The sequence below is a fragment of the Rubripirellula lacrimiformis genome (genome assembly GCF_007741535.1).
In the GTDB taxonomy this organism is placed as follows: domain Bacteria; phylum Planctomycetota; class Planctomycetia; order Pirellulales; family Pirellulaceae; genus Rubripirellula; species Rubripirellula lacrimiformis.
In genome coordinates, this window is sequence record NZ_CP036525.1 from 5,132,753 (window position 1) to 5,190,423 (window position 57,671).

Genomic DNA, 57,671 nt, shown 5'->3' on the forward strand with positions numbered 1-57,671 from the left:
AGGACATTCAGCAGAGCGGATTGTGCAGACTCGTCGCCAACCAAGCTGATCGCCTCTAGCCCGGCCAATGCGATCTGGCCACCGCTCGAACTCCCCTTGGAACTACCGACCAACTCGGCAGCCAACTCAGCAACAGGCTTGTGCGTCATTTTCCCAAGTGACGTCAATGCTGCAACACGGACGATCGCCTGCTGGGAATCGTCGGCGGCAATGTCCATCAGTGGTTCTGCAAATCCCTTCATTTTCGCGCGTGCCAACGACTCGATCGCGGGAACCTGCAACACGGGTGATTTCAATGCAACCATGAATACCTTCCGCAACGATTCATCGTCGACAAGCTGGTTCCAGTCGCCGGAAAGACCGCGACCAAGTTGCCGGACGATGTCGAGCTTGCCGTCGTCTGCGACTCCAGCGGCGAAAAATCGTTTGATCAGCAAGCGACCAGCTGCCGGGTCTGAAATCCCAACCAAAGCGAGCGAGGCAGCTTGTTCGACCGACGGTGAATGGTTGTGCGATAGCAGACGCTCGATCGCCGGCAACGTTTCACTCCGCTGAAGCACCCACGCTAAGCCAAGCACGCGTGACGCCGCATTCGAGGGCGGCAGTTCATCCTGAGGCCGAAGGAACGCATCATTGGTACCGACGGGGTAAAACGGAGGCACTGCGATCGGTTGCTCGTCCCACCCATCTTCAATCGCGGTGTTCACCAAGCGGTTGAAGAGATCTTGTAGGAAATCAGGTTCGCGAACAATCAACGCCCCCCGGAGTGCTTCCAGATAAAGCCGGTCACGCCCGTCCCATGCAGCGGCTAGCTCTTGCAACGCGACGTTGATCCCTTCGGTGGGCTGATTCGAAATCGCCAGCAATAATGCTCGCCGCACGCCGGCATCCGTGTCGTCGACGAGGGCCATGATTTTGTCGAGGTCCTGATCCGACGGATTGTGTTGGTCCGATAAACTGAGCAAGCCGACTGCCATTTCGCGAATTCGCGGGTTCGGATCCAGCAGAGCTTCTGCCACATCCGCATCGCCGGTGGTCGGGAGTGCATGCAGGACGTGAAGAGCTCGCGCACGGACAACGGGGTTTGCGTCCTGAAACAACCACAGCAATTCGCTCCGAGAATCCGCACCTTGTCGCAGGAGTTGGTCACGTGCGGCCAGTCGTGCCACTGGGTTGGGTGACTGCAGGGCTTCGATCGCATTGTTCCCGTCGAATGTCAACGCGTTCTGCTCTGCGGTCACCGCGCCGACACGATAAATACGCCCGGTCGTTTGATCCGAAAACCGGTTACCACCGACCCCGGCATCGTACCAATCACACACGAACAGCGATCCATCTGCGGCAACGGAGACGTCGACGGGGCGGAACCAGTCGTCATCACCTTTTAGCAGCACGCCATAGTCCGATCGGAAACCGGCTCCGAAGCGTACGATCCGGTGCAAATTGACTTGATGGGTCCCCGAGTCAACTTGCAACACCGCACCGTAGTACTGTTCCGGCAAAAGGTTTCCTTCGTAAACGATCAGCCCGCTGGGAGCACCGTTTCCAGTGCCGACCAACTTGGGAATGATCCCAGGCAATTCTTCGGCCCAGTGTCGCGACGAATCGGGATGCTGATATCCATACTCGCCACCGGCCATCACCCAGTACATCCGGCAACCACGATTGCCGTCATCGTCATTGTCGCTGCCAAACACGTTTCCGAATGAATCAACCGCAGCTTCGTAGTTGTTGCGATGCCCCGACGACAGGATCTGCAATTCGGTTCCGTCGCGGTTGACTCGTAGCGTCGCGCCAACGTTCGTCGACGTCACACGTCGGCCGGATTGATCGAGCACATCCAACGTGGGGTCACCTGATTTCCGCTTATCCGCTCCATAACGGGCATCGCCTACGGTAAAGTAAAGTTTGCCGTCGGGGCCAAACGTCATCCCATGCAATCCGTGGTCGCTGTCGACGCCGCGAAAACCCGTCAGCAGAGCGTATCGGTGATCCGCTTTGTCGTCCCCATCGGTATCTTCCAAAACCAGAAAGTCCGGTGAATTGCCCGTGTAAACCCGGGTTCCCGTTTGAACGCCATCCTTCCAGATCTCCTCCACGGCCAGACCCAACGGAACCGGAAAGATGTTGTCAGCGAACACGGTCACCTTGTCGGCTTTCCCGTCTCCATCGGTGTCGCTAAGGATCTTGATTTGATCCGCACCCTCGACTCGGCCCATCGAATCAAACTGTCTCTGTTTCATGCGGTAGTTCAGGCCTTCAGCAATCCAAACGCGACCGCGCGAATCGATTTCCATGGCCGTTGGGTTCCTGACCATCGGCTCGCTGGCCCACAGAGAAACGTCCAATCCTTCGGCAGGATGCAACGATTTGAGTGAATCGTCCGGTGAGATTTGAGCAGACGCACTGACGCAATTGACGACGACACAAAGCAGACAGGCAAGCAGCCGAGGGGATCGCAACATGAACAACGTCCGTACAAAACGCGAGGGATGGAGCAGAGTCAATATAGACGAACCGAAGACTTAAGCACCGACACTTAGGCACCGACGTTGATCCGCCGCAGCAGGTTCAGAATTTTTTGATTCAACGGTGTCAAACGCGTACGACCGTATTGATCCCCAAGTTTGCGGATCGCTTCGGCCTGGGTGGGGTACGGATGAATGGCGCCTGCGATCTTCCCCAGCCCGATCTCGTTGACCATGGCCAGGGTAAGTTCCGAAATCATATCGCCGGCATTCTTGGCGACGATCGTTGCCCCCAGGATCTGGCCGGATCCTTTCTTGGTGTGAACTTTGACGAAACCATCGTCATCGCCTTCTAGAATCGCGCGATCAACGTCACTGAAATGCTGGACGTAGGTATCGATCGCAATCCCCGATTTCTCGGCATCGTGCTCGTATAGGCCGACATGAGCGATTTCGGGAGACGTGTAGGTTGCCCAAGGGATGACCAGGTCGCTGACCTTTTTCTTCCCCAGCGGTCCCACGGCAAACAGCGTGTTTTGGATCACGATTCGGGCCATGAAGTCAGCCGCGTGCGTGAACTGATACTTGGAACACACATCACCCGCGGCATAGATCCGCGAGTTCGTGGTCTGCAGGTTGTCATTCACAACGACACCCTTGCGATCAAAGTCGACACCAACGCCTTCCAAATTCATGTTGTCGACGTTCGGTGCACGCCCGACCGCGACCAACAACTGATCGACCGGTTCGTCGTAACTTTTGCCGTGCGAATCCACCGTCAACCGAATCCCGCCGTCCTGTTTGATTTCCAAATTCTGACCGCAACACAACAAGTGGACTCCGTCCTTGACGATCTGCTGATGAACGACTTCGGCCGCGTCACGGTCTTCTTTCGACAAAATTCCATGCTCGGATTCAACCAGGAACACCTCGCTGCCAAGTTGAGCAAACGACTGCGCCATTTCACAACCGATCGGGCCGGCCCCGATGATGCCGATTCGTTTGGGGAGTTCGGTTAATGAGAAAACAGATTCGTTGGTTAGGTAGTTGACCTCGGATAGCCCCGGGATCGGAGGCGCGGCGGCGCGCGCGCCGGTTGCAATCACGGCCCGTTTGAACTTCAGCGATGTACCAGCAACGTCGACGGTTTCCGAATCAACAAACTGTGCCTGGCCAAAGTAGACGTCGATTCCGAGATCACGAAAACGGCTAGCGGCATCGTTGCGGCTGATCTTGGCACGCAGCTTGCGCATCCGCTGCATCACGCCGCCGAAATCGACCGAGACGCCTTCGGGAACATCGACGGAGAAGTCGCCTGCGCTCTTTACCGCCGCTGCCGCCCTGGCTGCACTGATCACTCCTTTGGACGGTACGCAGCCCACGTTCAGGCAGTCGCCCCCCATCAAGTCACGTTCGATGATCGCAACACGCGCTCCCAATCCCGCAGCCCCAGCGGCGGTGACGAGCCCCGCGGTCCCAGCGCCAATGACCACCAAGTGATAGGGCCGACTGGGTTTCGGATTCGTCCAATCCCGAGGGTGAACGTTCGATTCGAGTTCCTGGTTGTGTTCGTCAAGCGGTAGCAGCGCATTCATATCAGTTCGTTTCCTTGGGATCGCCGCATCAACGGCCGCAGGTGAAAAGGGGATACTGTTCTGGACTCCTGCCCAGCATCGCTGGACCAAGGTGACTGCCACCAAGCTTCCAGCGCCGATCGGATCGTCTGCCAGTCGCTATCGTGGCTGTTGGTTGCCGACGCTATTGAGCCGCCAATCGTAGGTCAGCCAGGACGGCTGCGGCGTGGCACCGTCATCGATGGTCGCCGCCAAATCGGGGGAATAGCGGGCGGCAAACTGGACGACACTGCCGGCAGCCTGTTCGAAGTCGTTGCCGTACCAGTTGTACAAATTCGTAAGCTGAAGCTCTGCCGATTCAGGGTCAAACACAAACCATGTCCGATGGCCATGCACATACAGGGTTTGTTCCCGAAGCTGTTCGTCGATACGATCCGCCAAATAGGCTTCATTGCGTAGCGGCGGGCACCCGACTGCGGCACAGACCAGTGCAAAGTGGATGCGGGGCTCGGCAAAATGGGGACGGATCTGTTCGTGTTCGATCTGATTCAGACTCAGTTCCATCCCGCCAACGTTCCAGCGAACAGCATCCCAGCGATCTGCGTCGGGGATGTCCATGATCGAATCAATGGGCTGATGATCTAAGATCAACTTCAATGTCGCGGCATTGTAGGCGTTGATCAGAAACGCCAATTTCTCGTTTCGTCCCAGATCGCCGAAAGGTGCCTCAGCGATCGACAATAGATACGCATCCAGATCAGCTTCGTCGGAGCTCAGCGCACCGTAGTTCACCCATCCGTTTTCGTCGACGTGATTCTTTAGCAACCTGTCCAAGATCGAGTGATCGATCGTCGGACCGTCCGGATGGGCTGCATAGGATTCTTGAACCACAACCTGGGGTGGCCCGAACAGACCAACCAGTGACCTTTCGATCTGGCCGGCGTTGAAAAACACATACACCGCAGCGGCAACCGACACGACCGCGACGGCCATCACCATCATCACGCTGCGAACACTCGGCCCGGTCGCCGTACCATCTTGGTTGTCGCTGCTGCCAACCGAATCGGCGCCTTCACTATCGACGTCGGCGGTCTCGCTGACTTGTTCTTGCAACTTGCGGCGGGCCAACCGAGTCACGTAAACCGTCACCACAACCGTGGCCAACAAGCCAACCACCAGCATTGCCCATTCGGCTGTGCTCCGTTGCCGATCGGCACCGACGGCTGCGCCGGTGGCGTGGCCGATGTAGACGAACAAAAACGTGCCCGGCAACATCGCAATCCAACTGGTCACCACATAGGGCCAAAAGCGAACGGCGGTCAGTCCATACAGGTAGTTCTGAAGATTGAAGGGAATCGCAGGGGAAAGCCGCAGCAGGCCGACGATCTTCCAGCCACCTTCGGCGATCGCGCGATCGATCGCACCGAAGTGACGGTTTCCCTTGGCGAGGCGGGCAACCTTCTCTCGAGCTCCATAGCGAGCGATCAGAAAGGCTAGCGAGGCCCCAATCGTCGAACCGATCGAAACGGCAACCATCCCAACCCCAAGCCCAAACAGCGCCCCAGCAGCAAGCGTCAGGATCGTCCCCGGCACAAACAGCACAGTCGCCACGATATACATCAACACCAACACCACCGGGCCCCAAAATCCGAGGCTCGCAATCCAAACCTTCCCGGCTGACATTGCTTGGTCAAACGGCAGCGATCGAAAAATGACCAGAACGGACACAACGATCAACAGCATCGCAGCCCAGCGCAGGACCAACAGCATCCGTTTGTTCGCGTCCGTCGAATCGGAGGCGGCGGACGACGTTTTGCCTCCCGCACCGTTGTCGGCAATCAAGTTAGACGTCGTATTCATGAGGGCGGCCTGTTCGTGCAAATGAAGTGTTGGGCTCCGGATATCAAATAGACGCGGCAGTCACGAATTCCTTACAGAACTTCGAATCGCACCGACACTCGACAGCGTCGACACAACATAGGGAACCAAATAGGTCAGCCCGATTTTGGCAAAATGCGTCGGCTGGCATTGACCGGCCATGATGATATCGCCCTGATTGATCGCCGTAAGCACGGTGCCGACGACAACACTGTAGGCCAGACCGCGGCTGACAATCGATTGCCGAGTCGCCAAACGAAACCATTCGCGCATGATGAAAAGCGAACCTACAGAGAGAAGCATTCAGAAAAGCCAGGTGCAACGGCTTGCCGCGTTGGATCCTGTGGCATGCAGTTCACACCGAACTGCGAATTCAGTGCGTCTGTCAGAAACTGCACAGAACTGCCATCCACATCCTACGATCGATCGGCACCCCGTCGACACCGATCGTGGCAAAGACTGTCCACGATCCTATTGGACTAGTGCTTCGATGGTGGAATCACCCGCTGACCCGCCAAAAAAACAGCACGGGGCAAGTCGATCGAACTCGTCATGCTTGATACGGGGACCGAGGAGACGCAGCCGCCGGCTGCGGCGGTTTGATTGCGTGATGGACGGCGGGGGGCGAGGAGAAGGGTGGGCGATTGCGGGTAGGAGCAGGAGTTCGAGTTTAAGTTCGAATCTAAGTTTTGTTGTTGGGTTTCCCGGTGTTGGGGGCGGTTTGGATCACTCGGCGATCGCCGAGTGGGCGATCGACAGTTGGCTTTCGATTTGGTCAATGTGTGGTTCGAAGGAGGCCAGGATACGCAGTTTTTCAGCCACTGCTTCCGATTCCACGACTCCACGCAGTACCGTCCGACCGCCCTGCTGGGATACCTCGATGGGTGTGCCGGCAGCCAATTGCAATCTTGCTTCTAACTTTTGCTGGCGTTTGCTCGTGACGGCTGAAACGAATTCCGGGTCCGCCAACTCGGAAACCGAGATCGATAGACGCGGGTGGTACATCGCTCCGGCGGCCAGCCGCGGAAAAGGCCGATTGATCTGGGCCGAGCGATCTAGCGGCTCGCGAAGCGATTCAACCGATGTCCGTACGCGTCCGACGCCGACGGCTTGTTCACTGCCAACAAATCCTTGCTGTCCACCACGGTTGGGGCCGACAAATTCGTTCCTGGAACGATTGCCTCGCAAAAACCGCTCGTTGCCCTGGACGACCCCCGCGGCTTCCATCGTGGGCGGCGCACCGCCACCAGGCGTGGCGCGTTTGGTTAGCGGTTGGCCGAGAGTTCTAGCACCGAACAATTGTGCGTCGGCCGATGTCGTCACAGACAGGCTTGTCAGCAATGCGATCGCGATCAAAGCGACCGCGCGTGGTTTCGATGAATGGGTGGCGGTCATGATTCTTCCACTTCTTGGATAGTTTCAGAGGGTGCGGATGTCGGATGCCCTAGCACGTCACCGAGCGATTGCCCCAGCGATAGCCAGCAATCAAATTCATTGACCATCAACTCCACGCGGCTTTCGTCAAACGATTTGACTTGAACACTATGCAGCGGCAGGTCCAGCGTTCCATCCATCCCGACAATCTGGACTCGCGAAGGCGAACCCACGGCAAACCAGCCTTCCGGTTGGCCTGCACGGTTTTGCGTGATGGCGGTCAATCGAACTTGCCCAAGTGATTTTGAAAAACCCTTGGCGAACAGATTGCGGCTGACAAATTCTTTGTAGTGCTCACGGGGCGGATACGCTTGCTCGTCACGAACCAACATCGACAAATCACCTTCACGTTCGGTCGACTCCAACGACAACGTCTCGATCGCGAGATTCAGTTCAAGTTGGTTGCCGTTGACCAGTGGGGTCACCGAGAAGCTGCGGATTTTGTGAAGTTGCCCAGACCGGTGAAAGCCGTGCAGAAAATCGGTCAGATGATCGAGTGTCGTCCGCGCCCGCAGCGTGAACCCGATCCGATGACCAATCAGGTTGGACTTTCGCTTCTTTGCCCGTGAACGAACTTCGATTGGTCGTGGCGTATCGGCATCCACCGAGGCGGATTCCATCTTGTGCTGTTCGACGAGTTGCAACAGCCAATCTTGATAACTGGACCGAGCCAGCGCTGGATCAAACGGCAACGCTCGCGCCGCGAAATCGTCCAACTGGTTCGCCAATCGCCGACCCGTGATCTGGGATGTGTTGGCGTCTTGCAACTTCGATTCGACGGATTTCAATTCGCCTTCGTAGCGTTGGCTTGGCTGCTCGATCAACGACCGGTAACCGGTGTCGACCGCGTACATCAAAACAACGGCGAGCGCTCCGGCGCCTAGCAAGATCGTTCGGCGGTCCGCATTCATAGGGATACCCCCGACAAGGTGAGTTTGGAATCGTCAGCAGGATCGGACTGCGCGGATGTCGCGGTCGGTTCTGCCATCGTCGCTGGTTCTGGCGGATCAGAACTATCGGGCGGATCGGTGTTGTCCGGCGTAGCCAGCACAGCTGACTGGACAAAGACCTCTTCATCACGTTCGTCGATAGGGGCGATCGGAAAAGCGATCCGAGCTTCGAACTGCCACGGATACTCTTCGTTATTGGTCTGCTCGCTGACCCTTTTGCTGGTGATCGAAAATTTTGCTTCGCGAAGTGCGTTTTCCAATTCCGCAACCTGACTGGGATCGTTCACTTGAACAGACAGATCGATCACGCCGGTGCTTCCGTCGGCCGCTGCGGACAATCGTCGGACATTGGCGAGCTGTCCTTCGGGGAACCGACTGGACAGTCGCTGCAACTCTCTGAGCCAATCCACTTGATCGCCAAGCCATTGCTGGACCATCCGAGTCTCGTCAGCCTTTTCCTGCAGTTTTGCGGCAACGCGTTCCGCTTCCTCCAACTCTTGCCTCTTTTCACTCACCTGCGTTTTCAGCGAATCGACGTCGCTTAGCAACAGATACGACCCGATGGCCAGGCAACCGAGTGCCAGGGCCGCGATCGCTGCCCATCGTCGCAGCGGATTGGGCGGTACCGGCGGAACTTTGGGGTGGACCAGGTCGACAGCCAAATGGTGCTCTTGAAACACCGTCGCCGCGGCAGTCAACACAGGATCGGGTGACGCAACGTTGGCCAGCCCGCTGCCAAGATCGCTACCAGCGTCGACGGGCATCGTCAGGATGACGGGCCGTGCGTTCAGCGATTCGCAAAGCGTTAGTGAATGATCCGCAAAATTTTCTTGCACGGCATCGTTGCCGACGGATTCGGTGGTCCCGTCGGACGCTGAATCTCGCGGCCGGCGAACCAACACCAACATTTCTGGCATTTCGCCGGGCGACACAAAGTCCATCAGCGAAACGCTGCGTTGCACTTCCACCTGGATCTGATCGGTCAGCGCGGCAACTTCGTGGCTTCCGGCGCGGAACGTTCGCAGCGAAGCCAAACGGCTGCCTCGAAAGAACGACAGTTCGACTTCGCCTTCGTACACCACGATCAACACGGACAACGACGAACGGAAGACTCGTTGTTGCCGAAGTTGATACAGGGGTGCCGTTTGGCGGGATGTGAATGCGGTCAGTTGCAGCCCCGTTTGGCTGACCGAATCGGTCCAAGCGGTGAATTCACTCTGTTCTAGAGAGAACGCCGCTGCGGTCTGCGATCGCTTGGCTTCGCCTTCGGGCGTCGGGTCCGCCTCGCTGTCCTGGCCCGTGTCGCCTGATGATGCTGCTGCGTTGGTGACGATCGGGGGCGTTGCCCCGTCAAGCAACCGGTAGTCAACGACCAGTTCGTGGTCACCGTCGCCAATCAACTGTTCCACTTCCGCACGTATCAGCGCTGCGACTTCGGACGCATCGGCCGGCGGAATCTCAACCGTCGTCATCTCCAAATCAGTTCGCGGCAACAGCAGGATCAATCGCGATGCTGCGATCTTTTCCGCTGTCAGATGTTGATGCAGCACAGAGAGGGCTGGCCGTTCGGCTTCGCGGTCCAGCGTCCCCCAGGCAACAGCCACCAATCCCTCTTTGCGTTCCTTCACCACCAGGAAGTACACGTTCACCTGGTCCCAAGACGCGACCACGATCGGGCCACGTTTGGATGGTGCGTTCAACGAGTGAAGGAAGGGCAGGCGATTAAGGAAGGTGGGAACCGGCATGATCCAATGGCTGGCTCGGCGAAGCCTCACCACGCAATTCGTCGATCGCGAACCCCTTTCCCCAAGCATCCCACTGGCGAAAATTTCGCACAGTCGCCTGGGGGGCTGATCCGTCTAGCGTCGCGGTGCACCGGAACGTAGGCGTGAAAGGGTCTCGAAACGCAACGATTTGAGCGTGGTAGCAATCGCCTCCAACGGTGATCCAGGGTTGCAGTTTGATAAAGGTGGGTAAATCGACGACGTTTTCAACCAGTAACCAAGCGATCGTGTTCCGCGATGCGTTGGTACCGGTCGTCGAGATCGATCCGATCTGCGTTGATCGTCGCTCGATAATTTGATCGACGATCTCTGCGGTCATCGTCGGAATGCCTAGCAGGACGGGGCGGGGAGCCTCCATCACGTCGACTTGGCCAACGATCACGCCACTGGGGTGGACCGTCACATCGTCGACCAAACCTCTAATATAATTACTGGGGTCGCCAAAGTCAGCCGAGAATGGGCTGCGGACCGAGAATGGTTCCTCGTTTGCCGTCGAGATCGCGACGGTGGCGTTGACCAGTTCCAGAGGACTTTCAATTCGCGTGGACGCGGGGATCGAAAAATCCGGTGTCCACTCGGCGGCGGAAACCTGTCGACTTCCACCGCGGGAGGATCGCTGAGCGGGAATCCCGAACTGCCGCACTGCGATCACAAAATTGGCCCAATCCGCTGGCCAAATTGCCAGCAGGTCTTGATGCAGTCTTTGCAAGTCCGTGGCATTCAAGAAAACTCGCGGGCGACCGGCCAGACTCTCGTTCTTTTGACCACTGTCGAACGTCAGATAATCACGCCAAGCGAGCGGAGCCGAGTCGGTCAACGCATCGATAGCGATACCGTCCTGCAGCGAACTTTGCTCGCCCATCAAACCCTGTTCAAGCGAATCCAGTCGGTAGTTGTGATCCCAGTCGCCGCCCGTCCAACCCATCGCCCACTTGCGTGTCCAGCCAGCTGCGTCGCTGGCACCACCTGGTGCAGCAACATCGCTGGCGGCACCGCTGTCGCTGGCGAACGATCCCAGACGATCACTCAGGCTGACCGCGCCGGCGGTCTGTGTCTCGGTGATGCCATAGGCCTTCATCAATGCCTGCGCCATCGCCAGATCCATTGCTGGCAAATTCATCAATGCTTTGCGGGCCTGGCCGGGGAAAGCCAGTTCCCACTGATCGAGCACCATCAGGTTGATCTTGGCAGATTCGTTGGTCAATCCAAAACGCCAATTTTGGGCAGCTTCGGTTTGCATGTCTGCGACCGAAGCGTCCGAGGGGGACAGCACCGAAAACATCCACTGCGGCTCGGAATCTTCCGTGGTGCCGGCATCCTGTTGCAGCGGGACCGCCACGAACGACTGCGGTTGATCCCGATGCCAATTCAAACGAGTGCCGCGCGGCTGTTCCAAGGACACCTGCAATGCTTCGATCGCGCTCATCACCGTCAAACGGGCCTGTGCCCGTTCCATCTGCAGCCGACTTGTTCGGTAGGAGTCCGTCATCTGCTGGTTGAAACCGTAGGCCGCCAATGCCACCAACGTCACGATCACCATCACGACCAACAGCGCCATCCCTTTTCGGGGCTTATTCATGCTGGTCTCCCTGCACGCTGCTTCCATGGACCAACACGACGATTCGAACGTCGCGGATCAGTGGGGTATCGTCGCTGCCTGCATCCGCACTCGCGTCGGCCGCCATCGCCGGCTGGATCGACTCAGCCATATCGTCGAAGTCTCCGGCGATGAACTGTTCCGCATCGCCATCCTCCGGATCGATCGTTTCGTAACTGGTCGATGCCGATGGCAAATCAAAGCTCAGTTCAATCGCTCGCGGCAATCCGCCTTTTAGCTGGCTGTCCCATTGGCCCAGCCATTGCTTGCCGTCGCTGTAACGAAAACGCGGTGCAATCAAATTGCGAATGCTGGTCGACGGCGCCTTGGACTCGTCACCGGAATCGACCGGCAGTTCTTCATCGCTGATGCGGTACAGATCTTCCGTCGTCAAAAGCTCTTCCGACGGGGACGACGAATCGGCTTGGGACCAGCGATCGATTGGCACCAGTTGTCGTTGCAAATCGAACAGATCATCGACCGAATCGGTGGTCGCTGTATTCACAGCGCTGGGTGCGGAAGTCCCAGTGACGATCTGATAACGCAAGTGATGGATAGCGATCGGATCCAGCGCGATCGCCGTGTTTTGATTGGCCGCAGTGTATGATTGCGTCGTGGTTGAAAGGGGTTCGTTTGCGTTGGTGACCGCTTCCAACCACGCCAACGGGTCGAGCGATGGAACCACATCGACTTCGAAGCCTAGTTCGTCACCTCGGAACGGACGCAGATCGTTGGGCGACGATTGAAAGGACTGTGATTGGATTGCCGACGGAGTCATGGCGACCCTCGGCTCCATCAAACACGCCGCATCCGATTCGAGCCAATCCCGGGCGATTCGAATCACCTGCATTTGATATGCCTGATTCCAACCGCGCTGCTCGGCGTCTTGATACGACCCCAAGATTGACCATGCGACCATCATCAGTGCCGCCAACAAGACCAGCGACAGCATCAGTTCCAGGATTGTGTAACCACGTCGACAACCGGCATGCATTTTCATGGCAAGTCCAACGCATCCGAGGATACCGTCGACATCGGTTTGGCCGCGCCGATCCAACGCACCAAACTGACAACGGCCGAATCAGTGTTGTCTGCCGACGGGGTTCCCGATTCGGTCGAACGATAGATGGAAACGACGATTCGTTTCAATTTCGATTCACCATCCCCGTTTGCTTCGACGTCCGATAGTTCGATCTTGTAGCGCCAGCGAGGGTCCGATTCAAAGCTGCCCTCCATTTCCGATTCGGCATCCGAGCGGGTCGCGATGAACTCATCCAGCGTTGACTGCGCCATCTGCAGCGCGACGGTCCGCTGTTCGGCTTTTTGCGCCAACTGGGTTGCTTGTCCGATCAAGCTAAACAGCGCAACACCGCTGCCCGCTAAGACCGCGGTAGCAATGACCATTTCCATCAGCGAGAAACCGCTACGTCGTCTGATTGGTGGATTCAATCGGAAATCCCCCCGTCGTCCGGCGGCAGCCCAGATGCCTGCGACGCGCCGATCGGCTGCGCCGCCGATAGCCGGGACGTTCGCATCATTCCGGTGACCGCTTCGATCTCAATCGCAACTCGGCTGTTGGTCGCCGTGTCACGCAGCACGATCACGGCCGCACGTGTTTGACCATTGGGCAAAAACGGCAGGTACCACATCGACTTTTCAATGTCGGTTGAAACGGACGGATCCGACGACTGGTCAACCGCGACGTAGCTTTGTTGATCGAATTGCACTTCGTCGACCACGATGTCGACGGGAAGTTCCCACGCGTCCACGTCTCGGTCAACTTCGTCGCCAACGTCGGGTGGGGTGTCCGAGAGTTGTTCGGCGACCAAGTCGGTCCATCGTCCGGAATAAACCAGCGGCTGGTCTGCCTGAAACCGCATCAGTCGCGGCTCCCCTTGGACGGCCGCAGTTTGCCGGCAATCGGCGATTTGTCCACGCAATTCACTGGCCGCTTGCTGGACACTGCTGTCGGCCATCGGACGTCGCAAACTCGGCCATGCGACAGCACCGATCCCAACCATGATCGTCAGCACGATCATGAGTTCCAGCAAAGAAAAACCGGCGTTGCGGGGACGATTCAAAACGCAACGACGCCTATTCGTCACTCGAGTCGGATGATTCCGACTCATCTTCGCCCTCGGCAGGCTGGTTTCCAATGTCATCGTCGGTTCCGGCTTGAGAGTCGGGACCTGCCGAGAAGATGCGTGGGAAGGCTGGCTGTGAACTGCTGCTGCCACCTTCGACGGCATCAAATTCGTATTCAAAATCGTTACCCCAGGGGTCTAGCGGCAGCTTGCTGCCGTCGATGTAGGGCCCCGCCCACTTGCGAGCCAACCGCTCGTCATCGGGTGCTTTCAACAAAGCTTCCAATCCATCCTCGGTCGCTGGGAACACCTTCATATCGACCACGTACATTTTCAGCGCGGACGCCAAGTTGCCGATTTGAACCTCGGCGGTACGGATGTCCGCTTTCTGTTGCGATCCCAACAATCGTGGCCCGACCATCGCGATCAACCCGACCAAAATGATCAACACGATCATCAATTCCAGCAGCGTAAAACCGCTGCGTTGACGACTTCTACGTTTCATAAGACTTTCTTTCTTTTAGTTCACTGTTGAATTTAAATCGAAGACCGGCAGCAGGACGCCCACGATCACGAACATGACCATGCTGCCAATCAAAACTAACATCAATGGTTCGATCATCCGAACCATCACTTCCAATTGCCGTTCGACCTTGCCGTCGATGCGGTCGGCGATTTTGACCAGCACATCGTCCAGCGTATTTGATTCTTCTGCGATGCGAATCATGGCCATGATCTGGGGCGGAATCAATCCGCTAGCGGCCAGCGGTTTCGCCAACGTGTCCCCTGTCGTGATGTTTTCGGCCGACTTCAGCATGGCTTGCTGCAGCAGCCGATTGCCGGTCGATTCACTGCTGATTTTCAGCGACTTCAACAGCGGCACGCCATTGCGAAGCAAGGTCCCCAAGACCCGACACGCGCGAGAAACGGCCGCGTCGTGAAAGATGTCGCCCATCACGGGAATCTTTAGCTTCCAGGTGTCCCAGTTCGTGCGTCCACTATCGGACGCCAAGTATTTCTTCAAGCCAACCACGATCGCGACCGCCGGAATCGGCAACAGTAATCCATAATTCAGCAGGGTATGGCTGACGGCCAACAACAGCACCGTGATCATTGGCAGACCCGATCCGGTCGCTTCCAATCGATCAAAAAATGGCTGAAACTTCGGCACTAAAAACACCATCATCAACGATGTGATCAGTGTACCGACGACACCCAAGATGATCGGGTACGCCAACGCGCTGACTATTTTCGAACGCATTTCATCTTGTTTGCACAGGAACACGCTGGTTCGCTGCAGCGACTCTTCCAGAAACGCGCCTTCCTGTCCGGCGCGAACCATACTGAGCGTCAATTCGGAAAAGATCGCGGGCTCGGCCGCCATCGCTTGATCCAGGGTCGCACCTTCGGCAACGGCATCGTGAATCCGTTTGGCGGCAACCTGCAAGCGCGGGTTGATCGTCACGTCGCCCAAAATCGACAGGGCTTCCAACATCGGGACGCCGTTGTTCAACAGGTCCGCAAGCTGCGTACACAGGTCGGCGATCTGTTCTTTTTTGACTCGCTGGGGAAACTGCAAATTGTTGACATTTCCCAACGCCGGTTTCACATCCGAAACACTGACGGGATACAACGTTTGTTGGCGCAATCGCTGCATCGCTGCCCGACGCGTTTGAGCCGCGATGGTGCCGACACGCCGTTTTCCCGTCGCGGTTTTGGCGACATATGCGAAGTCTGGCATGTTTTCAGTCCGCCTTGGTAACGCGTAGCACTTCTTCTACGGTCGTCAGGCCACTGCATGCTTTTTCCCAACCATCGCTACGCAAAGTTTGCATCCCTGCTTCGATCGCCGCTTTCTTGATCAAATTGGACGCCGCACGCTGGGTCGCCAAATCGCGAATCTTGTCGTTCGTGACCAGCAGTTCATAGATTCCCATTCGGCCTCGGTAGCCAGTGCCGCGGCATTGATCACAGCCCTGTGGCATGTACAGCGGGCCGTCAAGTTTTTCGAGCGGGAAATCTTCTGGAAGGTCGGCAACGTTGGGTTGGTATTCTTGGCGACAGCTAGAGCAAAGGCGACGCACCAAACGCTGCGCCATGATGCCCTCGACCGTGCTGGCAACCAAAAACGGCTCGACACCCATGTCGCACAAACGCATGAAGGAACCGGCGGCGTCATTGGTGTGCAGCGTGCTGAACACCATGTGACCGGTCAACGAAGCTTGAGTCGCGTTCTCTGCCGTTTCCAAGTCACGAATTTCACCGATCAGCACCACATCGGGGTCGTGTCGCAGAATCGCTCGCAGGCAAGCCGCAAACGTCAATCCAACCTTCTGTTGGACTTGGATCTGATTGATCCCTTCAAGCTGATACTCGATCGGGTCTTCGGTCGTGATGATCTTGGTGTCTTCGGATTTGATCTCGTTCAGCGAGCTGTACAGAGTCGTCGTTTTCCCGCTTCCCGTCGGGCCGGTGACCAACACGATCCCGTGCGGCATCCGAATCAGTTTTTGATACTTTTGATACGTGTCTTCCGGCATCCCGATGTCACGCAGCGACAAACTCAGGTTCGATTTGTCCAAAACCCGCATCACGACGCCTTCGCCGTGCAACATCGGGATGATCGAAACCCGCAAGTCGATTTCGCGTCCGGCGACCCGCAATTTGATGCGACCGTCTTGTGGCACTCGCTTTTCAGCGATGTTCATCTTTGCCATGATCTTCAAACGGCTGACAATCGCCGCTTGGAACTGGTTCATTTCTTGCGGCACGCTCTGACGTTGCAAGACACCGTCAATGCGGTAGCGAAGCTTCAATCGATTCTCTTGGGCCTCGATGTGAATATCACTCGCTCGCGTTTCGACTGCTTCGCTAAGGATTTCGTTGACCAAGCGAACGACGGATGCCTGAGCAGCCGCTTCGGCGTCCTCGGATCCGTCCAGCTGCAACTCTTCGAGCATCTGGACATCGCCGCTCTGCTGACGCTGCATCGCGATCAGCCCGTCAATCGTTTCCGCACCCACGCCCAAATTTTGCTTGATCAATTGGCGGACGTTTTCAGGCGGCGCGACGACCGGACGGACCTCCAGCGACAAAGCGCTGGCGATCGTGTCGAAGGCGCCGAACGCGAACGGGTTGCTGACGGCCAACCGAATCCAGCTGTCGCTCTTTTCAAGCGGGAAGACTTCGTAGCGGTGAATCATCTTCAGCGGGAAGCCGTCCAACGCCGACGGATCCACTTCGACATCTTCCGTATCAAGCCATTCCAAGCCCATCACGCGAGCGGTTTCGGCTAACAGCGCGACGTCGCTATCAAAGTCCCACTGCATCGCCAAACTGCCCAATTGGCTGCGATCCCGCAGCGAATCGGCGACCTGCCGAAGTTGCAGTGCTGTCAGGGCTGGGGCGATTCCATCTACTTGCGTAATCATGGCTTGCATCGCTTTGGTGAGGGCCAAAAACCTGCATCCAGCGAATTCGGACGCTGCAAAGTCACCGTCGCCGAGGTCGACGCGAGCAGGGCTCACGAAAACAGCAGTGGGGACTGAGCAAGCCTCGTTCGCCGAGACGCTGCTATGCCGCCGATCAACCAACCGACTGTGAATTCACGTTGCGTGATTTCACCGCCTGCTAATCTGACGACTGCCTTTGGCTTCGTTGGGGGTGGGATCGGGGACCAAATGACGACCTTGTCATTGGCGTGTCCCGACTGATTTAGGTGGGTATCAGCTTTAAATTGTAGTGAAATCGGCTGACTGAGTCAAAGTGTGTCTGTTAGGCACCGTCGGCAAGTGAGCCGAAATCTGACCGTTAGCGGCCTCTGCCACTGCGGCTGCTGCGTGTGAATTGCCGTAAAACCTGCTCCATTTGCTCTGCATTGATCGTTTGCAGTGGAATAATCCTCATTCTGCCTGATCGATTGCTAACTGCCTGCTGATCGACTTGTTTGACAAAATCACGGATTTCTTCGGACAGTTCGGGGGGGGCTCGCATCACGATCGAATTGCTGATGTCATCGGCGCTCAGGGTCAACAGCGGCCCCGACGTTTCGGCATTGATCTGTTCCAACATCGATGCCACTTCCGCAGAAACCCCTTCCGGAATCGATATCTGTGGCCGATTGCGGCCTCGTGATAGTTGGCTGCTGTACACCGTCCGCAGCATGCTCTCCACACGCTGCACGTCCGTGTTCACGATCGGAATGATCTGCGGCGTTGCCAACTGCAACGAATCGATGAATTCACGCGAATCGAGAACCGCCAACAGGTCCTCGATCACGCCTCGGGTCGCCCGTGAACTCTGGACGATCAAGGCATTGATACGCGTGTCAGCGACGATCCGAGTTTGCGACATGTCGCTGGTCAGCCGCGATCGAGCACTTGCACGGCTTTCCTGAAACAGATCCGTCAGCAAATCTTCCAAATCCTCGGCATTTCCATGTTTCAGCACATAGATCGACAGATTGCCGCTTTCGGCGACCGCTGTCATCGGTGGGTTGACAGCGACTTCTAACAACTTTGCCAGCATATCGACGGCCTCGGCATCTTCCGACGCGATGACCCATTGGCCGTCGCCCGGCAAAATCAACACCGCGGGGCTGTCGTGGGTGCCAGGCTTCGCGGCCTCGATTTGCCCCCCGGTGACTTCGGTGGTGACCAGTTCAACAGCCGACTCGGCGACCGATTCATTGGGGCGGGCGATCCCACGCAGGTCCGCGGATGCTGAATTCTGGGTCGGAATCGACTTTGCACCATCGCCGGCGTCGGTATCGCCTGGCTCCGGAGCGGCTTGTTCAGTATCGGGGTCGGTCGAACGGATCACCTGCAGCGGGTTTTGGCGAAGATTGGGCCAGACCCGCCGTAGCTGTTCCAGCAGCGAATCGGAATCTCGGCCAACCGAGACGGTTCGCACACGAGAGCCTGAGCCCGAGATTCCAGCGGAACCTTGGCCGGTACTGCTATCGGCCTGCACAGATTCACCAAGGCGACCGAGTAAGGTTCGAATCTCACCAAGCTGCTGCGTTGTCGCTCGGATTAACAATTGCTGACGATCTTGGTCGACCGTGATCGCCGGGACTTCATTGGTTGGCAGATCCGCAAACAGCGAATTGACCGCATCACGCGCCGAATTGGGATCGTTCTCGCGAAGCGGAAAGATCGCCAGTTCACGTTCGGGCGGATCAAACTGCTGCAGCGTTTCTTCGACCAGATTCAATTGTTCTTCGGTTCCAATGACCACCAGCTGTTCGTTGTAAAAGTCGTAGCGAACATCGACGGTGGGGCGGGCATCGGCGAACAAGCTTTCCACGGCGTCGGCCACATCATCCCCATCGATTCCCGCAAGCGAGAAAGCTTTCAAGCGGCGATCACGGGTCAGGGGATCGACGCGATCCATCTGCTGGATCACTTGCTTGGCGATTTCTTGTTCACGTGGCAATCCAACGACGAACACGGTTCCGCTCTCGTCGTCGGCACTGACACCCACGGTCGATCGGCGACCGAAAGCTTGCTGCAGTGCATCGACAACGGTTTGGGGATTTGCGTTGGCCAACGCGTACGCATGCAAATCGGTGGATCGCGCCGGGGCATCGTTGATCTGTTGAACCAGGACCGCGATCTCTTTTTGTTCTTCCGCAGACGCAGAAACGATCAGAGTGTCGTTGACCGAATCGGCACCGATCGTCGCTTGCGGGAACGTCGCCTGCAGAGCCAGACGCAGTGTCGCAGCGTTGCCATTTTCAAGTGCATAGCTCTGTGTGGTCTGCTGCCCGCCGACGTTCATCTGTTCGACAAACGCCTGGATCATCTGTTGGTCTTCTTCGCTTGCCGATACGATCAGACTGTTGCTGCGGGAATCGGACGAAATAGTTGCGTTGGGGAAACTAGCTTGCAAGGCCAAGCGGACGGCCGTCGAATTGCCCGTCTCCAAAACGTAGTTCTGGGTGACTTTCTTCCCATCGGCGTTCATCGACTGGATCACCTCGGCGATCTTTTCATGATCCGATTCGCTAGCCGCAACAATCAGATGGTTGCTGGTGGAATCGGCAGAAATGGTTGATCGGGGAAAACTGGACTGCAACGCCGAACGGGTGATCGTGGCACGACCATTTTCCAACACATAACTTTTGGTCAGCTTCGTTTCGCCCGCGTTCAGCGAATCAAATAGTTTTGCAATTTCGACATGCTCGGCATCAGTCGCCGAGATGATCAACCGGTTGTTGAGCGTGTCTGCGGCAATTTTGGCACGGGGAAAGGATCCTTGGATCGCGAGGGACAGAGAATATGTCGTGCCTTCGTCCAACCCGTAACTTTTGGACGTCCGCTGCTTGGTCGGATCCGATTCCATGCTGTCAATCGCTGCGGAGATGCGTTCCAGAATTGCTTTGGGTGCGGTCACGATCAACCGATTGCCGATCCGGTCTGGCGTGACACGAGCCGTCGGTGCCATTTGCGTGACGGCGAGTGAAAGCGAAGTCGCGTCGGCATCGCCCAAGACGAACACCTTGGTTTCCGCATCGTCCATCTGCCGGTCATCGTATTGCTGGATGAACGCTTTGATCGTTTCGTGGTCCTCGGCGGTGCCGGTTGCAGCGACCGTTTTCCCAACCGTATCGGCGGCAAAGACAACTTTTGGCAGAAGAGTTGTCAGCACTCGCACCGCACCGGTCGGGTCGCCGAAATCCAGCGGATAGACCTGCGACGTAGTCGCCTCTGGCTCGGGAACCTGTTCCTGCAACTGTTCCAACCAAGCCGCGTATTTGGCGTGTTCGGTCGCCGACGCCACCAACAGAATTCGTTCGGGGTCGCCGCTCGGCAACAACCTGGCACGCGGCACTTCGGTGGAAACCCCGGTGACGGCTTGCTGTGTCAAATCTTTGCGAATGGGATAGACATGCAGTTCACGCTGGCCCGCTTGAGCAAACACTTTTTCGAGTTCTTCGATGGTCTGCGAGATTCCCGCGTGTTCCTGTTCGGTAGCCGCGATCACCAAACGATTGGTTCCGGCACCACTCAGAATTTTTGCAGCGGGATGACGCTCGGTTAAGAAAGTTTGGAATGCGGTGGGATCGGCACGATCCAGCTCGAATGCCTGCACTTTCGTTTCGGGCGCCGGCCCGGTCTGGTCCAACAGTTTTCCCAGCAACGCCGTGACTCTTTCGTGATCTTCGGGCGACGCCAGAATCATCACCTGGTTGGGATCGGCAGCCCCGGTCACAACGATCGTCGCACTGGGGACGGTGGTAGCCAAGACACTGGCGAACGCCGTGCGAATCTGTGCGGTGGTGTCGTACAGACGTGGTTCCAGATTCGATCCTTCTTTATCGGCCCTGGACGTTTTCTCTAAGACTTCCGCAATCTTCCCCTGCATCTCTTTGGACGCCAGAACAGTCAATTGCCCGTTGGCGGTGTCCGCACCGATGGTGGCGGCGGGAAACAGCGACATCAGCACCAATCGAGTGATCGCCACCTTTGCGGGGGTGACCTGATAGACCTCGATTTCCCGGCGACCTTCGGCCGTGACAGTTAGCTGCTCGATCGCCGCAGCAACACGTTCGTGTTGGTCGTCACTTGCCCACACGACAATTGCTCGATTGACAACGTCCGTGCTGATGATCGCTTGTGGCGCAATTTGATTCAGCACCGCTGGCAAGGTCGTCAAATCGCCGATCGGAATACTATAGGTTTCCACCCGCATCTCTTCGCCGCTGCCCGACATATTGAGTCGTTCGATCGACAGGCGGAACGATTCATGGTCGTCGGCATTGCCAGAGGCCACGATCCGGTTGCTTTTGACATCCACCGTCAGTTTCATCCGCGGCCACAGCGATTGCAGCGTGGGCAGCATGGTCGCGGCTTGCAATTCGTTGAGCTCGTAAGCACGAATTTCTTCGCTGGCGAACTTGGACGCGGGTCGATCGACCTCGTTGATCAGCGTTTTGATCCGGCCATGATGAGCCAGAGTCGCCGTGACCACCAACTGCTGACGACGATCATCAGCGATGACAGTCGCACCATCGATGGCTTGATCGATCAGCAACTTGACATCCGACGCTTGGGCCTCGGCCAGACTGTACGCCAGCAAGATCAGTTCTTGATCGACCGGCATCGGCTTGCCAAGTTCCTGCACAAACTGATCGATTTTCTGGTGCGCATCCTCGGTTGCCATGATCATCAATCGCCGACCTGCGGTGTCGACCGTGATGGCACCGATCGGGGTAAATGTGCCACGGCTTCCCGCAGCGGTGGCGGATGCAATCACCGGTGCCAACAAGGTTTGCAGCTCGGTCGGTGTGCGATCTTCGCTGTGATAACTCTTGAGCACCAATTCCGGGTTTGCAGGCAGTTCGTCCGAGATCTGCGTCAACAGTTCGGAAATCTTGCCGTGCGTGTCTCGTTCGGCCCATACGGTCAGCTGGCCCGAAGCAGCATCGGCGGTAACTCGGACTCCGGGGAAGCGGATTGCCAACAGTTCACTGAACAGTGACGGGTCGCGTTTTTCGAGATCGTAGATTTTCGGCCACTGCAGCATCGTTTGGGGCGTTGCCTTTCGGATCTGTGCGACGACTTCGGCCAAACGTGCTTGGTGTTCTTGGGTAGCCCACACCAACAACTCGGATGAACCATCTTCGCCGGCCGGACGAACGATCGGTTGGACACCGGGAAGCTGTTCGGCAAGGATGGGCAGGAACTCTTGCCAACGGGCCAGTTCAGTCGCCGACAATTCATAAGTCTGCAGCACGCGATCGGGTGGACTTGGCAATGCGGTCAGCAATTGTGGCAGCATCCCTTCCAGTCTGGCTTTCTCTTCGCCGCTGCCCAGCAAGATCAGCTGCTGGGCTTCGGTGCCCAACCAAACCTGTGCTCGCGGCACGACTTTGGTGACGGTCGCCAGCCATTCGACGGATCCCGGCCGAGGCAACTCGAACGCGTGCAGAAGGACGCCGCTTTCCAGGTCCGCCCCACGCCAACGCTGGATCACCTGATCGGCCAAAGCGATGTCTTGGTCACTGCCATGCACGACAACCGTTCCCAGCGAACGATTTCCGACGACTTGGGCTGTCGGAATCATCGTCTGCAGCGCCGTGGAGATGACGGTGGACTGCACCGGGTCGACCTGAAACGCTTTGACTTTCATGTCCGACTTGGTCGCGGTAATGCCCATCGCGGTGAAAGCGTCGGCAATACGACTCTGTTCGTCCGGCGAAGCGGTGACCATCACTTGGGCCGCGACAGTGTCGACACTGACCGTTGCCCGCGGTGCGATTGCGGTGACTTGCTCGCGAATCTGTTCTTCACTTCCGCTGCGAAGCGGATAGGCAACCGAAACATTCGCCGGCGCCGCCTCGATTTCGGCTCGCATCTTTTCGACGGCGGTCTGGATCGCAGTTTGCTGCGTAGGAATCACGAAAGCGGTCAGCAGCCGCGTTTTCTCGTCGACTGCGATGCGATCGCTACCGACCAATTCTTTCATTTTGTCCAACACGACGGTCGGATCAAGTTCACCCAGTGCATAGGCGGCAAAGACGGGTGCGGGTGGTTTTTCGGGCTTGTCCGGTTTCGGAACCGCTCGTGGTTCGGGCACCGTGTTGATCAATACATTGATCGTATCCATTTTGCCGGCCGTCTCGACAACCAACAGTTGCTTGCTTTTCGGTAGGGCGATCGCACGACCAAACGAACCAAGGTACGGCTGAACCTCTTGGATGACCGCGTCGACCGGGCGGTTGCCGAGCGAGAACAGAACGCTGACCAATTCAAATCTGCCGCGACTTGGCAATTCTTCCAGCGGTACGCGTGGAATCAAATCGATGGGGATCGAATTGGATAGCTGCAATACCGTCAGCATCTTTTCGCGACGGACCAACGTGTAGCTGCGAGTCAGCAGCACGCTGTTCAGCAGATCGATTGCCTCCGATGCGTTGTAGGACCGCGTGTCTGTGTAGGTGAACGTGCCGGGGGGCACTTGGTTCATCACCAACGTCAGACCTTCTTGACGTGCGAACCAATCCAACACCTCGCCCCAAGGCTGTTCGCGAAATTGAAATCGCAGTTCACTGGTCGGACCGCTGGTGGTCCACTTTTTAAATTGGTCGGCATTCAACGTGTCGCGAATTTTTCGGTCGATCGCGATCAGCTTCTGATTCTTGTCCGCGGCATCGGATGAAACGTTGATCTCGGTCCGCTGTGCCAGCAGACTTTGAATCTTAGCGCGTTGGACGTCGCCAAGCCCGAGTTCGTCAGCGACGTCGGGGTGAACCAGACGACTGACTTGGGCAAGCGGAAACGGGCTTTGCAACGGATCGGAGGATTCGGTTTGGACAGCCACCACTGGCGCAGCGGCCACTGGTTCCTTTGCCACCGGTTCTTCCGTTACCGGTTCGGCCGCCACCGGTGTATCCGTCGCGGGTTCTGCCGGAAGCGGCGCTGCAACCTGCGCAGGTTCAGCCGCTGGCGTATCCGCGGCAGCAGACGTTTTGGCGGGAGGTTCGGCTGAGGCGGAATGCAGAGGTGCACAAAGCGACAGCAGAAAGACTAGATGAATCAAGTCTCGGGGAGGCAGCATGGATTTGGATCCGGCGGGAGCTTCGCAATTCGGAAGCTTGTCGAGGCGGGTTCTTGGTACGAGTTGAACCAAATTATCACTCTAATCTGTCAGCACGCTCGGTCAAGCAACGCCGACCCCGCAAACGGACCGTCAGAGCCTTCATCGGAACAGCAACCAACCGAATGTCGCCCGGCGATTCAGCACACAAACGTCGCGATGGTGTACCTGCATCGGATCAAGATGGACGCAGCAATGGCAGCACTTTTTGATCGACTCGAAAATTTGCGGAATCGATCCCATGGGCGTCCAAACAGGCCATCGGCCCCGCGATTTCCGGTGCGGAACCCGCACGCCTGCGCTTTGTCGGCTTTTCGTCAGCGGGTCTCATGCGTGTCAGCGATTCGATCGATTTGCCTTGACACGCACACTTTGCCTTTCATAGATCGCATCATTGATCACCATTTTAGGCGGCAGACGGCGCTGCGTGACGAACACTACCACGAAAGCCAGAAAACAGGATGTCCAAGGTCCGGCAGAAACTCATACACGCACTGGTCGCGCTCATGGCCTCGCTCTGCGTTGTCGATAGCGTTGCCCAAGGCGACGAAACCGCGGAAACGATATCCTACGTGACGCGTCATCGAAGCGCCGCAGAGATCGAGCAGGTGTTTGCGCCATTGGTAGCGAATTCACCCGAAGCAAAAATTCGACTCGGTACGCAAAACGATCGGATCTCCGTCGCTGGGCCACCTTGGGTCCATGATCTGTTCCAACAGGTTCTGCAACGCGTCGATGTCGCCAAGACGAATTCATCGAGTTCGCCCGACTGGATCGCCGAACCAGCCAACAGTGGCCGACCGAATCGTGCTGCTGTCACCGTTCCGCCAACCCGGATGCCCAGCACCGATACCAGCAACGCGTCTCGATCGGCGTCCACCCATTCGCGGGCTCGCACTAGCGGCGTCAGTGCTACTACCACCCCACCCAACCGAGCCGCCAACGTCGAAACGACCAGACGGCTGATGCCGCTACCGACCGGACAATCGCAAGTCATCCGTGATGAACTGCTACGACTGTTCGGCCAGCGATTAACAACGACATCCCCCACCGGCGGGCAAGCACCGACGGGACAATGGTTGCTCGCTACCCCCTCGGGTACTTTGAAGATCGCATTCGACTTGGATCGAGACGATGTGTTGGTCGATGGCCCCGCTTCGACGGTGGACCAATTTGGACGCTTGCTCTCTGCCTTGGTCGGACGCTATCAGCGGCAACCCACTTCGCTGACCGGACAGCCTCAGCAACGTGTTTTGATGTTGCAGCCTGAAGTGCAAGCCGATGTGCAACAGATGCTTCGATCGACTAGACGCAACAACCACGCCCACCCCCACAGCGACGGTGCCAGCGCGGACGATCCCAACGCCCGACTGCTGTTCCGTTTGACCGGACTGCGACAAGACGCTGCGGAGGTGACCGAAGAATTACCAGCCCCCCCAGGTAGTCCGGCCCGCGGCAACGATGACCAGAACAACGGCGACCAAAACAACAATGCTGCGGCCAACCCAACCAATCGTGCCGCGAACCCACGAACCGAAAGTCCGTCGCTGCCGCAACTCGAAGGCGTCGAAGTCCAAACGCTGCCGGACCTGGATGCGATCATCCTGAGGGGACGTGATCAAGATCTTGACCAGTTGGCGGAGATCATCCGCGAAATGGAACTGCTTAGCCGCCAAACCCAACCGGCCATCGAGGTCATCCACCTCGAACACACCCAATCGCAAAGCATCACCGAGCTGATCGAAGAGACGCAAACGAGTTTGCTGGGGACACGCCAGGGACGCGCCACGGTGACCCCACTGGGCAAACCAAACGCCATCCTGCTGCTCGGATGGGGCGACGCAGTCGTTGCGTTGAAGGATCTGATCAGCAAGCTGGATCAACCCGTTCCACCGGAAAGCCAGTTCAACCTGTTTCGGCTGAAATACGCATCGGCGGCTGCGGTGCAACAAACCGTCACCACCTTGTTCGCCAATCGCCAGGGGGGGCTAACACCGACCATCCAAGCGACGATCGATACACGCACCAATTCGCTGATCGTTCACGCTGCCCCCAGAGACATGCAGGAAGTGGCTCGTTTGGTCGAACGACTCGATACGCTCGATGGCGGAACCGTCCAGCGAACTCGAGTCTTCGAGATCCGAAACGGACTTGCTGCTGATGTCGCCGAAACACTTCGCGAAACCATTTCCACGGCGGGCACGAATGCGCGTCCGAGTGCGATGGAGCTGATGCTAGATGGCATGGGCCGTGGCGAGACCATTTTGTCTGGCATTCTGGACAATGTTCAAATCACGGTGGATGCGAGAAAGAACAGCTTGATCGTCACATCACCGGCGGAGAACTTCGAAGTGATCGAAGCTCTGATCGACAAACTCGATTCGCCGGGCATGGTCGCCAAGATCAAGATCTTCCCCATTCAAAACGGGGACGCTGCCAGCCTGATCCAAACCCTGCGGTCGCTGTTGCCCAGCCAAGCAGGTGCCGATCCGGTGACGAGCGCCCAACTGTCCAGTTCCCCAGGTGAATCATCCTTGGCTCCGCTGCGGTTCACCGTCGATGTTCGCAGCAACAGCATCATCGCGACCGGATCGGACGGCGATTTGAAGATTGTCGACGCATTGCTAATGCGGTTGGACGAAGCCGACGCGATGCAGCGACAGAACATCGTGTATCAGCTGAAGAATTCACCCGCGGTGGATGTCGCGTTGGCGATTAACGAATTCCTTCGCAACACGCGGCAAGTTGAAAACGCATCGCCCGCCACATTGAACCCCTTCGCACAGCTTGAAAAAGAAGTGGTCGTGGTTCCCGAACCGGTATCCAACAAGTTGATTGTCAGTGCGACGCCGCGCTACTTCAACGAGATCCGGACGATGATCGAGAAATTGGACGAACAACCGCCTCAGGTGATGATTCAAGTCCTGATCGCAGAAGTCGCCCTGAACAATACCGATGAATTTGGTGTCGAACTTGGCATCCAGGACTCGGTCCTGTTCGACCGCAGTCTGCTGGGCGACTTGTTGACCGTCACCAGCACAACAAACGTGACATCGCCGGGTGGAGCAGTCACTTCGACGACCCAACAAAACGTCGTCTCTGCCACCAATGATCCTGGCTTTGGCTTCAACAGCGTTGATCCGCTTGGCAACAGCGGTTCATCCCAAGCGTTGGCCAATGCTGGGGACGTCGGCGGCCAAGGGCTTTCCAACTTTGCACTCGGTCGATCCAACGCCGAACTTGGCTTTGGCGGTTTGGTGCTATCCGCAAGCAGCCAGAACGTCAGCGCATTGCTAAGAGCGTTGGAAGAATCGCGCCGCTTGGACGTTCTGAGCCGACCACAGATCCTAACGCTGGACAATCAATCGGCATTCATCCAAGTCGGCCAACGCGTCCCTCGGATCACCGGTTCTACGATCACACAGATTGGCCAACAAAACACGATCACGATGGAGAACGTCGGATTGATCCTGGGCGTGACGCCAAGAATCAGCCCCGAAGGCAACGTGACGATGGAGATCGACGCCGAGAAATCCGAAGTCGGTCCGGAATCGGAAGGCATCCCCGTTTCGGCCACCGCCGACGGTACCGTCGTGCGAAGCCCAAGAGTCAACGTGGCCAGTGCCCAAGCAACCGTGAGCGCCGCCGATGGCGAGACCATCGTGCTGGGCGGACTGATTTCGACCAAACAAAAGCAATTGCATCGCAAAGTGCCTTGGTTGGGCGACATTCCGATTGTGAAACACCTGTTCCGTTACGATTCAGTTTCGAACACGCGAGCCGAACTGTTGATCATTCTGACACCCCATATCGTGCGATCCGAAGCCGACATGGAAAGGCTGAAGCAGACCGAGATGGCTCGAATGAGCTGGTGTGCGTGCGACGTATTCGATCTGCACGGGGAAATCATTGGCCAACCGATGATGGATTCGCTGCTATCGGATCCTGGCCAAGTCGACGGCGTCGAAGTGATCTATCCGTACGATGACCCACGTGGTCAGCGTGCTTGGGATCCATCCGACAATCCAACCTTGCACGACCTTCCGATCGGAAACGAAAGCGTCATGGAAGTAGCACCGAACGATTTCACGTGGCCCGAATCAACGATGGCACCTAAGAATGGCGTGACACCCGATTTCCCCTTTCCAAGTGAATCGACGATGCTGCCGGGCAGTGTTCCATCTAGCAATCCTGATGTCCCCACCGGCTCTGGTATCAGGGGGAATTTGTAATGATCAAGCACCCAATTCTAAATCGGTCGATCGCGTTGGCGACCCTGTTGAGCGCTTTGACCGGATCCATCGGCTGCCAATTTGTTCCTGACCGGCCGTCATGGTCGACCAAGCTGTTCGAAAAGGAAGAAGTCGCCGTCGTTCCTACTCGCATGATGGTGATGTGGGCCGACACGATCTTGCACCAACCGCAACAACCCGGCGTACGCGGATTCGGCGGCCGAATCTATTTTTACAACGGACAAGATGCCGACCCCGTGAAGGTCGATGGTGGGTTGGCGGTCTATGCTTTCGATGCGAACGACCTAACCCCCCAATCGACCAAGCCAAAACGCAAGTTTGTGTTCACGGCCGATCAATTCGCCGAACACATGAGCCAGACGTCGATGGGGACCTCGTACAGCGTGTGGTGCCCTTGGGACGAAGTCGGTGGCTACAACGAACAGCTCAGTTTGATCGTTCGCTTTGAAGGACGAGGCGGCGGCGTTGTCATCTCCGACTCGACCGTCAAACTACTACCAGGCATGAACCGACCCGCAGAGGTTGTGGAAGCGGAAAGCCGTGAATATCAGGCAGTGACGCAGGCATCGGTTTCCGGCGATACCACTTCGGCACCTCAATTGGCCGCGTTCAACAAGAACGCATTGCCCAAATCCGCGATACCACCGCGCCGTCAAACGCAAACGATTGACCTGCCACCCAGCTTCTACCGTCACCTAAGCGGACCGGCCGACCCATTGCTGGAAACGACGATTCCGTTAGCCCCTAGCTCGGCCGAATCGGGTTCAACGGATGCTTTGACAACCGATTCGGCACCCGCCGAGGAAACGCAATCCTACCTTCGACAGCCGTATCCGTTTCGGACACTCGGCGACGAACAATTGGACGCTGCCCCACACGGGACACGTCAACAGTCGCTGCCAGCGGGATGGATCCAATCGTTGCCGAAAACACCTCGGTACGGCTATTCGCTTGGCCAACGCAGCAGTTCCCTTCACCAACCGGCGGCGGCCCCCACGGCGGACACCCCTTAGCGGTGACGACCGGTGCGATTTTTCGATGCCAAAAGGTAACCACGGTTCATCCGGCGCACGGCACCCGAGAGTCACCGATTGATTGGCAAACGATCGCGTCTAAACGGCGCGGCTGAAGCATTTCTTGGGGGCCACGTTTGGACGGCCAGTCAATGGATGCCGCCTGATTAGCTGCAGACGAACCGGCTGGGGAACGATGCCCTGCGATTCACCATGGTCGCCATCTGATCGGCATCGAAGATCACAATTTTGCGGCGACCGACGTCGATCAGTCCCTCGGATCTCAATTGGCCAAGCAAGATGGTGACCGTTTCGCGAGTGCTTCCCATCAGGTTGGCAATTTCCTGGTGCGCCAACTTGATCCGCAGACGAACGCCATCGTTCCCGCTGACACCAAACTGTTCGGCCAGATCCAACAACAAATGAATCAGACGGTCGCGATTGGATTGGAACAGCAAGTTCTTTAACCGCCGTTCCATTTGATGCCGCCGCAGTCCGATCATTTTTGCCAGCGAGATTGCGACAGCGTGGTTCACTGCGATGAGGTTTTGCAGTTCAACGGCTGGGATCACCACCACCATCGTCTTTTCGACCGCCTCCACATACTCGTCTCGCTGATCCGGATCGAAGATCGCCAGCTCGCCGAACAACTGGCCCGGTTCTACAAAGGCCAAGATCGACTGCTTGCCGTCACCGGTCAGGTTGCAAACCTTTACCAAGCCGGACTGGATCAGGAACACGCTATCGGCTGGCTGGCTAGGCAGATAGATCGGACTACGTGCCGGGTACAGCCGCGACCGGCTGCAGGATTCGAGCCTTCGAAGCTGTGCTGGCTGCAACTTTCGAAAGAGATCGCTGTTACTGAAGTGCCAAATATGCTGCGGCATGCCATCTTCCTAGGCGATAGGTTCCGCTGGCCGGTGCAGACATCCCGCACGTCCGGTGACTCGCAGATCTGTTAGGTAGACGAAGCTGAAGATGGATCCTTACAAGAAAATCGACCGGAACAGTTCGGGATGCCCCTATCCATTGGATTGCATGGCTTTGGCGATTCGTCGCTTGGCGTCGTCAGGCAACCGCACCGTGGGGTCCTTTTCATACTTGGCGACCTGTTCCAATTCCCGTGACAGGCTGCTTTGAAACAGCACCTGGTCACGCCGAAATGCAGCACACAACCGGCACATCTTCAGATGCATCCAGACCGACATACGCTTGCCCAGCGGCAAGGGCCGATCCAGCGACTGGGATATCAGTTCAGAGATTTGTTTGCACGTTAACATCGCAGAGCTGCCTATTCATCCTGTTCTTGAAGCCAACGAAATTTGATGCAGTTGGCAAGGCGCAGTCGCGCACGATGCAGCAACACCCACAGATTGGACGAACTGATCCCCAATTCCTTACAAATTTTCGCCGATTCGCAGCCCTCCATTTCTCGCAGCAAAAACGCACTGGACTGCCGCTTGGGAAGCGTCCCCATGCACTTTTGAAAGATCGGCCAGAATTCTTCTTTGTCGACCGAATCGAGCGGTTCTAGCAGGGTCTCGCGGACGTTCTGGCTCCAGTTACCTTTGCGGTCGAAAAACGTCCCCAGCGGCTCTCGATTCTCTTCGATGTCGCCCAGATCGTCGGACAACGTGTATCGATCTCGCTGGCGAACGAAATCAACGACCTTCCGTTTCAAGATTCCCATCAGCCAACCCTGCAGCGAACCAGTCCCGGAGTACTGGCTACGATGCTCCAGCCCGGCCAAAAACGTTTGCTGGACCACCTCCTCGGCCGACTCGGAATCCCGCAGCCGCGACAAGGCGTACCGATACAACGCATCACCGTATCGATCCACCCATAGAGCGGTGTCGGCCGGCGATTCGGGGTCCGTTGTTACCATTTGGTTCATAGCATCTCAATCAGCGAAAAGACCTGTCCCGTTGGTGGCGGCCTAGATTGTGTCGTCACGCGGTACGTCACGCCCCCCCCGACCGATCTCGGCTTTTCGTAGCGGAAGTCGTCACTACGTTTCCCCAAACCGCATCACCGAAGCCCCCCCGACAAGGGTTGCAGGTTCGCGGCGGAGGGATGCCGAGTTCAGCAGTAATGACCAAAGCGGCCAATGACTCGCCACCCGCGCCAACAACTCGGCAAAGCCAACGCATGGACGCGTAAAAGCAGGCGTTCGAACCTCGCATGGCGGGTGGTGTATGATCGTCGTTGATTCAAGGAATACTGAAACATCCGCCATCGCGGGTGCAACGCCAATCAGCATCGCCCCCCGCCTTTACCGCGGTGGAGCACCAACGAATTCAGCCTCCCTTCCCTCGCTCAACCCTTCCCTCGCTCAACCCTTCCCTCGCTCAACCCTTCCCTCGCTCAACCCCTCGCGACCGAACCTTCCTATGTACCGACGACTTGGCCTGCTGTTCTGTGCTCTGATCTGCGTTTGCGTTTCGGCGACGACGTCTTCGGCGCACGACGAACTGACAATCGGTTTGATCGGCGACTCCACCGTCGCGACAACTTATGGCTGGGGCCCCGCTATCGAAAAACGATTCGACACGCACACCAAGGTCCTACATTTCGCCAAGAACGGAGCCACGCTGGATTCACTCTCGGACCGCCTAGACGTACTATTGAAACTGAATCCTGACTACGTGTTCATCCAATTCGGACACAATGACCAAAAGCGGTACGGCACGGACCAGTATCAAGAAAAGCTGACGTCCTATGCCCAGCGAGTGAAGAACGCGGGCGGCAAAGCAGTCATTTTTAGCTCGGTCACTCGCCGAAACTTTGGCAAGGACGGAAAAATCTCGCCTCGACATGCAGGCTTGAAAGCCACGCTACCCGACTTTGCAAAAACAGCCGAAGCGGTCGCCAAGGAACAGGATGCTGCGTTTATCGACCTGTATCACCTCAGCGTCGAACACCACAATGCAATCGGGCCGGTGGCCAGCGCGGCCTACAACTCCGACGAGAACGACCGAACCCACTTCAGCCCAACCGGCGCCGATGCGATTGCCGACCTGATTGCCGGGCAACTGAAGACGATCGATCCGCGGATCGCCAAACACTTGGTCCCCCCGAAATCGGATTCGCCAGCGAACTAGCAGCGGACTAGCAGCGAAAGCTGCCGTGGGGGGAGCCCCGAACCAGGGCACGTCGATACCAGGGCACATCGATACCAGGGCACATCGATACCAGGGCACGTCGATACCAGGGCAAATGGAAACCAGAGCAGCTGGCTACTCGGTTTGGATCGGTCCCATGTACTGATTCGCCACGACGACGTCATCAAACCAGACACGATTGACATGACCGGGCGTGCCGCTGGTCAGGTAGAGGTATAGCCAAACGAAGTTGACGTTCAGGTCCACTCGCCACGGCGGACCTTCAACGATTCATCGCGAACGGATAAATTCCCCCAGCTTTGGCCACGCGGCGGGCTGGCACGCATGTCACACCAATAGGTGTAGTAGACCCAAGTCCAGCTTTTCCCAAACGGTTCGATGCCCACCCAGAATGACTTGTCGCCGTCGGTCGGTTGCCCGGCGCGGACAGAGGGCCAGCCGGTCGACGGATGATTGCCGCCAACGCAGGTTCCGAAATGATGAACCGGTTCACAGTCCTCTGCAAACTTGACGTACATCCGCGTGTAGATCTTGTCGTACCCTTCGTCGATCCTGCGATACAGGTCGGCTCCGGACCCTTTCTCGGCAACCTGACTGATCAACATCGATTGGTTGCCATGACTGGACTCGGGCACATCTTCGCTCAGCGACATGACCTCGGGATTGCCAACGGTTTCCCATCTCTGGCCGATCGCGTCGAGATCGCCGAGTTCAAAGTTCTCGCAAAAGATCACGCTGGGATCGCTTTCGATTCCAATATCACGCGAATACTTCGCGGCAATCCCGCCTGAACCCGGCGGCTGCTGCCCGTCGACGCTCGGTGCAAACCCCAAGGCCAAAATCAAAACCGACAGCAGAAAGTGGTAGCGCACGGGCATCGGGCAAGCCAAAGTGTGGGAGGAAATCTCTTCCGGTCATCCGGTCGTTCCACTGCGATCGCTACTGGTGGTCCGAAGCCGCACTGAATCGTTCGGCAAGGAAGGCGATCATGGTGTCGCCGGCCAACTCGTAATACTTGCCCAGATTGTGGTTGGTGTCCTTTAGCGTGACCGTCTTGTGCGTGATCCCCAGCGGCTGAAGGGTCTTTGCCAAAGGAATGAAAGCGTCCGGCCGATCTTGGTCTCCATTGATCGTCAACAGTGCGAAGCCATGCCGTTTCAGCTTGTCGGCGTGATCGATTGCGGCCGGCAATAGCGGACTGTCTTCGCCACTGCCACGCCACGACAAAGCACCTCCCCAACTTCCCGCCGCACAAAATAGTCCGGGGTGCTCAATGGCCAACGATACCGATCCAGCGCCACCCATCGAAAACCCCGCCACCGCTCGGCCGGACGGATTCCGGTTGGTTGGATACTCAGCATCGATCAACGGGATCAGCTCGTCCACAATCATCGTTTCGACGTCGCCGCGATAGCCGCTCATCCCACCGTTGGGGAACACGCAAATCGTTGGCGGAAACTGGTCTTGGCGGATGGCGGCCGCGACGCGCGACGCAAAGCCTGCCGAATCCGACGCCTCCGACCCGCCCGCCCCATGCAGGAAATAGATCACTGGATATCGGGTGGCGGCGTCACCGTCCAAGCCTGGGGGCGTCCAGACGACGTAACCGACGTCATGCCCCATCGCCCCACTGGGCAGCACATGATGAACCAGACCTTTCACGTCCGGGATCTTCGGATTGACCCATTGAATCTCGCGTTTGCGGGTAACCTCGCGTCTGCCGGCGGCTGCCCCTTTTTCCTGGGACGAAACCTGTTGTGGAATCAACAAAAGTGCCACGATCAGAATCGAATTTCGCATGCTTTGGTTCGGCCGTTTACGAGTCAATCAACAAACCTTGGACGGTCTTGGTCACCGGTCAGTTTAATGGAAACAGACCGCTGACATCGGCATGATGCGACTCGACTTCGGGGCGCCCGTTTTACGTGACGGCTAGTGACCGACTAGCGACACAGAAACGGTGCGGTCCGGCTCTTCTTGGACTTGGCGACTTTCGCAGGTGGCCCCTGGGCGACAATCCGCCCGCCCTTATCGCCGGCCCCAGGCCCGATGTCGATGATCCAGTCACTGTTGCTGGCAACCTGCATGTCGTGTTCGACCATGATGACGGTGTTGCCCGCCTCCACCAGCCCGTTCAACTGAGACATCAACATCGACACGTCCGCCGGATGCAGCCCCGTGGTTGGTTCATCCAGGACGTACAGAGTGTCGCCACGCTGTGCACGCTGCAGCTCGGACGCCAGCTTGATTCGTTGCGCCTCGCCGCCCGACAACTCAGTCGCAGGCTGACCAAGACGCAGGTAGCCGAGACCGACGTGCAACAGGGCATCGAGTGCACGCAGCACCGGTGTTTCATCCGCGAAAAATGCGTGTGCCGATTCGACGGTCAGGTCCAGCACTTCGGCGATGTTCTTGTCCCGATAGGTGACTTCAAGCGTGGCATCGTTGTAACGTTGCCCGCGACAAACCGGACACGGCGTATAGACGCTAGGCAGAAACAACAATTCAACGCTGACGAAGCCCGCCCCTTCGCAGTTCGGACAGCGTCCCTTGGCAACATTGAACGAAAACCGACCGGCATCGTATCGACGGGATTTTGCTTTGCGAGTCAACGCAAACAACTTGCGGACGTGATCGAACAAACCGGTGTAGGTGGCTAGGTTCGATCGAGGCGTTCGACCGATCGGTTTCTGATCGACGGTGATCAAACGTCGGACATGATCCATACCGTCGACGATGCTTCCGCCGGTCGACGTTTCTAGCTCTTGCTCCAACAGGTCGGCTTCGCCCTCGGGAGCATCGACCTCTTTCTTTTGACCGAGCGCTTCGCCGACCAGTTCGACCACTGCCTGACTGACCAAGCTCGATTTCCCGGAACCCGACACGCCGGTAACGGTCGTCAGCACGCCAAGCGGAAAATCGGCGTCTAGACCGCAAAGATTGTTCCGCTGGACTTGCTGCAACTTCAGCCAGCCCGTGGGCTGGCGCAGCGCGTGCTGGGATTCGGGTTGGGGCGAAAACAGACACTTGGCCGTGTGCGACTCTTTGACTTCACGCAAACCGTCTAGCGGGCCACTGTAAACCACTTCGCCGCCGTGGGTCCCTGCCTGCGGTCCGATATCGACGATCCAATCCGCATGCTCGATCACGCTGACGTCGTGCTCGACGACAAATAACGAATTGCCAGACTGTTTCAGTTCGTCCAAGGCCCCCAACAGTGCCTTGGTGTCGGCCGGATGCAGACCCGCCGAGGGTTCATCAAGAACGTAGACGACGCCGAAGAGTTGCGAGCGAATTTGAGTGGCCAATCGCAACCGCTGCAATTCGCCTGGCGATAGGGTGGGCGTGCTGCGTTGCAGTGACAAGTATCCCAAACCAAGGTTGGTCAGCGCTTCGACACGGGCCAGAATGTCGCTGGCAATCCGCTGGGCGACAATCGCTTTCTCGCGATGCAGATCGCTTGCCGATGGTTTTGCATCGGCAGCATCACGCAACCGCACAGCCAGTTCGGTCAGCGTCAATTGAGACAATTCGCCAATGTCCAGCCCCGCAAACTTGACCGACAACGATTCACGCTTCAGCTTTTTCCCATCACAGTCCGGACACTGTGAAATCTGCATGAACTGCGAGACACGTTTCTTGGTGCGGTGACTCTGCGTCGTCGTGAACGAATGCAGCACGTAGCGACGGGCGCTGGTGAAGGTCCCCATGTACCTTGGCGCTGCGGACTGCTGCGGATCACCGGCTTCGCTTAGGCCCGACCGTGTGTAGACGGGAACGACGGGAGTTTCGTCGGTAAATAAAATCCAGTCGCGAGTCTTCTTGGGTAACTTCTTCCACGGCTTGTCGATGTCATGACCGAGCGAAACCAGAATGTCACGCAGGTTTTGGCCCTGCCAGGCCGGCGGCCAAGCGGCAATAGCCTGCTCTCGAATCGACTTGGTGTCGTCGGGAACCAACAACTTTTCCGTTACCTCGAACACCCGACCGATGCCGTGACACCTGGGACATGCCCCCTCGGGCGTATTCGGCGAAAACGAATCGGCATACAGAATTTTCTGGCCGCGAGGATACTGACCGGCACGCGAATACAGCATGCGGAGGCCGTTGGAGATCGTCGTGACGCTGCCCACCGATGAACGCGCCGACGGGGTTCCCCGCTGCTGTTGGAGCGCCACCGCGGGCGGCAACCCATCGATCGCATCGACGTCCGGTTCCCCCACCTGGTCGATCAATCGGCGTGCGTAGGGTGATACCGAATCGAGATACCGACGCTGCGATTCGGCGAACAACGTGCCAAAGGCCAGCGAAGACTTTCCCGAACCCGAGATCCCCGTGAAGACAACGAGGGCGTTCCGAGGCAAATCGACGTCGATATTCTTCAGATTGTGGACACGCGCCCCCCGCACTTGAATGCAGTGGTCTGGGTCACACAGGACGTTCTTGGCTTTTTTCCGAGCGATGACTGATTCTCGTAAGGGGAGAGTTGGGCAACCGGTGCTTTGACCCCGGCAATCGACGCGGCTGCCTCGGCCGCAAAAAACACGTGACGCCCGAAAACACGTGACGCCCGAAAACACTGGCAGCCCGAAAACACTGGCAGCCCGAAAACGCTGGACACCAAAAAAAACACCCCACAGAACAAGTGTTCTGCGGGGTGTTTTTATCGTTAGCGGAGGACACGAGACTCGAACTCGCAGCCCCTTGCGGGGTACCTCAGTTCCAGTGAGGCCGCTCACCAATTCGCTTATCCTCCGTTGCCGCCGGCTATTCCCAGCGACGGGTGTTCTCGAGCGACGCATATCTTGGCCGCTCGGAACGTTTTGATCAAGGTCGGATACGCTGCCCCAACCAAGAAATCGTTACAGCGATGTTTTTGCACCGCTGATCAGCTTGATGAATTCATCATTACTGACAAACCGCCCCAACTGCTTGGTCAATTGTTCCATGGCATCGCAGGGGTGCATCGAACTGAGCGTTCGTCGCAGCATCGTGACCGCTTCGTAGGTTTCTTCGTCGTGCAACAATTCTTCGCGGCGGGTACCGCTCTGCGAAATGTCGATCGAAGGCCAAACGCGGCGATCGGCCAAGCGGCGATCCAGGACCAATTCCATGTTCCCGGTCCCCTTGAACTCTTGGAAAATCGCTTCGTCCATCCGGCTGTTCGTATCGACCAGGCAGGTGCCCACGATCGTCAACGAACCACCTTCTTGGAAGGCGCGAGCGGTGGCGAACAATTTCTTCGGCACGTCCATCGCCTTGATGTCCAAACCACCCGACATGGTTGCTCCGCCACGACCGGATCGCCCCACCCACTTATTGAAGGCACGAGCCAATCGGGTGATCGAATCGAGCATCAGGAACACATCTTGGCCCATTTCGGCCAAGCGTTTCGCCCGATCGATGACCAATTGGCTAAGCCGAACATGACTTTCGACGTCCATATCCAGACTGCTAGCGATGACTTCGCCGTTGACGATGTTCCGCTTCATGTCCGTGACCTCTTCGGGTCGCTCGTCAATCAACAGCACCATCAATTTGACGTTGGGATGATTCTCTGCCATCCCAGTCGCGATGTCCTGCAGCATGATCGTTTTACCGCTGCGGGGCGGGGCGACGATCAAGGCTCGTTGGCCCAGTCCCATCGGAGCCAGAAGATCGATCACACGGTTGGTGACCGGTCGCTGACCGCGTTCAAGACGCAGCCACTTTTCTGGGTTGATGGCCGTCAGAGTGTCGAAGTTCGGGACTTCCGGATAATCCTCGGGCTTGATGCCGTCCACGTCCAGGATCTCGCGAACTCGCGGTCCCTGTTGGCGGCGTGCCTCTTGGACCATCGCTTTGATCTGGACACCTTGTCGGAGCCCGAACTTTTCGATCATCGTGCCCGGCACAAATGGATCGCTTCGTTCGCGAGAGTAGTTGTTTTCGGTGGTCCGCAGGAATCCGTAACCATTGGGATGCAGTTCCAGAATGCCTTCGCCTTCTAGCAGCGGAGCATCGTTGGAGATTTCTGGTTCGCGATCGACACCACCGTTTTGGTTGTTGCCATTGCCGCCTCCACCGCCGCCTCCGCCACCACCGCCTCGGCGACGACGACGAACACGAGGTTTTCCGTTTTGGCCACCGCCACCGCCTTGGCCTTGGCCACCACCGCCGCCACCACCTTGGCCTCCGCCGTGATTGGGCCCGTTACCGTTGCCCGAACCACCGGAACCATTCCGATTGCGATTACTGCGTTTCTTTTTCGCCATTTGTCATCCAGAAGGCTAAGCCGATGCCGATTCGCTCTTCGTCATTCTCCTGCCTGCGGGGGCAAAGGAGAAACAAGAACGGGCAAGGGGGTCAGCGAGTTTGAAGAAGTACCGCATCGTTAGGAACGAAGGAATAAAGCTCTGGAAATAGAAATCGCGGTTCATTTCTATCAGAGACGCCGGTTGCACCGTTCTGCGACTGCCAACACCCCACCACCGTGACGGGCTGGCAATCAAAATGCCATGCTCGTATCGCTGGTCACGCCAATGAACATCACCAAACGGCGATCAATGACGGGGGAAAGCCAACAGAATCAGATCAGTGCCGAATCGAAATCGTGGAAACAGATATTCGTTTTGTCGAAGGGACCAGCCAATGAAATCGCCAGCGGACCGAAACACGATTCGACGGAAAGCTTCATTGCCCAGAAGGCACAACATCAGTGACAGGACTGCGAATACATCCCAGACCTGCGTTTAACGAGCGAGATGACCAACAATGGCATAACACTCGGCGGCATCAGAAGGACCGATTCCGCATCGAATTACCGAATGAAATTCGTCCAGACCGTCAACAAGACGGTGTCTGGGTAAACTTCGCGAAAAAATTGCCGGCGTCCTACGCCGAAAACTACTCGCATCGAAGCAGCGGTAACATCAAACCGCCGTGTGTCTCCGATTGATTTGACCTGGGAGTCCAGTCTCAATATTGATCAAGACCCCAAATCCAGGGTCGCCAGTTTCCTCGGCTAGATCATGCGGTCGCGTCAAGCGGGGTCGCGGTTGAGAGGGACAAAGCCAGGTCGTCCGGGAGAGGTGTCAGATCGACAACCGGCCAAGACATCTGTGTCTAAGACCAGGGATGCCGAATCAGCACCTTCATGACTTTTCTGAAATATAACCTGCTGACCCCCAATGTCAAGCCCGGAATTGCCACCCCTGATGCCAGCTGAACTTTTTCTCTCCCGAAAAGGCAAATTCTTCGGTCCCCCGAATTCGATAGAATCTCGTTCCCAGACCGCCTGCCCAGCTTCACGCCAGATCGATCGGCGAGATCAGATGCGACGTCACCGGTCGTCCGTCGATCACATGTTCTTTCAAAATCCGGTCGATCACCTGCGGCGTACAGGATCCGTACCACAAGCCGTCGGGCATCACCGCCATGATCGGACCACCCCGGCAAACTCCAATGCAGCCGACCGCGACTCGCATGGCACGAACCGAATCGTTCGATTTCGATGACTTCAGCCCCCACTGTTTCATCCGGCTCTTCAAGTGTTTCCAGGCGGCCGCCATTTCTTTCCCGCTGGCACATTTGGCCGTCTTTCGGTCCATGCACATCAGGATCACTTTCTGGCCGGGACCGAGTCCCAACTTTTTTGACCGAGAGCGAGCAGACTTCAAATCGGGCTTCGGCAACGGGGCCAAGCGGTCTGCCCCACTGCGGTCAGCGGGCGACTCAGCGGCCGATTTGCGTGCTCCGGCGTCATCTTTCACAGCGAAAAGCTCCGATCAGGAGGATGGAAACGATTGTTTTAGTCGTTGACGGCCCCACCAGACGGGATACCATTATGCTACTGAGAACGGTTATCAACAATATCGCCCGAGCCACTTGATGCCCACAGAAACTCTGATCAGCGTTTTGCCGACTGACGACGACCACAACCGGTTGGTGATTGTGATCCAGCGTGGCGAGCCCGACGATTGCGAATCGGGCGGTGACCGAATGATGCTACGCCAGGAATCGTATTCGCCTGACGTGGGCTGGTTCACCCAGAGCTGCTTGCCGATTCAACCGGAACAGATGGCCGGCTTGAAAGCCGCCCTCACCGGAAACTCTGCCAGAAATCTGCATCGACCGTCGCGATCGCACTTCGAAGCTTCCCCCGTGCTCAGCTTCTGCGAAGCCGCAGCCGCCCGAGTCGGATAGATCCCCGTTGGCCGTGATGCCACGGGCGTGGGGGCGGTGTGGGGTGTGGATTCCCGGCCGCTCACGCGATCACGGCTCACTACAATCGACAAACCCTTGGCGGGTCTCGCAACCAACGGACCGCCCCGGCGTTCCAATCGAACGCCGACACGTTGCTCCGAAACGAACTCTCTAGCCCGATTTGCGTGCCGAATTGGCTGCTGAGGCGGTGCTGGTGTCACGCAGCAACTTGGTGTACTCGTCGACGCCTTCTTGTTCGTCGTTGAGAATGTCTTCCAAGAAGACCACCAGGGCACGATTTCCTTCGGCAAGTTCCAGCGCCTTTTCGTACATTTCCACGGCCTTGGCTTCGAATTCCAGGCTGAACTGCAACACTTCGAATAGGTCGCGAGACTGTTTGATTTCGTTGCGAGTGGCGACTGGCACACCGCCCAACGCGACAATCTTGTTGCCGATCAATTGAGCGTGACCGAACGATTCCTTGGCATCGCCGATGAACTTATCTGCGTAAACCTCGCGCCAAACGCCTTCGACGATGAAACTGGCCTGCGAGTACTGGGCGACGCCAGTCCATTCGTGCTTCAGGATTTCGTTCAGGTGCGCGATCAATTCTTGGTTAGCCATGGAAAACGTCCTTATTCCGGTGCGATCAAAAGGTAAGTGCGACAAGCAATTTTAGCGATCCGCCAGTTGCGACAGAAGGGCTCGCCCGGCTGGTTGGGGGATCCACGGGGCCAACCTCGCCAACGAATCGCTAATCGTCAAAGTCGACACAATCTGCACTTTCCACAGAATCCGCTCAAGTGGTACCAGCAGTCAGGCCGATGAGAGTCCAGCGCGGAAAGAGTTTTCGCCTCCCAACCTAAAATGCTCTCCATGCCATTCGACGACAGGAATCTGATTCGATGAAAGCGGTAGCCCTAACCCTGATGACCACCATCGCAATGACGTTGATGGTCGCCAGCCCTGCCAACGCTGAAATCGCTTGGCAAACGAATCTTCGCACCGCACACGCCAAGGCCCAGGCCGAAGGAAAGCTGTTGCTGCTGCACTTCTTTACCGACAACTGCGTCTGGTGCGACCGGCTAGAAGAAGGCGCGTTCTTGGATCCGTCGGTCAACTCTGCGATCGAAGAGAAGTTTGTGGCGGTCAAGGTGCACGCCGGCCAAAGCCCCAAGCTGGCCGAAATGTTCAAGGTCACGAAATTCCCGACGGATGTTGTCGTTAATATCGAAGGCAAAACGCTGTCCCACGGCGTCAGCCCTCAACAACCCGATCGATACATCGCGATGTTGGTCGGTGCTGTCCGCAGTGCTCCCACGCCTGCCGCACCCGGTTCGCCGATGATCGCGGGCACACCTGCTGCTGCACCGCCCGCTGGTGCTCCTGCCTATGCAGTTGCCGCCAAGCCGACCGAAACCGCCGCCGCACCGGTTGGTCCCAAGTCACCACCCGCATCGACAGCCGCTAGCTGGGAATTGCCCAGCGGGCCCAATGCGATTGCCGCCAAGAATCGCTTGGTCAGCAACAGCACCGAAGGACTCTCTTTGGCCATGCCAGGCGATGTCGCCAGCCCGTCGCCAGCCAAAGCGGTGGAATCCTCCAAGCCAGCCAACACGTCGGTCGCCGCAGCGAAACCGGCTGCCAGCAAGCCAGCGGCCGCAAAGTCCTCGTCCCATCAACCTGAACTGGCCATGGACGGTTACTGTGCCGTTACCGTGGTCGACGATGCCGAGTGGGTCGAAGGCAGCCCCGAATTCGGAGTCATCCACTTGGGCAAGCTGTACTTGTTCTCCTCAGACGCCAAGAAAAAGAAGTTCCTGGCTCAACCGGTCCCCTACACACCCGTGCTGAACGAGATCGATGTGGTCCGTTTCTTCGAAGAACAAGTGATCGTGCCGGGCAAACGTGAATGGGCCATGCAAGATCCGTTCAACAAACGAATGTTCTTCTTTGCCGACAAAGCGTCCATGCTGCACTTCGAAAACACCTACGAACGCTATGTCGACGCCGCCATCGACGTCATGGACAAAGCCGTCAAAGAATCGAACCCCGGTTCGTAAGGAACAACTCGTCAGCGATCCAGCTGATCGAAGTCAACCATTCCAAAGAGCCTCGTCGATCAAAATCGGCGAGGCTTTTTTCGTTGCCATGCCGCATCGTCAAAACGCATGGCCCGCTGCCCCAAACGGTGCGCAGTCGACACCCATCGTATCGACACCCATCGTTTAACCGCGTGGGCATCGCCCCGTGCGTTCACCCACCAAAACGCGCGGCCCGATAGGCACGCGGTGAAACGACCGCATGAACTGGACCGCATATCGACACCCATCGTTTAACCGCGTGGGCATCGCCCCGTGCGTCCACCCACCAATACGCGCGGCCCGATGAGGCACGCGGTGAAACGACCGTGTGGACTGGACCGCATATCGACACCCATCGTTTAACCGCGTGGGCATCGCCCCGTGCGTCCACCCACCAAAACGCGCGGCCCGATGGGCACGCGGTTAAACGAGCGTGTGGACTGGACAGCACATCGCCCCCCATCGTTTAACAGCGTGGGCATCGCCCCGTGCGTCCACCCACCAAAACGCGCGGCCCGATAGGCACGCGGTGAAACGACCGCATGAACTGGACCGCATGGACTGGACAGCATATCGCCCCCCATCGTTTAACCGCGTGGGCATCGCCCCGTGCGTCCACCCACCGATACGCGTTTGCTGCGTGATGGGCTCGTAGATCGCTACTGGTTGACGCCGATTTCTTGTTCGGCATAACCGGGGCGGACGCCTGACAGGATGGCTACACCGCAGGTGAAGGCCGCGACCGCGATGGCGGCCCATACGCCTCGCGCGACCGGTTTCCCGTAACGACTGCGCACCGCTTGGATGCTGCGCAACTGGTAAGGCTGGTCCCAGGGGCCGACGGCGATGAAAGTTGCGATCATCGACATGGCGACCGATAGACCGCCGACCAGGGGTTCGTCGTAACTCAAGTTGTCTCTCCTACCTGACTGCCGCAACATGCGATCGGACTCGCTACTTACGAATCGTTGGCCTGGCGCAGTTTTCGTTCGATCATACGAATTTGGGCGCGAGCGTTCTCCAGATCCGGACAGATATCCAGGCTGCGTTTCAGCGCCGACACAGCCGCTTCGCCATCGCCCAACATCAATCGGCATCTGGCTAGCCCCTGCCAAGCCGGATAATGATACCGGCAATGCCACAGACACGCACTGTACGCCGCTTCGGCTTGAAAGAAGTTCTCGAGGCCGTGCCAACAGATCGCCAGTTGGTGATGGGCTTCGGCGTACAACGGAGCCTGATCCACCAAGATCATCGTCGGCGCAAGTGCGCCGGCGTACTCACCGCCATCGTTCAGGTGCATCACCTTCAACAATTGTTGGTGGTGCATCGGAGCAGCGTCGCGTACCAACAGGGCGCGGAACGAATCGTCCGCCGCCAACCGGACTCCGCGATCCGAATCGCAGAGCGCACGGCCCAGCGGTTCAATCGCCGAATGATCTCCCAACATGCCCAGAGACAAGGCCGACGCACGCCGCAGTTCCACATCACCACGACGCAACAGCGACGTCAAAGTGGATTCGCAGTAGTGATCGTCCACATCGGAAGCGAACTGAGGCGAATCCGCGGAGTTCAAGTAACGACGATAGGCGGTCGCTAGTCGAGTGGTCCTGACCAAGGGTGTAGTCACAATCTCTCCGTCGTGTGGGGTTACGCATCGTTCGTTTCGCCGAGGCAAGCCATTTTGGCTCCACCGCAACCGGATCACGAATCCGTCATCGCTGGCCCGTTCTGCTGGATCGTTGTTGGTGGCCAACGCGAGGCATGTTAGTCACGCTCCAGTGCCGGACAAGGCTCCCTGAGCCAATCGCGGCGGCTACGGACCGCGGCGAACACCTGTAATGGAACGATCCAAGCCAATAAAGAGCGTCAGCGGACCGGCAGCTGGTTGATATCCAAGGTCCAATCCGCGTAGCCTGGTCAATACAGGGGCTACCGCGGGGTCCCCTGCGTCGCGGCTATACTGGTCGAGTCTAGTCACAGCGGCAGGCGGCAACAACTGGCCAAAACCCAGTGTTTTTCGCAATTTCGGGTGATTTCGGGCCGATCCGCTTTCGCCAAACACAGCCCCCCACAACACCCTGTCTTCGCGGTCATCCAACTTGATGGATTCCTCACAAACCACCTAGGCGATCCAGTGTCAACAAATGTCGGGCAGTCGCCCAGCACGGTGAACCCCAAGGGTGTGCCAATGTCAGAAAAATCGTCACGAGACTTCCTGTTTTTAGCCAGACTTTTGGGCGGCATGATCGTTTGGACCGGTTTGGGCGCTTCGGCAGTTCTGGCTGCATCCCCGGTCAACGAGTTGTCCGAACGCGACCGCAGTGTCCGCGCGATGGCTTCGCCTACCACGGGGATCATCAATGGATTGCCATTTCGTGACGCCATCGACCGATTCACCAGCGGTGTGAAGGTCAACGTTTGGCTGGACCGCCATATCGACCCAACCGCCCCGGTTCAGATTGGCCAGGTTGGGCCCACACCGTTTGCAGCGATCGACAGCATCGCCGCATCGCGGGGATGCGTGGTGCACTGGGTTGCCGGCGTGGTGATCGTCGGACGCGCTGAATGGGTGGACCGCGTTTCGGCGGAAGTGATGTCGTTGAAAACCAAGGGCGACCGCGATGTCGCCGCGCAAATCCACTGGGACGCTCTAGCGACCCCTGACGAGGCGCTATCAGCATCGCTGGACCGATCAGATCCGGGCGGGACTGCAGCACCAAATGCATCGCTGCCCCATGACCTGTGGCCGGCGACCACTTGGCATGACATCCATCGCGATGTCGCAACTTTGTTGGTCCGCAGCCAGTTTCTGGATTTCGACGACGCCGAATCCGTATCGAAAGCCGTGCCGGCCGAGCAAGTGACGCGGTTGTATCGATGGCCGGATCTGACCACCGTCCGTGAAGCCATCCAAAAGGAAGACGCGGGGGCGAAAGTCCGAGTCAACGACGCGGCGCTGCTGATCCGAGCAACCGCGAAAGCACACCGGATGGCCGTGCAAGCGATTCTGTCCACTCCGATCGAAGCTCCCAACGACCGTGCGGGAAACCAGAATCGGGCTGGAAACCGGGGCGGCAATCCAGCTGCGAACCCGCCGGCCGGTGCAGCAACCGGCAGCGATATGCCGCGATTTTCGTTGAAATCAAAGACAGCCGCTCGCAACGCACTGAACCAACTTTGCCAAGCCGCCGGTCGAACTTGCCGCATCGAATCGACGGCTGCGGCGGCTTGTGAAGCGATCGTACAGATCGAAGAGTCCGACGTGACGCTGCCTGATCTGATCGGCAAGGTCGCCGCCCTGGCGGGATGCCAAGCGACCTGGACGGACACCGAAGTGGTGATCTCGGTGGCTCCCTAACGCTTCGATTCGGCCACCGGTTTCGAAAATTCCGCGTCCCCGAGCGCTGTCACCGGGCCATGGACGGGCACTTTGTTTGGATCCACCGGGGTCAGCAAGTCATGTGGATTTGCACCGAACCCCGCCCGTGACCGTCACGATCCGCAGAGTCTCAGCGATGTCGAAACGCGTTTCCCACGGTCTTCTAGACCCGTTTGTCGGTCCCTGTTTGCAATCGCTGTACCCGTACCTGTCGATCCCCAAGCGGTTTCCGCCGGAGGGCATCGTGTTGGTGGGACACCTATCGGCGATCGCCGGTGCGATCGGGTTTGCGTTTAGCACATCGACATGGTGGGGCGGCGGATTGGCCTCTGCCGGCGTGATCGGCAATCACTTGGCCGACTGTGTGGACGGCACGCATGCTCGACGCACCGGGCAATGTCGAAACGGTGGGGAACTGTTGGACCATTTCACCGATCCACTCTCGTTCGCCTATTGGATGATCGGCATCGGGGTGGCCGCAGGCAGTTTGCAGATGGCACTGGCCGCAGTGGTGATTCTGTTCGCGATCGCGGTCCTGACCAACATCAAAGCCAAGCTGGTTGGCGAGTTCACACTGTCCGCGTTCGGCCCGACCGAGCTGAAAGCAATCCTGGTCGGATCGGGCCTAACGATCGCGTTGGTGCACGCCTTTGCACCGGAGTGGGCGGTGATCACCACCGCTATCGGCTTTGCAGCGTTGATCACCGTCGGTGCGATCCAGTTGCCGGTCCAACTGTATCAGTCGGTGCGGGACGTGAACCAGTTCGGCGGCCAACCCGACACCAGCGAATGGGAAGTACGTCGATAGCCCCAACGGAACCACGACGAATCTCCCAACGACGAATCTCCTATGACAAATCCACCGTAGCGAATGCCGCCAAGACTGTCGGCAATTCCCCCCCCCTCAACGGCCCAAACCGTTGGCGAGTCTCGCTACCGATGGCTGCGAATCAAGATGACCACCCAAATCGGTCGTTGGGGACGCCGTCTTGGGAGTCCACCGCGGGAGGGTTGCGGGGCAGAGTCGCCGGGTGTTGCGGATTTTACGGGGAGTGCGGCTCCCACATTCCGGGTGGTTGATGGCGGCCAGGCAAGAGCGGTACCTGGCAATCTGTTCAGGGAGACGCCCAATCGAGGCGATCGAGCCTGCATAATCGTCAAACTTGATACCGCCGTTCATCCAGGGCCCCCAATCCTCCCGTTTTGCCCTGGCGTTCTCTTTTACGTGCTTAACGCTTCACACGTAGACGATGTAGTCAGTGCATCGAGTTCCTCTTTGCCAGTGAGCACAGCTTACGCGGATCGGATTATCCGCGGCAGTGGTGCCACTAGCAACCTGGGATGCCAGATCATCGACAGTCGCGACGACAGTTTTAGTCTCCGACGCGTTTTGATCAGCGTGCCATTTCGCACGGGGGAATTTCGAGTGTCACGTTACCGATGCCGGAGCATCGGGAGTTTCAAGCTGCGTCCAATGCAACACATGTGTTGTTTCCTGTGGAGAATTGAAGATGAAAAGGCTGTGGTTGTTGCCGGCCGTTGCGATCATTGCGATCGTTTCGGGGGCTAAGTCCGCTAGCGCCGCTTATTGTGGTGCAATCAGTTATCAAGGCTGTAGCGATTGTGGTTCAAGCGTTGTCGATGGCGGAACGATCGCCGGTGACGGTGCGATTGTTGAAGGAGCTGTTGCAGACGGTTCGATGGGTGCCCCGGTTGCCGGCGGAACCTACACCGTGATGCGAACAGTTCAAGAAACGGTTTACGATCAAGTAGAGGAAACTCGCTATCGTAGCCGTAATGAAGTGTATTACGAAGACAAAGAAGTACAGGGCACTCGTACCGTCCCGTACACAGAGCAAAAAGAAGTTCAGTACACCGTGATGGTTCCTTCGTACGAGACCAAAACTCGCACGATCAACTACACCGTGATGAACAAGGTCGTCGAGAATCACTCGAAGACGATCAACTACACCGTCAAGGTTCCTGTTTACGAAACCAAGACTCGTACGATCAACTACACCGTCAACAAACCGGTGTACGAGACTCATCAAAAGACGATCAACTACACGGTGAAGGTTCCTGTTCGGGAAACTCGCCAAAAGACGATCAACTACACCGTCATGAACCCGGTTCGTGAGAACCACAGCAAGACGGTGAACTACACCGTCATGGTGCCAGTTCGTGAGCAAAAGTCTCGCACGATCAACTACACGGTCTACAACACCGTGCAAGAGCAAAAAGTTCGCACCGAGAACTACAGCGTTGTGGTTCCTGTGACGACGACCAAAATGGTCACCGTCAAGGGTGGACATTGGGAAACGATCAGCGAAGAAGTTCCTGGCAAGATGATGCGTCGCACCGTCCGCGAGCCAGGTACTTGGACGTTTGATCCATCGACCTGCCGCAACGTGTACTGCCCCGGTGCTTGCCGAGTGGAATGCGTTCAAGGTTGCCCAACGACCGTCTGCAAGAAGGTTTGGGTTCCTACCTGCGAGCAAAAAGAAGTGACCTGCACTTCTTACACACGAGAATGCCGCACCCGTGAAATTCCTTACACCGTATGCCGTAAGGTTCCTGAGTGCCGCACCAAGGTTGTTAACTACACCGTCTGCAAGATGGTTCCCGAGTGCCGTAGCAAAGTTGTCAACTGGACGACTTGCAAGATGGTTCCCGAGTGCCGCAGCAAAGTTGTCAACTACACCGTTTGCAGCACCGTCTGCGAACAACGATCGAAGGTCGTCAACTACACGACTTGCAAGATGGTTCCCGAATGCCGCACCAAGACTTGCAACTACACCGTTTGCCGTACCGTTTGCGAACCACGTAGCAAAGTTGTGAACTACACGACCTGCAAGATGGTCCCAGAATGCCGCACCAAGACCGTCTCGTACAAAGTGTGCAAGATGATCCCAGAATGCCGCACCAAGACCGTTTGTGTCAACAAGTGCCGCACTGAGTGCTTCACCAAGACCGTTAAAGTCGCCAAGTGCCGTAAGGTTTGCGAACCTTACACCGTCACCAAGTGCGTTCCCCGAGTTGTCTGCAAGCAAGTTCCAGTTCAAGTTTGTGCACCTGCACCAACTTGCTGCGATCCTTGCTCGGCCGGCATCAGCTCGGCTTCGGACATGGGCTGCGGATGTGCTTCGGATTGCGGTTGTGCAGCACCTAGCTGCGACGGCCCAGTCAAAAGCTTGCTGAAGAACATCTTCGGCGGCTGCCACCACGACTGTGGCTGCGACAGCGGCTGCGAAGTTGCACCATCCTGCGGATGTGGCTGCTAAGTATCGCTTCGAAGCGAAAGTAACTCTCGCCTGGGGCGGCTAACCATCGCCGACCCGGGCGAGGCAGAGGAGAAATGGATTCGCTGGACGTAGGCGAAAAACGAAGCGGGTCGCGACTTTGCAAAAGGTCGCGGCCCGTTTTTTTATGCGCCAACCGATTCTCCAATTTTGCTTCCCAAAAAACCGTCCCCGTTCCGCCCCCAGCCAGGGAACGAGTTTCACGCGCGAAAATTTCCCAGATCCGATCGACAACAAGCAGTTTCACGATCGAAATTTTCACGCCGCAAAATGATCCGGCGGGGTCAAAATTTCACCGCCGCGTATTTTACGCAAAGCCCCCAAAGACACCCCGTCGCCCGCAGATCAAACTGACCGATCTCGCTCAGCGACTTCCAACCGAAGGCTGGCGCCCGGTAATCACTGCTGCAATCGGTCCGCAAGACCGAAACCCGCAATTTCCGGAAATATTTATCCTTTTCCGTGTTGCCTAACGGTGGGGGACCGCTAGGTTGGATAAGATGGACAGAGTTTCTGGTTGCGGCGAATTTTGTGCGCGCGATGAACGAACGTCCCTCCCGCCTCCCAAACGGTACCTGTCCGCAGGCCACCGCTCATTCCGTTTCAAAATTTCTGAGACACCCCACCAGGGACCATCCATATGATCCGCCACTTCGCCTTGGCTTTTTCCGTTGCCGCCTGCCTGGCATCCACCACCGTTGTTGCCGCCGATTGGACAGCCACGGCTTTCCCGATCAAGACGCACGACTTTGGAACTGTCGCGGTCGCAGCCAAAACGGAATTCGTGTTTCCGGTGGTCAACACGATGTCCAGCACGATGCACATCCAAACGGTCCGGGCTAGTTGTGGGTGCACGACCCCGATTGTGCAAAACCAATACATCGCTCCCGGCCAAACCGGATCGATCCTGGCTCGCTTCAACACGGACACTTTCAAAGGCAAAAAAGGCGCGACGCTGACCGTCGTGATCGACCAGCCCTTTTACAGCGAAGTCCGCCTGCGAGTGGATGGTTACATCCGCAGCGACATGGTCTTCTTTCCTGGTGCGATTGAATTCGGTCGATCCAACCAAGGCGAAGCCGTATCGAAGTCCACCAAGGTTCTGTACGCCGGACGCAGCGATTGGCAAATCGTCGATGTTCGAAGCAACAAACCTTGGCTGATGCCCGCCGTCAAAGAAACCGTTCGCGAAGGCGGTCGCGTCAACTATGAACTGACGGTCGATCTTCGCGAAGACGCGCCCACCGGTTTCTTCCAAGACGAAGTCGTGGTGGTCACCAATGACCGCAGCATGCCCAACGTACCGCTACGAGTTTCCGGACAGGTCGAATCGGCTCTTTCGATCTCGCCACAAGCCGTTGCCCTCGGGTCGCTGAAGCCAGGCGAGGGGATCACGCGAAAATTGGTTCTGATGGGCCAGAAGCCTTTTCAGATCGAATCCATCACCGCGGAAAACTGGGACGTGAAGTACGAAGCGACTTCGGATTTGAAGAAGGTTCACATCGTCAATCCAACCTTTACGTACACCGGTCAAAATGCGGGCCCGCAAAAAGTTGCCTTCGAAATCAAGACCGCAGGCGATGATTCGGTGACCGCCAAAGGCGTCCTGACCGCCGACGTCCGAGGCCAGTAACCTCTGCCGCCGAAACAAACCGTCTTGGGATTCGCTTGAATTCCTTCAGCGGTTAGGTGGGGCTGGAGGGGAATTTTGGCGAATCCCACTACTTGCCCATCGCGTGGGCCAAGGCTCCGATCACGGACGCTTGATCGCCACAGACCGAAAAGCTGAATTGGTCGAAGTTTCGAAATCCGTCCAGTGCGTTGTCGTAGTATTCGGTCTGGACCAATTCGAGGTACCGCTGTTTCAGCGGATCGATCATGTCACAGACCCCACCACCGATCACCAGCCGATCGAAGTCGCCCAGGTAGTTCACCATCAGCATGGTGATCCCTAAAGCCCGCGCTTGATCGTCCAACAGTTCGACTGCCAGGGGATCGCCGTCGGCCGCCAATTCTCGCAATTGCTTGGCCTTGTCTTTCATGCTGCAGGTTTGACGGTTCAGCGGATGGGCCTTGTATTGGTCCAGCGTCAACCGATAGCTCAATTGGTGAGTCAGCGCAGTGAGTGAAATCGCGCTCTCCGATGTGCAGTAGGCGTTGCCGACCTTCAGGTTGCGATCATGTTCATATCGAAACGCATGGACTGGCAGCATCAGGTGACCCGCATGACCGGCCCGCCCTTGGCTACCCTGAACCGGAATGCCGTTGCGAACTTCGCCGCCTCCCAGCCCCGTACCAACGGCGACCATGAACAGGGAATCGAAGTGATCCGCCTTGCCTTGCATTGGCGAATCGTCCCAGTGAATCAATCCCGTTCGAATCGCCGATTCACCCACCGCGGCTGCCTGGCCATCCCCGATGTAGCGAACCGGGACCGCGATGCCGTCGCAGGCCCAGGCAATCTCCAACCGCTGGCGGATCGGACACTTGTTCCACAACCTGGAATCCAAATTTGGCGTCGACAACAGCACGCCGTCTAGCGTCGCCGGTCCGGGCGTTGCCAGCGTGATCGACGACACCTCGTCTTCGGATCGCCCCAGCTGATGCAACTGTTGCTTGATCTGGGCAACGATGTCCGCGATCGTAGCGTCGGGTCCATCGATCGACCGAGTCGCAAATTGATCAGAGATGCAAAGCACCCGGTGCTGCGAGTCGCCGATCGCGATCGTACTGGTGGTACCGCCAACATCAACTCCGACAAATAACGACACGTTACTATTTCCTTTGAAATGATGAATCGGCTAACAAGCCATTCAACCAAACCGTCCGAGACCAGCGATTGATGGTACCGTATTCATTTGGTTCGGGGACCATCATTGTGAAAGGTGCATTGAAGATGCTTGGCTCTATCACCAACCGAGGCCTGCTGTATAGCGTGGGTATCATCGTGAACCGAATCATCCCTGAACATTGGTTCCGGTTTCGCATCTTCCGCGTTTTCGAGCTCGCACCAGCCGCCGAACGCCGCAGCCAAGGCGAACAGCGCAGTGTCGCATCAGCGTCAGACGAACTCTCATTTCGATGGTGCCAAACGGACGAGGACTTCGCGGCTGCGAACCGGCTGACATACTATTCGTCACCGCAGGAATCCATCGCTGCCGATGCGCCCAAGAGTGCCTGTCTTGCGATCGACTGGGCGGAACCGGTCGGCGGCGTTTGGTTGGCGCAGCAATGTTTCGATGAATCCGATCTGGGGCTCCACTTCCAGCTCGCCGACGACCAGCAGTGGCTGTTCGCAGCCTTCGTCGCCAAGAGCCACCGCCGAAAGGGCATCTACCGCAAATTGGTCAATCACGTTCTCCAGGACCAATCGCTGCGAACCTTCGCGTCGATCAACCCTACCAACAAGGCGTCGATTGCGGCCCACACACCGTTCATCCGCCGCACGGCAGGCACCTGTGTCGCCGTGCGAATTTTTGGTTGGGCCAATTGCTGGGCGACCGCTGGCTTGAAAATCCAAAAGACCGACGCTGGCAATGCAATTCAAATATCGGGTGAATCGACTTAGCAACGATCCCATTTGACGCCAGTGGCCTGCTGATTGAATCAAACTTTTAACGGCGATGGTGAGGCCACGGGCAATGGGGGGCTTCCCGGCCGCTGACGCGATCACGGCTCACGAAATCAGCAGACCATTAGACCAGCGACGCGATCCACTTGGTCCATTCCGCCATGGATTCTTCGGTGATGGTCGATGCAGGCAGCGGTGGCAACTTCGTGCTGGCTGCGACCCCTGGTGTTTGCGCCCGAACCGAGAGGCATCCGTTGACATTGATCTCGAACCCAATCATCCGTGACGTCAACACTTGTTGGTCGCTGCTTTCACCCGCGGTGATCTCGTAACGGCCCAGCGAGTGCCAATCGTGCCCGTTGACCCCCGAGGATTCGACCAACGACAACGTCATCGATTTCCGATTGGCACTGATTGTCAACCGCCGGTTGGTCCGTGCGGGCAGGGACGTGCCTTTCGGGATGATCGGCAGGATGCGGCGTCGCCGTTTGGCGTCTTCGATGACGATCCCAATCGCTTGGCTGGTAACACCCCGTGGCGGACCGATGACGTCACCACGACCCGGCAATTCGGCCGCCAAACAGGCCGCCGCACCGCGAGCAACGTCTGCGCGTTCGACGGTTCGGCGCACCGCATCGGAACGCAAACCGGCCATCACGGCATCACGGACTTCGCCAATGCGCAGGATCGCTCCCATCGTGACGCTGATGTCGATGTCCTTCATCGAAACCGACGCCTGTGCACAGGCTTTGCGGACTGCGATCAAGATCCCTGCAATCAGGCCTTCGCAGTTCTGCAGCCATTGTGACCGAGTCACGGTCACGGACAATTCGGTCCCAGGTTTGACCAGTTGCAGTCGCCGACTTTTGGGAGCCACCAACTTGATGGTCGCTGTGGGCGAAAGCAGCAAGCTGTTCATCGCCTTTTCGCAGCCGATCTGCAGACTGGCTGCCGTCCGACTGGATTGACGCGGATCAAAACCAAACTGATTCGTGAATGCGTCGGCCGCCAAGTCCACCAACCGGTGCAACCACGGCAACGACCCTTGGTGCCAGTGTCCGGCGGTCGCCAATTGGTGCAAGCGAACCGAATCCCGACGCATGACAGCCACTTCCAATGATTGCCCGGACACACCGACAAACAGCACCGTTTGTTCTTTTTGGGCATCGCCCAGGTCCAGGGATCGATCGGCAAACCCGCCCGGCAAAGACGCGTCGTCGGGAATCAACAAGGACTGCACAGCGGCGACCGAGCGATCGACCAATCGAACCGACGGGAAACCGGCCATCTGTGCCGACTGCAGAACACTGCGCCGGTGCAACTGGTCGTAACTGGCGGGGATGGTGATCGCGGTTGCCAGTGGCCCCGGACTGCCCGGCCACGCATTGAAGCGAATTTTCCGAAGCAAGATCGCAACCAGGACTTCCGGCGGACAAGATCGGCCAATCACTTTGCGATCCATCAATGGCTTGCCGATGTACATGGGCAGACAATGGACTAACGATTTGGGCGACTCGCTCCGCCGCTGGATCGCATCTTGGCCAAAGATCAATCGATCTTCGTCACTGGCAATCGCCATGCGAAACAAGGGGCGATCATCCCCACCGGCTGGCAACGGGTTTACGCCGCCAAGCGGGGACGCGGCGGCCGTTGCCGAATAGAACATGCCATAGTCGATCGCGAACACCTTGGACGATGCTCCGGACGTTGAACCGCCCGATTGAGTCGATCCGCCGCCGAAGGTAGACGAATCGTGGTTCGCAATCCGGTTGGCGAATTCGGTCATCCAGACGGGTGCATCGACCTGGTTGGCGTATTGGCCCAAATCATCGATGACTTCGTCCAACGATGCGTATCGTTCGTCAGGCTTTTTGGCCATCATCCGCGAAAAGATATGAGCGAATCGAAGATCGACGTCGCCGCGTGCCTGCATCAGATCGGGAATTTCCCCGTGCCGGTGGCCGTAGACTTGGTCCAAGTATTCGCCAGTGAACGGCGGACTAGCCGTCAACAAAAAATACATCGTCGCACCGAGCGAATAGATGTCGCTGCGTGCATCGGCTTGGTCGGGATCTTCCAGTTGTTCCGGTGACATGAAAGGTAGAGTTCCGACCAAACGCCCCTTCGAACTCGGTTCGGCTGATTCTTTGGCCGACGCTTTCCCGGACGGCGAGTAGTATTCGGCCGCATTGATTCGGGCCAACCCCAGGTCCAATACTTTGATCGTCCCATCGGACGCACGCATCAAGTTGCCAGGTTTGACGTCCCGGTGGATGATGCCAGCACGGTGGGCGTGCAATAGTCCCAAAGCGGCCTGACGAATGATCGCCGCCGCCTCGCCCACGCCTAGCGGACCACGTGTTGCAACCCAACGCGTCAGCGTCATGCCGTCCACGAATTCCATCGCCAGATAGTGAATCCCCTGCTCGGATTCGCCGGCATCAAATGCGGTCACAATGTTGGGATGCATCAAACGCGATGCGGCCAGCACTTCGGCATAAAATCGCTGGACCGCCGTCACCTCCTTCATCCGTTTGATCGGCAGCATCTTGATCGCCACCAACCGCTGCATCCGCGTGTGCTCGGCCAAATAGACGTTGCCCATGCCGCCGGATCCAATCAATTTTTGGATCACGTACCCGCCGATTTGCTTGGGCACGTCGTCATCCACCTGAGGCGACGAAGCCATGGAAAAATCCAACGAATCGGAATCAGCCATAAAACTGCCAAAAGCCCGCGTGGGCTCGTCCGTGATCGGCAAATTCTCGCTCGACGAAGATCCTTGGTCGGAGGATTCGAAATTTTCGATCGTCGGATCCCCGTCGATCGATGAAAGGTTCGCGACGGATGAAAGGTCTTCCGAAGATGAAACATCCTGATCCGCTGCACCGGGCGCAGGGGAATCGGACGCAGGCGAATCGGACGCTGGGGAATCGGGTTCCGAGGAACCGGGCGCCGGTGAATCCTGGCCCGGCAGCGACATGCCATCCGACAGGGGTTTCGACGGTTTCGCGCCAAGCGACGTTTTCTCGCCAAACGACTGGTGTTCTTCGGAGGACAAAGCGTGTCGATAAGTTTCAGGTGAAAGAGAGACAAGATTTTGGTCTGAAAAACATCCCGCGTTCTCATCATGCGTGCCTTCGCTATGATACTGCACAGAATCAACCCAGGCGTCGCATTTCTCGCTTCGCCCCTGCCCACGCCAGTTCCTTTGGTCCCATGAAGCTTCGAATCGCGACCCGACAAAGCCCGCTAGCACTGTGGCAAGCCGAGCACGTAGCGGCCCGTTTGGCCGACGCGGGCTTCGAATCCGTGTTGGTGCCAATGGTCAGCAGCGGGGATACCGACATGCGTCCGATTGATGGCACCCGCCAAGTCGGCTTATTCACCAAAAGGATCCAACAGGCCTTGTTGGACGACGAAGCCGACGTGGCGGTCCATTCGCTGAAAGATCTGCCCACCGAGGTCAACGAACAATTGGCCCTGGCCGCCGTGCCGCCGCGCGAGACCGTCGCCGATTGCTTGGTTTCCAAATCGGGCATGACATTATCGGACGTTCCCCAGGGTGGCCGAGTGGGGACGGGCAGCCGCCGCCGCGCAGCCCAATTGCTAAGCCGACGTCCCGACCTGCGCGTCGAATCGATCCGCGGCAATGTGCAGACACGACTCAGCAAGTTGGACGTGGCCGAGGAAGGCGCCGACGGCCCATTCGATGCCATCGTGTTGGCCGACGCTGGCCTGGTGCGATTGAAGATGCAAGACCTGCCGCGTTACCACTTTACCTTTGACGAGATGCTGCCCGCGCCCGGGCAGGGTGCACTGGGGATCGAAGTCCGATCGGCCGACGCTGAATCACACGCCGCCATTGCAACCTTGGATGACATCGAAACGCGAGCGTCGGTGACGGCCGAGCGAACTCTGTTGGCGTCGCTGCACGGTGGCTGTCTGGCTCCCATCGCAGCGTATGCAAATGTCGCTGGCGGCAAGCTGCGACTGTCGGCCGTCGCCCTTAGCCCCGATGGCAAGAATCGCATCGACGAGTCGGCCGAGATCGATTTCGAATCGGACCTGGCCGCGGCGATCGAATTGGCCACGAAGGTGTCTGATAAAATGATCGCGGCCGGAGCGATCGAAATGGTCCGCGGCTAACGCACGCTGGAACCGTCAGGGCCGCTGGTGGACTCCGACGAAAATGTTGGTGGGGAGGCAATTCTGGCGAATCCCACTACGTTGAGGTCCGGCGGTTCGAAGCCACCGCACAACCATGACGCCTAACGATTTACGCCGGGTCTTTTAGCTTTTCAAGGCGTGCGGCTTCCCTGCGGACCTGTTGGGCGGTGGCCGGAAGATACGACATCCCTTCCACCCATTGGGTTAACGTGTATTCCAACT

At 57.5% G+C, this 57,671-nt stretch carries 42 protein-coding genes and 1 tRNA gene (2 of these 43 running past the window's edge); 12 read left to right on the plus strand and 31 right to left on the minus strand.

Features of this window, described 5'->3' with window-relative positions; genetic code table 11:
• The 15 genes from K227x_RS18105 to K227x_RS18175 all read right to left on the minus strand — a co-directional run.
• Positions 1 to 2,465 carry the 5' portion of a PVC-type heme-binding CxxCH protein gene (locus K227x_RS18105; protein ID WP_145171681.1) on the minus strand. 697 nt of this gene lie to the left of the window's left edge, so 2,465 of the gene's 3,162 nt are visible here — the first part of the coding sequence; its start codon is at positions 2,463 to 2,465; its stop codon lies off the left edge, out of view.
• 74 nt (positions 2,466 to 2,539) lie between these two features.
• Complete coding sequence (locus tag K227x_RS18110; protein WP_145171683.1) at positions 2,540 to 4,063, minus strand: mercuric reductase; 1,524 nt, start codon at positions 4,061 to 4,063, stop codon at positions 2,540 to 2,542.
• A gap of 138 nt (positions 4,064 to 4,201) precedes the next feature.
• A complete protein-coding gene (locus K227x_RS18115; protein ID WP_145171685.1) occupies positions 4,202 to 5,902 on the minus strand; it encodes a VTT domain-containing protein in 1,701 nt (566 codons plus the stop codon).
• Between the two features lie 60 nt (positions 5,903 to 5,962).
• Positions 5,963 to 6,223: a nitrate/nitrite transporter NrtS gene (nrtS, locus tag K227x_RS18120; protein WP_246145900.1), complete on the minus strand. Its 261-nt coding sequence runs from the start codon at positions 6,221 to 6,223 to the stop codon at positions 5,963 to 5,965.
• Between the two features lie 423 nt (positions 6,224 to 6,646).
• Positions 6,647 to 7,315 (minus strand): hypothetical protein, encoded by a 669-nt coding sequence (locus tag K227x_RS18125; protein WP_145171689.1) that lies wholly within the window; start codon positions 7,313 to 7,315, stop codon positions 6,647 to 6,649.
• Positions 7,312 to 8,265, minus strand: coding sequence for a hypothetical protein (locus K227x_RS18130; RefSeq protein WP_145171691.1), 954 nt, complete (start codon positions 8,263 to 8,265; stop codon positions 7,312 to 7,314). Before K227x_RS18130 ends, K227x_RS18125 begins: the two co-directional genes overlap by 4 nt.
• Positions 8,262 to 10,004 (minus strand): type IV pilus biogenesis protein PilM, encoded by a 1,743-nt coding sequence (locus K227x_RS18135; RefSeq protein ID WP_218933344.1) that lies wholly within the window; start codon positions 10,002 to 10,004, stop codon positions 8,262 to 8,264. Before K227x_RS18135 ends, K227x_RS18130 begins: the two co-directional genes overlap by 4 nt.
• Positions 10,005 to 10,026: 22 nt before the next feature.
• Positions 10,027 to 11,667 (minus strand): hypothetical protein, encoded by a 1,641-nt coding sequence (locus K227x_RS18140; RefSeq protein WP_145171695.1) that lies wholly within the window; start codon positions 11,665 to 11,667, stop codon positions 10,027 to 10,029.
• A complete protein-coding gene (locus tag K227x_RS18145) occupies positions 11,660 to 12,685 on the minus strand; it encodes a prepilin-type N-terminal cleavage/methylation domain-containing protein (protein WP_145171697.1) in 1,026 nt (341 codons plus the stop codon). The genes K227x_RS18140 and K227x_RS18145 overlap by 8 nt, the downstream gene beginning before the upstream one ends.
• Positions 12,682 to 13,134 carry a type IV pilus modification PilV family protein gene (locus K227x_RS18150; RefSeq protein ID WP_218933345.1) on the minus strand — a complete coding sequence of 151 codons (453 nt, stop codon included), beginning with the start codon at positions 13,132 to 13,134 and terminating at the stop codon, positions 12,682 to 12,684. Before K227x_RS18150 ends, K227x_RS18145 begins: the two co-directional genes overlap by 4 nt.
• The gene (locus K227x_RS18155) at positions 13,131 to 13,847 is read right to left on the minus strand and encodes a pilus assembly FimT family protein (RefSeq protein WP_315854314.1); all 717 of its coding nucleotides are present in this window, start codon (positions 13,845 to 13,847) and stop codon (positions 13,131 to 13,133) included. Before K227x_RS18155 ends, K227x_RS18150 begins: the two co-directional genes overlap by 4 nt.
• Complete coding sequence (gene gspG / locus K227x_RS18160) at positions 13,780 to 14,274, minus strand: type II secretion system major pseudopilin GspG (protein WP_145171703.1); 495 nt, start codon at positions 14,272 to 14,274, stop codon at positions 13,780 to 13,782. The genes K227x_RS18155 and gspG overlap by 68 nt, the downstream gene beginning before the upstream one ends.
• A 15-nt stretch (positions 14,275 to 14,289) precedes the next feature.
• Positions 14,290 to 15,510: a type II secretion system F family protein gene (locus K227x_RS18165; protein ID WP_145171706.1), complete on the minus strand. Its 1,221-nt coding sequence runs from the start codon at positions 15,508 to 15,510 to the stop codon at positions 14,290 to 14,292.
• 4 nt (positions 15,511 to 15,514) lie between these two features.
• Positions 15,515 to 17,200, minus strand: a complete 1,686-nt coding sequence (locus K227x_RS18170; RefSeq protein ID WP_145171708.1) for a GspE/PulE family protein — start codon at positions 17,198 to 17,200, stop codon at positions 15,515 to 15,517.
• Between the two features lie 379 nt (positions 17,201 to 17,579).
• Positions 17,580 to 24,332 carry a secretin N-terminal domain-containing protein gene (locus K227x_RS18175; RefSeq protein WP_145171709.1) on the minus strand — a complete coding sequence of 2,251 codons (6,753 nt, stop codon included), beginning with the start codon at positions 24,330 to 24,332 and terminating at the stop codon, positions 17,580 to 17,582.
• Between the two features lie 545 nt (positions 24,333 to 24,877).
• Here K227x_RS18175 and K227x_RS18180 point away from each other — a divergent pair.
• The gene (locus tag K227x_RS18180) at positions 24,878 to 28,603 is read left to right on the plus strand and encodes a secretin N-terminal domain-containing protein (RefSeq protein ID WP_218933347.1); all 3,726 of its coding nucleotides are present in this window, start codon (positions 24,878 to 24,880) and stop codon (positions 28,601 to 28,603) included.
• On the plus strand, positions 28,603 to 29,637 hold the full coding sequence (locus K227x_RS18185; protein ID WP_145171713.1) for a hypothetical protein: 1,035 nt from the start codon (positions 28,603 to 28,605) through the stop codon (positions 29,635 to 29,637). The genes K227x_RS18180 and K227x_RS18185 overlap by 1 nt, the downstream gene beginning before the upstream one ends.
• A gap of 167 nt (positions 29,638 to 29,804) precedes the next feature.
• Here the strand turns inward: K227x_RS18185 and K227x_RS18190 are convergent, their stop codons facing one another.
• From K227x_RS18190 to K227x_RS18200, 3 genes are all read right to left on the minus strand, one after another.
• Positions 29,805 to 30,524, minus strand: coding sequence for a Crp/Fnr family transcriptional regulator (locus tag K227x_RS18190; protein WP_145171715.1), 720 nt, complete (start codon positions 30,522 to 30,524; stop codon positions 29,805 to 29,807).
• 135 nt (positions 30,525 to 30,659) lie between these two features.
• On the minus strand, positions 30,660 to 30,917 hold the full coding sequence (locus K227x_RS18195) for a zf-HC2 domain-containing protein (protein ID WP_145171717.1): 258 nt from the start codon (positions 30,915 to 30,917) through the stop codon (positions 30,660 to 30,662).
• 11 nt (positions 30,918 to 30,928) lie between these two features.
• On the minus strand, positions 30,929 to 31,531 hold the full coding sequence (locus K227x_RS18200) for a sigma-70 family RNA polymerase sigma factor (RefSeq protein ID WP_246145901.1): 603 nt from the start codon (positions 31,529 to 31,531) through the stop codon (positions 30,929 to 30,931).
• Positions 31,532 to 32,027: 496 nt separating this feature from the next.
• Here K227x_RS18200 and K227x_RS18205 point away from each other — a divergent pair, with 496 nt between their 5' ends.
• On the plus strand, positions 32,028 to 32,738 hold the full coding sequence (locus tag K227x_RS18205) for a rhamnogalacturonan acetylesterase (protein WP_145171719.1): 711 nt from the start codon (positions 32,028 to 32,030) through the stop codon (positions 32,736 to 32,738).
• A 135-nt stretch (positions 32,739 to 32,873) separates the two neighbouring features.
• On the opposite strand, the gene K227x_RS31460 is transcribed toward K227x_RS18205, so the two are convergent.
• The 6 genes from K227x_RS31460 to rho all read right to left on the minus strand — a co-directional run bounded on the left by K227x_RS31460 (position 32,874) and on the right by rho (position 39,013).
• The gene (locus K227x_RS31460; protein WP_261343407.1) at positions 32,874 to 33,005 is read right to left on the minus strand and encodes a hypothetical protein; all 132 of its coding nucleotides are present in this window, start codon (positions 33,003 to 33,005) and stop codon (positions 32,874 to 32,876) included.
• A complete protein-coding gene (locus tag K227x_RS18210; protein WP_145171721.1) occupies positions 32,996 to 33,637 on the minus strand; it encodes a hypothetical protein in 642 nt (213 codons plus the stop codon). The genes K227x_RS31460 and K227x_RS18210 overlap by 10 nt, the downstream gene beginning before the upstream one ends.
• Positions 33,638 to 33,698: 61 nt before the next feature.
• Positions 33,699 to 34,559 carry an alpha/beta hydrolase gene (locus tag K227x_RS18215; protein ID WP_145171723.1) on the minus strand — a complete coding sequence of 287 codons (861 nt, stop codon included), beginning with the start codon at positions 34,557 to 34,559 and terminating at the stop codon, positions 33,699 to 33,701.
• A 143-nt stretch (positions 34,560 to 34,702) separates the two neighbouring features.
• Positions 34,703 to 37,123 carry an excinuclease ABC subunit UvrA gene (locus tag K227x_RS18220; protein ID WP_218933348.1) on the minus strand — a complete coding sequence of 807 codons (2,421 nt, stop codon included), beginning with the start codon at positions 37,121 to 37,123 and terminating at the stop codon, positions 34,703 to 34,705.
• A 309-nt stretch (positions 37,124 to 37,432) separates the two neighbouring features.
• Positions 37,433 to 37,515, minus strand: a tRNA-Ser gene (locus K227x_RS18225).
• A 106-nt stretch (positions 37,516 to 37,621) separates the two neighbouring features.
• Positions 37,622 to 39,013, minus strand: coding sequence for a transcription termination factor Rho (gene rho, locus K227x_RS18230; RefSeq protein ID WP_145171725.1), 1,392 nt, complete (start codon positions 39,011 to 39,013; stop codon positions 37,622 to 37,624).
• A gap of 267 nt (positions 39,014 to 39,280) precedes the next feature.
• Between rho and K227x_RS18235 the strand changes: the two genes are divergently transcribed.
• Positions 39,281 to 39,460 carry a hypothetical protein gene (locus tag K227x_RS18235; RefSeq protein ID WP_218933349.1) on the plus strand — a complete coding sequence of 60 codons (180 nt, stop codon included), beginning with the start codon at positions 39,281 to 39,283 and terminating at the stop codon, positions 39,458 to 39,460.
• Positions 39,461 to 40,045: 585 nt separating this feature from the next.
• On the opposite strand, the gene K227x_RS18240 is transcribed toward K227x_RS18235, so the two are convergent.
• Positions 40,046 to 40,510 (minus strand): (2Fe-2S) ferredoxin domain-containing protein, encoded by a 465-nt coding sequence (locus K227x_RS18240; RefSeq protein WP_145171730.1) that lies wholly within the window; start codon positions 40,508 to 40,510, stop codon positions 40,046 to 40,048.
• Positions 40,511 to 40,628: 118 nt separating this feature from the next.
• On the opposite strand from K227x_RS18240, the gene K227x_RS18245 reads away from it, so the two are divergent.
• Positions 40,629 to 40,943, plus strand: a complete 315-nt coding sequence (locus tag K227x_RS18245; protein ID WP_145171732.1) for a hypothetical protein — start codon at positions 40,629 to 40,631, stop codon at positions 40,941 to 40,943.
• A gap of 171 nt (positions 40,944 to 41,114) precedes the next feature.
• Here the strand turns inward: K227x_RS18245 and K227x_RS18250 are convergent, their stop codons facing one another.
• Entirely contained in the window at positions 41,115 to 41,567 is a 453-nt protein-coding gene (locus K227x_RS18250; RefSeq protein WP_145171734.1) for a ferritin-like domain-containing protein, read from the minus strand.
• A gap of 281 nt (positions 41,568 to 41,848) precedes the next feature.
• Here K227x_RS18250 and K227x_RS18255 point away from each other — a divergent pair, with 281 nt between their 5' ends.
• Complete coding sequence (locus K227x_RS18255; protein ID WP_145171736.1) at positions 41,849 to 43,006, plus strand: DUF255 domain-containing protein; 1,158 nt, start codon at positions 41,849 to 41,851, stop codon at positions 43,004 to 43,006.
• Positions 43,007 to 43,686: 680 nt separating this feature from the next.
• Here K227x_RS18255 and K227x_RS18260 read toward each other — a convergent pair.
• Positions 43,687 to 43,938 (minus strand): hypothetical protein, encoded by a 252-nt coding sequence (locus K227x_RS18260; RefSeq protein ID WP_145171738.1) that lies wholly within the window; start codon positions 43,936 to 43,938, stop codon positions 43,687 to 43,689.
• A 47-nt stretch (positions 43,939 to 43,985) separates the two neighbouring features.
• Positions 43,986 to 44,657 carry a HEAT repeat domain-containing protein gene (locus tag K227x_RS18265; RefSeq protein WP_246145902.1) on the minus strand — a complete coding sequence of 224 codons (672 nt, stop codon included), beginning with the start codon at positions 44,655 to 44,657 and terminating at the stop codon, positions 43,986 to 43,988.
• A 561-nt stretch (positions 44,658 to 45,218) separates the two neighbouring features.
• Between K227x_RS18265 and K227x_RS18270 the strand changes: the two genes are divergently transcribed.
• The 4 genes from K227x_RS18270 (at position 45,219) to K227x_RS18285 (ending at position 51,341) form a co-directional block, all read left to right on the plus strand.
• Entirely contained in the window at positions 45,219 to 46,388 is a 1,170-nt protein-coding gene (locus tag K227x_RS18270; protein WP_145171740.1) for a hypothetical protein, read from the plus strand.
• Positions 46,389 to 46,545: 157 nt separating this feature from the next.
• On the plus strand, positions 46,546 to 47,217 hold the full coding sequence (locus K227x_RS18275) for a CDP-alcohol phosphatidyltransferase family protein (protein WP_218933350.1): 672 nt from the start codon (positions 46,546 to 46,548) through the stop codon (positions 47,215 to 47,217).
• 703 nt (positions 47,218 to 47,920) lie between these two features.
• On the plus strand, positions 47,921 to 49,690 hold the full coding sequence (locus tag K227x_RS18280) for a hypothetical protein (RefSeq protein WP_145171744.1): 1,770 nt from the start codon (positions 47,921 to 47,923) through the stop codon (positions 49,688 to 49,690).
• Positions 49,691 to 50,348: 658 nt separating this feature from the next.
• Positions 50,349 to 51,341 (plus strand): DUF1573 domain-containing protein, encoded by a 993-nt coding sequence (locus K227x_RS18285; protein ID WP_145171746.1) that lies wholly within the window; start codon positions 50,349 to 50,351, stop codon positions 51,339 to 51,341.
• Positions 51,342 to 51,429: 88 nt separating this feature from the next.
• Here the strand turns inward: K227x_RS18285 and K227x_RS18290 are convergent, their stop codons facing one another.
• Positions 51,430 to 52,479, minus strand: coding sequence for an ROK family protein (locus tag K227x_RS18290; RefSeq protein ID WP_145171748.1), 1,050 nt, complete (start codon positions 52,477 to 52,479; stop codon positions 51,430 to 51,432).
• 125 nt (positions 52,480 to 52,604) lie between these two features.
• Between K227x_RS18290 and K227x_RS18295 the strand changes: the two genes are divergently transcribed.
• Positions 52,605 to 53,276, plus strand: coding sequence for a hypothetical protein (locus K227x_RS18295; protein WP_145171750.1), 672 nt, complete (start codon positions 52,605 to 52,607; stop codon positions 53,274 to 53,276).
• A gap of 127 nt (positions 53,277 to 53,403) precedes the next feature.
• Here the strand turns inward: K227x_RS18295 and K227x_RS18300 are convergent, their stop codons facing one another.
• Complete coding sequence (locus tag K227x_RS18300) at positions 53,404 to 56,340, minus strand: protein kinase domain-containing protein (RefSeq protein ID WP_145171752.1); 2,937 nt, start codon at positions 56,338 to 56,340, stop codon at positions 53,404 to 53,406.
• Positions 56,341 to 56,498: 158 nt separating this feature from the next.
• Here K227x_RS18300 and hemC point away from each other — a divergent pair, with 158 nt between their 5' ends.
• On the plus strand, positions 56,499 to 57,428 hold the full coding sequence (hemC, locus tag K227x_RS18305) for a hydroxymethylbilane synthase (protein WP_145171754.1): 930 nt from the start codon (positions 56,499 to 56,501) through the stop codon (positions 57,426 to 57,428).
• 130 nt (positions 57,429 to 57,558) lie between these two features.
• Here the strand turns inward: hemC and K227x_RS18310 are convergent, their stop codons facing one another.
• Positions 57,559 to 57,671, minus strand: partial view of an ABC transporter permease gene (locus K227x_RS18310; RefSeq protein WP_218933351.1) — the 3' end only. It continues 2,482 nt past the right edge of the window; 113 of the gene's 2,595 nt are visible here — the last part of the coding sequence; its start codon lies beyond the right edge, outside the window; its stop codon occupies positions 57,559 to 57,561.

What these genes read in the sequence shown, in the direction of transcription:
- K227x_RS18110 (WP_145171683.1), bottom strand. Translation starts at nt 4,063, where the DNA reads ATGAATGCGCTGCTACCGCTTGACGAACACAACCAGGAACTCGAATCG.
- K227x_RS18115 (WP_145171685.1), bottom strand. Translation starts at nt 5,902, where the DNA reads ATGAATACGACGTCTAACTTGATTGCCGACAACGGTGCGGGAGGCAAA.
- nrtS (WP_246145900.1), bottom strand. Translation starts at nt 6,223, where the DNA reads ATGCTTCTCTCTGTAGGTTCGCTTTTCATCATGCGCGAATGGTTTCGT.
- K227x_RS18125 (WP_145171689.1), bottom strand. Translation starts at nt 7,315, where the DNA reads ATGACCGCCACCCATTCATCGAAACCACGCGCGGTCGCTTTGATCGCG.
- K227x_RS18130 (WP_145171691.1), bottom strand. Translation starts at nt 8,265, where the DNA reads ATGAATGCGGACCGCCGAACGATCTTGCTAGGCGCCGGAGCGCTCGCC.
- K227x_RS18140 (WP_145171695.1), bottom strand. Translation starts at nt 11,667, where the DNA reads ATGAATAAGCCCCGAAAAGGGATGGCGCTGTTGGTCGTGATGGTGATC.
- K227x_RS18145 (WP_145171697.1), bottom strand. Translation starts at nt 12,685, where the DNA reads ATGAAAATGCATGCCGGTTGTCGACGTGGTTACACAATCCTGGAACTG.
- K227x_RS18155 (WP_315854314.1), bottom strand. Translation starts at nt 13,847, where the DNA reads ATGACATTGGAAACCAGCCTGCCGAGGGCGAAGATGAGTCGGAATCAT.
- gspG (WP_145171703.1), bottom strand. Translation starts at nt 14,274, where the DNA reads ATGAAACGTAGAAGTCGTCAACGCAGCGGTTTTACGCTGCTGGAATTG.
- K227x_RS18165 (WP_145171706.1), bottom strand. Translation starts at nt 15,510, where the DNA reads ATGCCAGACTTCGCATATGTCGCCAAAACCGCGACGGGAAAACGGCGT.
- K227x_RS18170 (WP_145171708.1), bottom strand. Translation starts at nt 17,200, where the DNA reads ATGATTACGCAAGTAGATGGAATCGCCCCAGCCCTGACAGCACTGCAA.
- K227x_RS18175 (WP_145171709.1), bottom strand. Translation starts at nt 24,332, where the DNA reads ATGCTGCCTCCCCGAGACTTGATTCATCTAGTCTTTCTGCTGTCGCTT.
- K227x_RS18180 (WP_218933347.1), top strand. Translation starts at nt 24,878, where the DNA reads ATGGCCTCGCTCTGCGTTGTCGATAGCGTTGCCCAAGGCGACGAAACC.
- K227x_RS18185 (WP_145171713.1), top strand. Translation starts at nt 28,603, where the DNA reads ATGATCAAGCACCCAATTCTAAATCGGTCGATCGCGTTGGCGACCCTG.
- K227x_RS18190 (WP_145171715.1), bottom strand. Translation starts at nt 30,524, where the DNA reads ATGCCGCAGCATATTTGGCACTTCAGTAACAGCGATCTCTTTCGAAAG.
- K227x_RS18195 (WP_145171717.1), bottom strand. Translation starts at nt 30,917, where the DNA reads ATGTTAACGTGCAAACAAATCTCTGAACTGATATCCCAGTCGCTGGAT.
- K227x_RS18200 (WP_246145901.1), bottom strand. Translation starts at nt 31,531, where the DNA reads ATGAACCAAATGGTAACAACGGACCCCGAATCGCCGGCCGACACCGCT.
- K227x_RS18205 (WP_145171719.1), top strand. Translation starts at nt 32,028, where the DNA reads ATGTACCGACGACTTGGCCTGCTGTTCTGTGCTCTGATCTGCGTTTGC.
- K227x_RS18210 (WP_145171721.1), bottom strand. Translation starts at nt 33,637, where the DNA reads ATGCCCGTGCGCTACCACTTTCTGCTGTCGGTTTTGATTTTGGCCTTG.
- K227x_RS18215 (WP_145171723.1), bottom strand. Translation starts at nt 34,559, where the DNA reads ATGCGAAATTCGATTCTGATCGTGGCACTTTTGTTGATTCCACAACAG.
- rho (WP_145171725.1), bottom strand. Translation starts at nt 39,013, where the DNA reads ATGGCGAAAAAGAAACGCAGTAATCGCAATCGGAATGGTTCCGGTGGT.
- K227x_RS18235 (WP_218933349.1), top strand. Translation starts at nt 39,281, where the DNA reads ATGAACATCACCAAACGGCGATCAATGACGGGGGAAAGCCAACAGAAT.
- K227x_RS18245 (WP_145171732.1), top strand. Translation starts at nt 40,629, where the DNA reads ATGCCCACAGAAACTCTGATCAGCGTTTTGCCGACTGACGACGACCAC.
- K227x_RS18250 (WP_145171734.1), bottom strand. Translation starts at nt 41,567, where the DNA reads ATGGCTAACCAAGAATTGATCGCGCACCTGAACGAAATCCTGAAGCAC.
- K227x_RS18255 (WP_145171736.1), top strand. Translation starts at nt 41,849, where the DNA reads ATGAAAGCGGTAGCCCTAACCCTGATGACCACCATCGCAATGACGTTG.
- K227x_RS18270 (WP_145171740.1), top strand. Translation starts at nt 45,219, where the DNA reads ATGTCAGAAAAATCGTCACGAGACTTCCTGTTTTTAGCCAGACTTTTG.
- K227x_RS18275 (WP_218933350.1), top strand. Translation starts at nt 46,546, where the DNA reads ATGTCGAAACGCGTTTCCCACGGTCTTCTAGACCCGTTTGTCGGTCCC.
- K227x_RS18280 (WP_145171744.1), top strand. Translation starts at nt 47,921, where the DNA reads ATGAAAAGGCTGTGGTTGTTGCCGGCCGTTGCGATCATTGCGATCGTT.
- K227x_RS18285 (WP_145171746.1), top strand. Translation starts at nt 50,349, where the DNA reads ATGATCCGCCACTTCGCCTTGGCTTTTTCCGTTGCCGCCTGCCTGGCA.
- K227x_RS18295 (WP_145171750.1), top strand. Translation starts at nt 52,605, where the DNA reads ATGCTTGGCTCTATCACCAACCGAGGCCTGCTGTATAGCGTGGGTATC.
- hemC (WP_145171754.1), top strand. Translation starts at nt 56,499, where the DNA reads ATGAAGCTTCGAATCGCGACCCGACAAAGCCCGCTAGCACTGTGGCAA.